This window comes from Arthrobacter sp. Sr33, assembly GCF_054511195.1.
In genome coordinates this window covers 172,773-219,209 of the sequence record NZ_JBTNDD010000007.1, presented here as the reverse complement: position 1 = coordinate 219,209, position 46,437 = coordinate 172,773, and the positions used below count along the sequence as shown (strand labels likewise).

The 46,437-nt window shown below is 64.8% G+C and carries 46 protein-coding genes and 1 pseudogene (1 of these 47 cut by a window edge); 24 read left to right on the top strand and 23 right to left on the bottom strand.

Annotated features, from left to right (window positions below; translation table 11 throughout):
• On the bottom strand, positions 1-1,967 hold a 1,967-nt coding region (locus ACX80T_RS11425), incomplete at its 3' end, for a LuxR C-terminal-related transcriptional regulator (protein WP_459304463.1).
• A gap of 216 nt (positions 1,968-2,183) precedes the next feature.
• On the opposite strand from ACX80T_RS11425, the gene ACX80T_RS11420 reads away from it, so the two are divergent.
• Complete coding sequence (locus tag ACX80T_RS11420; protein ID WP_024475438.1) at positions 2,184-3,212, top strand: 6-phosphofructokinase; 1,029 nt, start codon at positions 2,184-2,186, stop codon at positions 3,210-3,212.
• 65 nt (positions 3,213-3,277) lie between these two features.
• Here the strand turns inward: ACX80T_RS11420 and ACX80T_RS11415 are convergent, their stop codons facing one another.
• On the bottom strand, positions 3,278-3,787 hold the full coding sequence (locus ACX80T_RS11415; protein ID WP_024475439.1) for a universal stress protein: 510 nt from the start codon (positions 3,785-3,787) through the stop codon (positions 3,278-3,280).
• A gap of 64 nt (positions 3,788-3,851) precedes the next feature.
• Here ACX80T_RS11415 and ACX80T_RS11410 point away from each other — a divergent pair, with 64 nt between their 5' ends.
• Positions 3,852-3,977: a hypothetical protein gene (locus ACX80T_RS11410; RefSeq protein ID WP_272944171.1), complete on the top strand. Its 126-nt coding sequence runs from the start codon at positions 3,852-3,854 to the stop codon at positions 3,975-3,977.
• Between the two features lie 182 nt (positions 3,978-4,159).
• Here ACX80T_RS11410 and ACX80T_RS11405 read toward each other — a convergent pair whose 3' ends face one another.
• Positions 4,160-4,900, bottom strand: coding sequence for a FadR/GntR family transcriptional regulator (locus tag ACX80T_RS11405; protein ID WP_459304462.1), 741 nt, complete (start codon positions 4,898-4,900; stop codon positions 4,160-4,162).
• Between the two features lie 156 nt (positions 4,901-5,056).
• Here ACX80T_RS11405 and ACX80T_RS11400 point away from each other — a divergent pair, with 156 nt between their 5' ends.
• From ACX80T_RS11400 to manD, 8 genes are all read left to right on the top strand, one after another.
• Complete coding sequence (locus ACX80T_RS11400) at positions 5,057-6,346, top strand: ABC transporter substrate-binding protein (protein WP_459304461.1); 1,290 nt, start codon at positions 5,057-5,059, stop codon at positions 6,344-6,346.
• Positions 6,347-6,513: 167 nt separating this feature from the next.
• On the top strand, positions 6,514-7,461 hold the full coding sequence (locus ACX80T_RS11395; RefSeq protein WP_459304460.1) for a carbohydrate ABC transporter permease: 948 nt from the start codon (positions 6,514-6,516) through the stop codon (positions 7,459-7,461).
• A 3-nt stretch (positions 7,462-7,464) separates the two neighbouring features.
• Positions 7,465-8,352 (top strand): carbohydrate ABC transporter permease, encoded by an 888-nt coding sequence (locus ACX80T_RS11390; protein WP_116778220.1) that lies wholly within the window; start codon positions 7,465-7,467, stop codon positions 8,350-8,352.
• 3 nt (positions 8,353-8,355) lie between these two features.
• Positions 8,356-8,880, top strand: coding sequence for a gluconokinase (locus ACX80T_RS11385; RefSeq protein ID WP_459304458.1), 525 nt, complete (start codon positions 8,356-8,358; stop codon positions 8,878-8,880).
• Positions 8,870-10,015 (top strand): galactonate dehydratase, encoded by a 1,146-nt coding sequence (gene dgoD, locus ACX80T_RS11380; RefSeq protein ID WP_019481918.1) that lies wholly within the window; start codon positions 8,870-8,872, stop codon positions 10,013-10,015. The genes ACX80T_RS11385 and dgoD overlap by 11 nt, the downstream gene beginning before the upstream one ends.
• A gap of 32 nt (positions 10,016-10,047) precedes the next feature.
• The gene (locus ACX80T_RS11375; RefSeq protein WP_024475762.1) at positions 10,048-10,680 is read left to right on the top strand and encodes a bifunctional 4-hydroxy-2-oxoglutarate aldolase/2-dehydro-3-deoxy-phosphogluconate aldolase; all 633 of its coding nucleotides are present in this window, start codon (positions 10,048-10,050) and stop codon (positions 10,678-10,680) included.
• Between the two features lie 98 nt (positions 10,681-10,778).
• Entirely contained in the window at positions 10,779-11,780 is a 1,002-nt protein-coding gene (locus tag ACX80T_RS11370) for a sugar kinase (RefSeq protein ID WP_272944175.1), read from the top strand.
• Positions 11,781-11,824: 44 nt separating this feature from the next.
• Entirely contained in the window at positions 11,825-13,054 is a 1,230-nt protein-coding gene (gene manD, locus ACX80T_RS11365; RefSeq protein ID WP_024475764.1) for a D-mannonate dehydratase ManD, read from the top strand.
• 89 nt (positions 13,055-13,143) lie between these two features.
• On the opposite strand, the gene ACX80T_RS11360 is transcribed toward manD, so the two are convergent.
• Together ACX80T_RS11360 and ACX80T_RS11355 are read right to left on the bottom strand one after the other, a co-directional pair.
• Positions 13,144-13,512 carry a hypothetical protein gene (locus tag ACX80T_RS11360; RefSeq protein ID WP_019481922.1) on the bottom strand — a complete coding sequence of 123 codons (369 nt, stop codon included), beginning with the start codon at positions 13,510-13,512 and terminating at the stop codon, positions 13,144-13,146.
• 469 nt (positions 13,513-13,981) lie between these two features.
• Positions 13,982-14,668, bottom strand: a complete 687-nt coding sequence (locus ACX80T_RS11355; RefSeq protein WP_024475765.1) for an aspartate/glutamate racemase family protein — start codon at positions 14,666-14,668, stop codon at positions 13,982-13,984.
• Between the two features lie 200 nt (positions 14,669-14,868).
• Here ACX80T_RS11355 and ACX80T_RS11350 point away from each other — a divergent pair, with 200 nt between their 5' ends.
• Entirely contained in the window at positions 14,869-15,807 is a 939-nt protein-coding gene (locus ACX80T_RS11350) for an NAD-dependent epimerase/dehydratase family protein (protein WP_459304457.1), read from the top strand.
• A gap of 95 nt (positions 15,808-15,902) precedes the next feature.
• Here the strand turns inward: ACX80T_RS11350 and sctO are convergent, their stop codons facing one another.
• On the bottom strand, positions 15,903-16,790 hold the full coding sequence (gene sctO / locus ACX80T_RS11345) for a type III secretion system stalk subunit SctO (protein WP_459304456.1): 888 nt from the start codon (positions 16,788-16,790) through the stop codon (positions 15,903-15,905).
• 189 nt (positions 16,791-16,979) lie between these two features.
• Here sctO and ACX80T_RS11340 point away from each other — a divergent pair, with 189 nt between their 5' ends.
• The 3 genes from ACX80T_RS11340 to ACX80T_RS11330 all read left to right on the top strand — a co-directional run bounded on the left by ACX80T_RS11340 (position 16,980) and on the right by ACX80T_RS11330 (position 22,319).
• Complete coding sequence (locus tag ACX80T_RS11340; protein WP_459304455.1) at positions 16,980-19,025, top strand: putative bifunctional diguanylate cyclase/phosphodiesterase; 2,046 nt, start codon at positions 16,980-16,982, stop codon at positions 19,023-19,025.
• Positions 19,026-19,118: 93 nt separating this feature from the next.
• A complete protein-coding gene (locus tag ACX80T_RS11335; protein ID WP_459304454.1) occupies positions 19,119-21,332 on the top strand; it encodes a catalase in 2,214 nt (737 codons plus the stop codon).
• A 90-nt stretch (positions 21,333-21,422) separates the two neighbouring features.
• Positions 21,423-22,319, top strand: a complete 897-nt coding sequence (locus tag ACX80T_RS11330; RefSeq protein WP_459304453.1) for an alpha/beta fold hydrolase — start codon at positions 21,423-21,425, stop codon at positions 22,317-22,319.
• Positions 22,320-22,406: 87 nt separating this feature from the next.
• Here the strand turns inward: ACX80T_RS11330 and ACX80T_RS11325 are convergent, their stop codons facing one another.
• Positions 22,407-23,930, bottom strand: coding sequence for an SLC13 family permease (locus tag ACX80T_RS11325; protein WP_459304452.1), 1,524 nt, complete (start codon positions 23,928-23,930; stop codon positions 22,407-22,409).
• Between the two features lie 121 nt (positions 23,931-24,051).
• Between ACX80T_RS11325 and ACX80T_RS11320 the strand changes: the two genes are divergently transcribed.
• Positions 24,052-25,050: a D-2-hydroxyacid dehydrogenase gene (locus ACX80T_RS11320; protein ID WP_459304451.1), complete on the top strand. Its 999-nt coding sequence runs from the start codon at positions 24,052-24,054 to the stop codon at positions 25,048-25,050.
• Between the two features lie 101 nt (positions 25,051-25,151).
• Positions 25,152-26,711 (top strand): MDR family MFS transporter, encoded by a 1,560-nt coding sequence (locus tag ACX80T_RS11315; RefSeq protein WP_459304450.1) that lies wholly within the window; start codon positions 25,152-25,154, stop codon positions 26,709-26,711.
• Positions 26,712-26,719: 8 nt separating this feature from the next.
• Here ACX80T_RS11315 and ACX80T_RS11310 read toward each other — a convergent pair whose 3' ends face one another.
• Together ACX80T_RS11310 and ACX80T_RS11305 are read right to left on the bottom strand one after the other, a co-directional pair.
• Complete coding sequence (locus tag ACX80T_RS11310; protein WP_024476284.1) at positions 26,720-27,586, bottom strand: SDR family oxidoreductase; 867 nt, start codon at positions 27,584-27,586, stop codon at positions 26,720-26,722.
• Positions 27,587-27,782: 196 nt separating this feature from the next.
• The gene (locus ACX80T_RS11305) at positions 27,783-28,508 is read right to left on the bottom strand and encodes a YoaK family protein (protein WP_024476283.1); all 726 of its coding nucleotides are present in this window, start codon (positions 28,506-28,508) and stop codon (positions 27,783-27,785) included.
• A gap of 179 nt (positions 28,509-28,687) precedes the next feature.
• Here ACX80T_RS11305 and ACX80T_RS11300 point away from each other — a divergent pair, with 179 nt between their 5' ends.
• On the top strand, positions 28,688-30,496 hold the full coding sequence (locus ACX80T_RS11300; RefSeq protein WP_459304449.1) for a gamma-glutamyltransferase family protein: 1,809 nt from the start codon (positions 28,688-28,690) through the stop codon (positions 30,494-30,496).
• 47 nt (positions 30,497-30,543) lie between these two features.
• On the top strand, positions 30,544-31,236 hold the full coding sequence (locus ACX80T_RS11295; protein ID WP_459304448.1) for a GntR family transcriptional regulator: 693 nt from the start codon (positions 30,544-30,546) through the stop codon (positions 31,234-31,236).
• A 34-nt stretch (positions 31,237-31,270) separates the two neighbouring features.
• On the opposite strand, the gene ACX80T_RS11290 is transcribed toward ACX80T_RS11295, so the two are convergent.
• On the bottom strand, positions 31,271-32,464 hold the full coding sequence (locus ACX80T_RS11290) for a phospholipase D-like domain-containing protein (RefSeq protein ID WP_459304474.1): 1,194 nt from the start codon (positions 32,462-32,464) through the stop codon (positions 31,271-31,273).
• 93 nt (positions 32,465-32,557) lie between these two features.
• Positions 32,558-33,280 (bottom strand): AAA family ATPase, encoded by a 723-nt coding sequence (locus ACX80T_RS11285; protein ID WP_024476277.1) that lies wholly within the window; start codon positions 33,278-33,280, stop codon positions 32,558-32,560.
• 124 nt (positions 33,281-33,404) lie between these two features.
• Here ACX80T_RS11285 and ACX80T_RS11280 point away from each other — a divergent pair, with 124 nt between their 5' ends.
• A complete protein-coding gene (locus ACX80T_RS11280; protein ID WP_024476276.1) occupies positions 33,405-34,694 on the top strand; it encodes an ATP-binding protein in 1,290 nt (429 codons plus the stop codon).
• A gap of 21 nt (positions 34,695-34,715) precedes the next feature.
• On the opposite strand, the gene ACX80T_RS11275 is transcribed toward ACX80T_RS11280, so the two are convergent.
• The 4 genes from ACX80T_RS11275 to ACX80T_RS11260 all read right to left on the bottom strand — a co-directional run bounded on the left by ACX80T_RS11275 (position 34,716) and on the right by ACX80T_RS11260 (position 38,344).
• The gene (locus ACX80T_RS11275) at positions 34,716-35,435 is read right to left on the bottom strand and encodes a polyamine aminopropyltransferase (RefSeq protein ID WP_024476275.1); all 720 of its coding nucleotides are present in this window, start codon (positions 35,433-35,435) and stop codon (positions 34,716-34,718) included.
• A 166-nt stretch (positions 35,436-35,601) separates the two neighbouring features.
• Positions 35,602-37,416: a glutaminase A gene (glsA, locus tag ACX80T_RS11270; RefSeq protein ID WP_459304446.1), complete on the bottom strand. Its 1,815-nt coding sequence runs from the start codon at positions 37,414-37,416 to the stop codon at positions 35,602-35,604.
• On the bottom strand, positions 37,359-37,958 hold the full coding sequence (locus ACX80T_RS11265) for a PIN domain-containing protein (RefSeq protein WP_459304445.1): 600 nt from the start codon (positions 37,956-37,958) through the stop codon (positions 37,359-37,361). Before ACX80T_RS11265 ends, glsA begins: the two co-directional genes overlap by 58 nt.
• Positions 37,955-38,344: a FitA-like ribbon-helix-helix domain-containing protein gene (locus ACX80T_RS11260; protein WP_024476272.1), complete on the bottom strand. Its 390-nt coding sequence runs from the start codon at positions 38,342-38,344 to the stop codon at positions 37,955-37,957. The genes ACX80T_RS11265 and ACX80T_RS11260 overlap by 4 nt, the downstream gene beginning before the upstream one ends.
• A gap of 209 nt (positions 38,345-38,553) precedes the next feature.
• On the opposite strand from ACX80T_RS11260, the pseudogene ACX80T_RS11255 reads away from it, so the two are divergent.
• Positions 38,554-38,862, top strand: a pseudogene (locus ACX80T_RS11255) (Nramp family divalent metal transporter); the annotation flags it as partial.
• Positions 38,863-39,024: 162 nt separating this feature from the next.
• Here the strand turns inward: ACX80T_RS11255 and ACX80T_RS11250 are convergent.
• Genes ACX80T_RS11250 through ACX80T_RS11215 form a run of 8 tightly spaced genes read right to left on the bottom strand, consistent with a single transcriptional unit; the run spans position 39,025 to position 42,871 of the window.
• Positions 39,025-39,468, bottom strand: a complete 444-nt coding sequence (locus ACX80T_RS11250; protein WP_459304444.1) for a hypothetical protein — start codon at positions 39,466-39,468, stop codon at positions 39,025-39,027.
• Complete coding sequence (locus tag ACX80T_RS11245) at positions 39,461-40,060, bottom strand: Asp23/Gls24 family envelope stress response protein (protein WP_024476643.1); 600 nt, start codon at positions 40,058-40,060, stop codon at positions 39,461-39,463. The genes ACX80T_RS11250 and ACX80T_RS11245 overlap by 8 nt, the downstream gene beginning before the upstream one ends.
• Positions 40,057-40,623 carry an RNA polymerase sigma factor gene (locus ACX80T_RS11240; protein WP_019481947.1) on the bottom strand — a complete coding sequence of 189 codons (567 nt, stop codon included), beginning with the start codon at positions 40,621-40,623 and terminating at the stop codon, positions 40,057-40,059. Before ACX80T_RS11240 ends, ACX80T_RS11245 begins: the two co-directional genes overlap by 4 nt.
• Positions 40,620-41,219, bottom strand: coding sequence for a hypothetical protein (locus ACX80T_RS11235; RefSeq protein ID WP_243400522.1), 600 nt, complete (start codon positions 41,217-41,219; stop codon positions 40,620-40,622). The genes ACX80T_RS11240 and ACX80T_RS11235 overlap by 4 nt, the downstream gene beginning before the upstream one ends.
• On the bottom strand, positions 41,216-41,797 hold the full coding sequence (locus ACX80T_RS11230) for a DUF6286 domain-containing protein (protein WP_024476641.1): 582 nt from the start codon (positions 41,795-41,797) through the stop codon (positions 41,216-41,218). Before ACX80T_RS11230 ends, ACX80T_RS11235 begins: the two co-directional genes overlap by 4 nt.
• The gene (locus ACX80T_RS11225) at positions 41,794-42,207 is read right to left on the bottom strand and encodes a hypothetical protein (RefSeq protein ID WP_243400523.1); all 414 of its coding nucleotides are present in this window, start codon (positions 42,205-42,207) and stop codon (positions 41,794-41,796) included. Before ACX80T_RS11225 ends, ACX80T_RS11230 begins: the two co-directional genes overlap by 4 nt.
• A complete protein-coding gene (locus ACX80T_RS11220; protein ID WP_019481951.1) occupies positions 42,204-42,395 on the bottom strand; it encodes a DUF2273 domain-containing protein in 192 nt (63 codons plus the stop codon). Before ACX80T_RS11220 ends, ACX80T_RS11225 begins: the two co-directional genes overlap by 4 nt.
• Positions 42,392-42,871 (bottom strand): Asp23/Gls24 family envelope stress response protein, encoded by a 480-nt coding sequence (locus ACX80T_RS11215; RefSeq protein WP_116778236.1) that lies wholly within the window; start codon positions 42,869-42,871, stop codon positions 42,392-42,394. The genes ACX80T_RS11220 and ACX80T_RS11215 overlap by 4 nt, the downstream gene beginning before the upstream one ends.
• A 279-nt stretch (positions 42,872-43,150) precedes the next feature.
• On the opposite strand from ACX80T_RS11215, the gene ACX80T_RS11210 reads away from it, so the two are divergent.
• The 4 genes in view from ACX80T_RS11210 to ACX80T_RS11195 are tightly spaced (each overlapping or abutting the next) and all read left to right on the top strand, a layout consistent with a single transcriptional unit that may run on beyond the window.
• Positions 43,151-43,792 (top strand): ABC transporter permease, encoded by a 642-nt coding sequence (locus ACX80T_RS11210; RefSeq protein WP_019481953.1) that lies wholly within the window; start codon positions 43,151-43,153, stop codon positions 43,790-43,792.
• A complete protein-coding gene (locus ACX80T_RS11205; protein ID WP_459304443.1) occupies positions 43,785-45,089 on the top strand; it encodes an ABC transporter ATP-binding protein in 1,305 nt (434 codons plus the stop codon). Before ACX80T_RS11210 ends, ACX80T_RS11205 begins: the two co-directional genes overlap by 8 nt.
• Positions 45,086-45,868, top strand: coding sequence for an ABC transporter permease (locus tag ACX80T_RS11200; RefSeq protein WP_019481955.1), 783 nt, complete (start codon positions 45,086-45,088; stop codon positions 45,866-45,868). Before ACX80T_RS11205 ends, ACX80T_RS11200 begins: the two co-directional genes overlap by 4 nt.
• Positions 45,868-46,437, top strand: the 5' portion of a protein-coding gene (locus ACX80T_RS11195; RefSeq protein WP_116778237.1) for a glycine betaine ABC transporter substrate-binding protein. It continues 477 nt past the right edge of the window; the window shows 570 of its 1,047 coding nt (coding positions 1-570); its start codon is at positions 45,868-45,870; the stop codon falls past the right edge of the window. Before ACX80T_RS11200 ends, ACX80T_RS11195 begins: the two co-directional genes overlap by 1 nt.

Genomic DNA, 46,437 nt, shown 5'->3' with positions numbered 1-46,437 from the left:
TCGAACAAATAGGGGGGGGGTTTGATCTGGATCATGTTGAGGGGGGCGGACTTTGGTCTGGGGGTTGACCCCGGGGGGCTAGGGGGGGCCGCACCTACGTCGGGCGTGGGCTGGGACGGCTCGACGCCGCTCATGCTGACCAGCATGGTCCGGTTGCGGGCTCCGGTCTTGCGGAGCAGGGATCCAACGTGTTTTTCAACGGTCTTTGCGGAGATCTGCAGCTGGCGCGCGATCTGTTTGTCCGCCATGCCCTGTAGCACCATGTCGCGCACCTGCCGCTCGCGCACCGTGAAACTGTCCAGCGTGGTGTCCTCCGGGGCGGCAGCCATGAGGGAATCGAAAAGCTCGCCCTCCACCAGCGCCTGCCCCTGACCAGCCGCGACGATCACCCGCGCAATCGCCTCTCCTCCCGCTTTGCGGTTGATGAATCCTCGCACGCCAGCTTGTTTGGCTGACCGCACCTGGTCCACCGTGGGATTATCCGTGAGGACCACGATGGCGGCCTGTGGATCGAGTTTCCTGACCTCCGTGAGTAGTCCCGTATCGGTTTCCTGGACCATGTCCAGATCAACCACCAGGACGTCGGGGCGGAGTAGTTCGTATGCGTCCAGCAGTTGCCCTGAAGAGCTGACTTCGGCCGCTACCTGAACTGCTGGCTCGCTGATCTGTAGTAGCCTGACCAAGCCAGCGCTGATGAGGGGTTTGTCGTTGGCGATCAGCACCTTCCACCGCGGCTGGGGGCGCTCGCCCCGCTCCGGCACCTTGTCGGGCAGGGTGGCCCTCACCTTGGTACCCCACCCGGGCATCGTGTCGATGTGCAGGTCACCTCCCAGATGGACCGCACGCGAGGTCATCCCATGCAGGCCAAGGCATCCCGTGGGCAGGGCTGAGTGGTCCCCGTGGGTGGTAGCCAGATCAAATCCCCGCCCGTTGTCTTCCACCAGGACAGCTAGCGAATCACTCTCATAGACCAATCCCACCCGAACGCTCGTCGCCCTCGAGTGTGTGACCACATTGCCCAGCGCCTCCTGGATGATCTTGAACGCCTGGTGAGCGATCTCCGGGGCAAGCGCGCGGGGAGACCCGATGACGGTGAGTTGCGTCTCCGCAGCGCTCATCGATTCGGCCCAGGTCAGTTCGGCCGCGACTGCCACGTCGAGGTCCCGGCCCGCGAGGGACGCCGGGCCCATCCCCAGGATTGTGCGGCGCGTTTCGGCCAGGGCATCATGGGCGATATTACGGGCGGTTCCGATGTGCCGGGTTGCGGCGGCTTCCAGGCCGTCCCGCCGGACCGCTTTGTCCGCATCATCAAGACTGAGAAGCAGGGTGGCCAGGGACCGGCCGATGGTCTCGTGAACGTCCCGCACCGCCCGCTCCCGTTCCACTCCGATGGCGGCCTCCTGCTCGCGTTCAGAAGCGATGGCGTGCAATTCTGAATTTTTCAACGCGATCGCTGCGTGGCTGGCGAAGAGCTCAGCCAACGCGGCGTCATCGGGAGTAAACACGCGCTGCGGATCGGCGCCGAAGATGATGCAGGTCCCGATGACGCGTGCATCCCACTGGATGGGTACCCCAATGACCGCGCAGTTCCACCGGGGATCTTCTGGGGAGATATGGCCCTTCGACACTTGACTGTAGGTCCGGAGGATCACCGTGGAGCGATCCCGCACCACCAGGCCGGTGATTCCTTCCTCTAGCGAGAAGGTTTGCCCTTCCTGGCAGCCCACGCCGAAATCGACTTTTTTGGCGTAGGTCCCGCTCGCTTCGTTGACTAGGGAGAGGGAACCCGATTCGCAGCCAAGCAGCAGTGCGGCATGCCCCAAAATCCGTTCCAGGAGCGGTTGAAGCTCAAATCGTCCGGCGAGGTCACGTGCCAGTTCCGCGACAGTGTCCAACCGCTTTTGCGCGCTATCCACCTGCAGCGTGCCATGCATTAGTGGGTCAGGCCCCAGCCAGGAATCAGTCATTTCCGTCCTCTCTGACGAAATGCGCGTTGAATCTCCGTGGGACCGGACACCTGTGCAGCACACCATCGGTTTATGCATTAAATCACTATGCGTGCTGGTTATCCCCCATGGGGACGGCGGGTAAGCCCTCATGGCAGGTCCAGTGGATTGATGGTTGCGTTGAGGTAGGCAAAACAAGGGTCCCGGACAGGGCGAAACGATGGCTGGAGAAGAGTAATGGCTCGGATTGGAATTCTGACCAGCGGCGGAGATTGCCCGGGGTTGAACGCTGTGATCCGGTCCTGCGTGCTCCGGGGGATCCGGAACCATGGCGACGAATTCGTCGGCTACATCGACGGCTGGCGGGGGTTGGTTGAAAACAATTCGATCATCCTGGATTGGATGAGCGTTCGCGGTATTGCCAAACAGGGCGGAACAATTCTTGGCACTTCCCGCACCAGCCCGTTCGGCGATGGCAGCGGCGTGCAGCACATCGAAGCGAACCTTCGTTCCCTCGGGGTGGATGCGCTGATTGTAATTGGCGGTGAGGGAACCCTCGCCGCCGCTAAAATCCTCAGTGATGATGGTGTGCGGATCATCGGTGTCCCCAAAACGGTGGATAACGACCTGTCCGCGACCGACTATTCGTTTGGCTTCGACACTGCGGTGCAGATCGCGACCGAGGCGATCGACAGGCTGAGTACCACCGGCGAATCGCATCATCGGTGCATGATTGCGGAGGTGATGGGACGCCATGTTGGCTGGATCGCGCTACACGCGGGCATGGCCACGAGTGCCCACGCGATTCTCATCCCGGAACAGCAGCCCAGCATGGAGGAGATTTGCGAGTGGGTGGCGAAGCCGTTTCACCGGGGAAGAACCCCGCTGGTGGTTGTGGCCGAGGGATTTGTCTCGGCGGAGATGAACCACCCCCACTCGGAACGCGGACTTGATGCCTTCAATCGACCCAGGCTGGGTGGTATTGGTGAAAGGCTCGCACCCATCATCGAGCAACGAACCGGGATTGAAACGCGGTCCACAACTCTCGGGCACATCCAGCGGGGTGGTGCGCCGAGTGCGTCAGATCGGGTGCTCGCCACCCGGCTGGGCATGGCAGCAGTAGACGCCGTTCACGACGGCGCGTGGGGCACCATGGTTGCCCTCCGCGGCACTGACATCGTGCGGGTAGACCTAGGAGAGTCGGTGGCGCAACTCAAGACTGTCCCGCAGTCACGCTATGACGAAGCAACAACGTTTTTCGGCTGATCGGTTGGTCTGAACGGCGCGATTGCGGGAACGGTTCGCCTCTGGCACCTAATGTTCCTGCCAGATCAGATCAGGTCATAGGGCTCAAGGGGACGGTTCTCGCGGTAGCGGTCACGCCAGCGGTGGTGTGGTTCGGCTTTTCCGTCGTCGTGCACCACGACTACCGGGCAGACGGCACGCGCGACACACGCGTTGCTCACGGATCCCAGGTGCAGGCCGCGGAGGCCGCCGTGACCCCGCCTGCCGACCACCAGCATCTGTGCCCTCGCGGCCGCCTCGACCAGCACGGTCGACGGATGACCGCGGATGATGGTGCTGGTGAATCCAGGCGGCGTCTCGTCTCCAAACGCCTCGTGAATAGCCTCATCGAGGCGTTTCTGGGCACCCTTTCCGAAGATGGTCATGTCGGGGAGGAGGTACTCCTCGTACATCCTTGGATAGTCCCAACAGGCAACGGCGTGGACTTCAGCGCCAAGGGCCGGGGCGAGTTTCGCGGCCAGCCTCAGGGCGAGGATCGAAGGCTCCGAGCCGTCGACGCCCACCACTACATGAGGATCCTCTGGGGTTCGTTCCATCACAGCTCTCCTTGGCTCGCAGGACCACTTCCGGGTACCCCAATTTTACGCCGCGTAAGCCCCTATGCGCAGGGAAACAGCCGCCAATATTCAAGGCTTATACGGAGTGGTCGGGGGCGGCGACCATACGCTGAACCAGCTCGCCGAGGCCTTCGATGCGATCGTGACGACGTCGCCAGCGGTCAGGTAGGGAACTCGGCCGGAGAGCGCGACGCCCTCGGGGTGCCGGTGTTCACTGGGTCTGCCGGGTACAGGGCCATGTACGGGGACGGCTCCAACGCCGGTCAGAGGTGCACCCACTCTGAGGGAGCCAGTGTGTTCGAGCTGAGGCGAATCCTCCGCGGCCAGCGCATCAGTTTCTTTTGGCTGATCCTATTTGTGCGCTGCTTCATCCCAGAGCGTGCTCATTTCGGTCATGGCACGTTCCATGATGGCGAGCATTGAGTGGTGGGCATCGACCGGGTTGCCGCGCTGGATGGCGCTGGCGACGTCGACGTGCAGTTGCAGTGCTTCGTCGTGCGGGTGCTCGGGCATGAGGCCATAGTGGGTTCGCCCGGTCAGAACCTCGGCGACGAGGGAGTTGAGCTTCCCGAACATCTCGTTCCCGGAGCTGGATAGCACCAGGCGGTGGAACTGGATGTCGAGGGTCAGGAACAGTTCAGTGTCGCCGTCCTGCCCGGCGGCCCACAGCTTTCCGGCCAGTCCCATGAGCTCGCTGGCGTCGGCCAGCGGCGCCCGCAGTGCTGCCAGCCGGGCGGCCTGCGGCTCCACTGCCGTGCGCAACTCGGTCAATGAGCGGAGCTGGGCGACCCGCCCCGGGGAGGCAAGGCGCCACCTGATGACCTGGCGGTCGTAGAGGTTCCATTCGGTGGGGGGCAGCACCTGGACGCCCACCCGCCGTCGTGATTCGACCATTCCCATGGAGGCTAGGACACGCAGCACCTCGCGGATGACCGAGCGGGAGACGCCGTAGCGCTCCTCGAGCTCTTCGATCCGCATCACCGATCCGGCGGCCCATTCGCCGGCCCCGATCGCCAGTCCCATCTGGTCAACCACTGACGCATGCAGGCCAGAGGGCATGACATCGGTGGAATGGGGTTCAGTTGGCTGCATGAAGTGAAGCGTATCAAGAGCATCCCATTTGAGTAACGGGGTTGCATAAGTATGATCTTTGTCACTACTATCGTGGCTATTAGCAGATGTAAACCGATCATCTACTCCTGGCCCCGACTATTGCGGGTGTCCTCAACGAAGAGAACTGGAGCAACAGTGCAACGCAAAACTATGCGGGTAGCCGGACTGGCATTGACGGCATTGCTGGGCGGAACCCTTGCAGCATGCGGCGGAGGCGGCGGCGACGAAGCCTCCGACACTCTGCGGGTTACCCTCGCCAACCATGTGTGGACCGATACCATCATTGAAGCAATTCCCGAATTCGAAGAAGAAACGGGCCTGACCGTCGAACTCACGCAGCTCGGCGAAGATCAGCTCTCAGCCCAGTACAACGTGCAGCTCAATGCTGGCACTGACGAAATTGACGTCATGATGTACCGGCCACTGCAGGAGGGCAAGCTGTTTGCTCAGAACGGCTACTTGGCCGATCTGACGGAACGCGTCGAATCTAACCCCGAGTGGGAATGGTCAGACTTCCAGAGCGGCCCCGTCGACTCCACCACGTTTGAGGACAAGGTGGTTGGCGTCCCAACCATCACCGAGCGCGAGGTGCTGTACTACCGCACCGACCTCCTCGAGGCTGCAGGCCTCGAGGTCCCGGAGACTCTCGAAGAGCTGGAAGCCGCCGCGAAGCAGATCAGCGAAGAGAACCCCGACGTCGCAGGCTTCGTCGCCCGCACCGGCAAGTCACCGGCCGTCACCCAGTTCTCCAGCTTCCTCTACAGCTTCGGCGGCGACTTCATCGATGAGGAAGGCAACTCAGCCATCGCCTCACCGGAAGCCAAGGAAGCCTACGATTACTACGGCCGCATGATCAACGAATATGGTCCAGAGAATGTCAGCACCGACATGAGCTGGCCCGAAGCCATGGCCATCTTCACCCAGGGCGGTGCAGCCTTCTACACCGAGGCAGACAGCCTCTATCAGAACGCCACCGACCCCGCGAACTCGCAGGTTGCCGAGAATGTCGGCTTCGCCCCACTGCCTGCAGGTCCTGCCGGATCCAAGCCCTACAACGTACCATCGTGGGGCCTCGGCATTAACGAGGCATCGAAGAACCAGGACAACGCCTGGAAGTTCCTCGAATGGGCCACCAGCAAGGAAATGGTTCTCGAAATCCAGCAGGCAGGCGTCCCCGGTCCCCGCACATCGGTCTGGGCCGACCCTGAAGGCACTGCGACCTATCCCGAGGACCTCGTTGCGGCCATCGAGGCCAGCGCCGAAAACGGCGTCGGCTACGATCGCCCGCTCGTGATCAACGTGGCTGAAGCCCGTGAAGTGGTGGGCGATCCGATCGTCATCGGCATCACCGGCGGCGACGTCGACGCGGCAGCTGATGCAGCGAGCGAATCCTTCCAGGCCTTCCTGGACGACGAACGCGAATAGCGTTCGACGGCGGCTCCCGCAGCCGCCCTGCGATGCGGCGCCGCCCGGCGGAGACAACCTCCGCTGGGCGGCGCAACCACCGGGCCCGCTGACCGGCCGCCGCACCCTGACGCGCTCCACCCATCACCTTTGCAACCATTGCCATTAGCGCACCAAGGACGTTGACCATGACTGTCGCCTCCCCACCGAGGATCAACCCGCCGAAGGACCGCAGGCCGGGGAACACCCACTACAAGGCCTACTCCGACTGGGCGAACAACCACCGGAAGTGGCTGTTCGCGGCGCCGGCCATGATCTTCGTCGGCATCCTCATCATCTTCCCGCTCGGCTGGACCATGTACTTGAGCCTGACCGACTCCTCAGGGTCGGTCCGCGCCGAATCCGAGTTCATCGGTTTCGCCAACTACGCCGAAGTGCTCACCGACACTGAACGCTTCTGGCCCGCCGTCGGGCGCACCTTCGCCTTCACCTCTGTGGCGCTCGCCGTCCAGATGATCCTGGGCATGTGCATCGCACTCCTGCTGTGGCGCCCGTTCAAGGGCGAAAAATGGGTCCGGGTGGCAATCCTCCTGCCCCTGGTCGCCACCCCGGTCGCCGTCGGCATGATGTGGCGGCTGATCTTCGACCCCAACATCGGGTTCGCCAACCAGGTGCTCGGCTTTGTGGGCATTCCGCCCCAGCCCTGGCTCTCCGGTCAGGCGACCGCGCTACCCACAGTGATTTTCATCGACATCTGGCAGTGGACCCCGATGGTGGTCATCATCCTGCTCGCCGGCCTCACCTCCCTCTCCGAGGAGCCGGACGAAGCGGCCCGGATCGACGGCGCCAACGCGTGGCAGCGGTTCCGCTACGTCACCGTCCCCCTGCTGATGCCGACCATCATTGTGGCGGTCCTCCTGCGCAGCATCGACGCGCTCAAAACCTTCGACCTGCTGTACGCCACCAAGGGGCGCGGCGGTGGATCCTTCAACGAAGTGGAGACGCTGAATATCTACGCCTACGGGCTTAGCTTCGACTACAACGACTACGGGTTGTCCTCAACCGTCCTGATCCTTTTCTTCCTCATCATCATCGCGGCCATGTGGGTTCTGACCCGGCGCCGGAAGGACGTGTAGCTCATGAGCACGATCGCCCCCAACCTCAGCCAGGGCAGCACCAAGCCCACCGGCATTCCCGCGCGCCGGAAGAAACCACTTCGCCGGCAGGGCTACAAGATCTTCCGCGTTGTCGCCCTGACCCTCGTGGTCCTCGCGTTCATCGCCCCGCTGGTCTGGATGTTCCTGGCCTCGCTGAAGACCAACGTCGACATCTACGACGCCAGCAAAACCCTGATCTTCACCCCCACCACCGCCAACTACGAAACGGTGTTGGGTCGCAACAACTACTTCTCGTTCGTGTTCAACAGCTTCTGGGTGGCGTTCGCGTCGACGGCGCTATCCCTGATTATCGGCGTCCCGGCGGCCTACTCCATGAGCCGGTTCGCGATGCGCCGTTCAGCGCTGGTGGTGCTGATGGCCCGCATCATCCCGGGCGTGAGCCTGCTGGTGCCCTGGTACTACGTATTCTCCAACCTGTCCCTGGTGGGCGGGTACGGGGTGCTGATCCTCTCGCACATGTTCGTGGCCCTGCCACTGATCGTGTACATCATGATGTCCTACTACGATTCGATGCCCCTTGAGCTCGAGGAAGCGGCCCGGGTGGATGGACTCACCCACATCGGCGCCTTCCTGCGGATCACCCTGCCCCTGTCCATCGGCGGCGTGGCAACGGCCGGAATCCTGTCCTTCATCTTCTCGTGGAACAACTTCATGTTCGCCCTGGTGCTCTCCGGCGCCGAGACGAAGACGCTGCCCGTGGCCATCTTCAACTTCGTGGCCTACGCCAGCATCGACTGGGGAGGCCTGATGGCCGCTTCCGTGGTGGTCACTATCCCGATCATGGTGATCGCGCTGTTCACCCAGAAGTACATCGTTTCCGGCCTGACCGCCGGCGCGACCAAAGGCTAGGTCATGGCAGACTCAAAAACCCCCCCAATCGTGGTCATGGGGGTGCAGGGTTCTGGCAAAAGCACCATCGGGTCGCTGCTCGCTGAACGCCTCAGCGTCGCTTTCGTTGACGGTGATGACCTGCACCCGGTGGACAACAAAACCCTGATGGCCGCAGGGACGCCCCTCACCGACGACAACCGGCTTCCCTGGCTACACACCGTCGGTGCGGTGCTCGCCGAAGGCCGGAAAGCCGGCGTCGTCGTCGCCTGTTCGGCTCTCAAACTTGCGTACCGGGACCTGCTCCGCGGCCACGTCCCAGAACTGGTGGTGGTGCACCCGCACGGCACCATGGAACTGGTGGCCGCACGGATCTCCGAGCGGGAACACGAGTACATGCCGCCGTCGCTGCTTGCCTCCCAGTACGAGAGCCTGCAGACCCTGGGCGACGACGAACGCGGCCTGACCGTTGACCTGTCCCTCCCACCACAGGCAATGGTTGACCACATTGTCGCGTACCTCTCCGAAAGCAACATTCATGCGCATTAGCAGGATCGAAACCTTCCTCGTCCCACCACGGTGGCTGTTCGTCAGGGTGGAAACTGACAGCGGCATTGTCGGCTGGGGCGAGCCGGTGGTGGAGGGTCGCTCCGAGACGGTGCGGACCGCCGTCGAGCAGCTCTCCGAGTTGCTGATCGGCGCCGACCCGCTCCGGATCGAGGACCACTGGCAGGTCATGACGAAGGGCTCCTTCTATCGTGGCGGTGCCATCCTGGCCAGCGCCGTCGCCGGGTTGGACCAGGCACTGTGGGACATTGCCGGGAAATCGCTCGGCGTGCCAGTGCACCAGTTGCTCGGCGGGCATGTCCGCGACCGGATCAGGATGTACGGCTGGGTGGGCGGCGACGAACCCGCCGAGGTGGCTGACTCCATCTCCGCCCAGCTTGAGGTGGGACTGACCGCAGTGAAGATGAATGCCAGCGGTCGGATGAGCCCGCTTGGCAGCGTCGCGGAGATCGACGCCGTGGTGGAGCGCGTCGCCGCTGCCCGCGAGGTGCTCGGCCCGCACCGGGACGTGGCAGTCGACTTCCATGGGCGGTTCACCCTTGCCAACACGCGGCGGGTTGCACCGCTGCTGGAACCGTTGCACCCCTTCTTCCTGGAGGAGCCGACGGTGCCGGAGAATTCGCACCTGATCGGTGGGCTGACCAGTTCCACGAGCATCCCCATCGCCACCGGGGAGCGGCTCTACAACCGGCAGGAATTCCTCCCGGTGTTGCAGGCGGGCATCGCCGTCGCGCAACCGGATCTCTCGCATGCCGGTGGCATCACCGAGGTCCGCAAGATCGCCTCCCTTGCCGAGGTCTACGACGTCCAGCTCGCGCCGCACTGCCCGCTGGGTCCGCTGGCGCTCGCCGCCTGTCTGCAGGTGGGCTTCGCGACCACCAACTTCCTGATCCAGGAACAGAGCATCGGCATCCACTACAACCAGGGCGCCGAAGTGCTCGACTATGTCCTCGACAAGACCCCGCTGAAGTTCGTGGACGGCCACGTGGAGCGCCTCACCGGTCCGGGTCTGGGCATCGAAATCGATGAAGCAGCCGTCCGGCGGGCAGACAAGAGCGGCCACGCCTGGCGTTCACCCGTGTGGCGGCACGACGACGGCTCCTACGCCGAGTGGTAAACCGGCCTTCCAGCCCTACGAAAGGACCACCCATGTCTGACTTTCTTGACGGACTCAGCAGCTCCCGCTTGCTGGCCATCATCCGCGGTACCGACCAGGATGCCTCAATCCGTGCCGCCGTAGCCCTGGTCGACGAGGGGGTCCGCTACCTCGAGGTGTCGCTGAACACCCCCGACGCCGTCGACGTCATTGCCGCGGTGCGTCAGGAGGTGGGAGACCGGGCGACCGTCGGGGCCGGTACGGTCCTGACCGCCGACGACGCCGAGCAGGTCGCCGCTGCCGGTGGACAGTTCCTCGTGACTCCGGCGGTCTCCGCATCAGTCGCCGCAGGCGTCAGGCTCCAGCTGCCGGTCATTGCCGGCGCACTGACCCCCACCGAGGTGTACTCGGCAATGGACCAGGGCGCCACTGCGATCAAACTCTTCCCCGCCTCACTTGGCGGGCCCCGCTTCCTCTCGGCCCTGCGCGACCCGTTCCCGGCCATCCCGTTTGTGCCGGTCGGCGGAGTGGACGAGGCAGCAGCCGCCGATTACCTCGCCCGCGGCGCCGTTGCCGTCGGCGTCGGTTCACCGCTGGTGGGGGACTCGGCGTCGGGCGGGGACCTGACCGAACTGCGGCAGCGTGCCCGGCGGTACCTGGAGCTCGCGGCGGCGGTCGCCGGATGAGTGCGGATGCTGACAGGGGGCCAGCGGGGAGTAGCCCGGTTCCTAATGAAGGAGCGGTGGGAGGTAGTCCTTCGGGAAACGTGCATGCATTGCAGGCATTGCAGGCACAATCCGAATGTGAAAGTGCATGCACTGCATGCAATGCATGCACCTTAAAAATTGAGGTAGTCACCTTCGGCGAAACCATGGCGTCGATCCGGGCTGCGGGCTTGCTGCGTGCCGGGGGCGCGATGACCATGTCGCTCGGCGGCGCTGAAACCAACGTCGCGATCGGGCTCGCCCGGCTCGGCCACCGGGTGAGCTGGGTGGGCAGGCTCGGAGCCGACGAAGTGGGGACCTTCGCATTGCGGACCCTGCGCGCCGAGGCCGTGGTGACCGACGGCGTCGTCGTCGACCCCAGGCGCCCCACCGGCCTGATGCTGCTGGAACGGCGGATCGCTGAGGTGTCGCGGGCCGCCTACTACCGGGCGAATTCGGCCGGCTCGGCGCTCTGCAGCGATGACTTGCGGGCGGCGCTGGAAGGCAACCCGCGGGTCCTACACCTCACCGGGATTACCCCCGCACTCTCCGTGTCCGCGGCTGAAGCCACCCTGTGGGCGGCGGGTGAAGCGAAACGTCGGGGCATCCTGGTGAGCTTCGACGTCAACTATCGGGCGAAACTGTGGGCCGTCTCCGAGGCTTCGGCGGTGCTTGGCCCGCTGGTTGACCTGGCCGACATCGTCATCGCTTCCGACGACGAACTGGCCCTCGTGGCCCCCAGCGTTTCGGAAGCCGAAGCCGTGGCGGGCCTGCACGTGCGCGGGGTGCGAGACGTCGTCGTTAAGCGCGGTGCGGCTGGTGCCTCGACCTTCACCGCGGGGGAGCGGCCGGTGCACCAGAGCGCGATCCCGGTACCGGTGGTGGACACGGTGGGGGCCGGTGACGCGTTCACGGCAGGGTATCTCTCAGCGTTGCTCGATGGGGAGCCAACCGCCGGGCGACTGCTGCGCGGGGCGACGCTCGGCGCGTTTGCTGTTTCCGGGTCGGGCGACTGGGAGAACCTGCCGTATCGCAGCGAACTTGCCCTGGCCGACCAATCGGCAGGCAGCACCATCCGCTAGTCAGTCTGGTTCATTTATCTGAAGTTCGTAGCAAGGAGACGTAAGTGAAAATCAAGAGCGCAGAAGTGATCGTGTCGAGTCCGGATCGGAACTTCGTCACTCTCCAGATCACCACCGAGGACGGCCTGACCGGGCTTGGCGACGCCACGCTGAATGGGCGCGAGCTGGCCGCCGCTGCGTATCTGGAACACCACGTGGTGCCGCTGCTGATTGGACGGGACGCGCACCGGATTGAGGACACCTGGCAGTTCCTCTACCGCGGAGCGTACTGGCGCCGGGGGCCGGTGACCATGGCGGCGATCGCGGCCGTCGACGTCGCGCTCTGGGATATCAAAGCCAAAGCCGCTGGCATGCCGCTGTACCAACTGCTCGGCGGCGCGTCACGGGACGGCATCCGTGCCTACGGCCACGCCAGCGGGCGGGACATCCCCGAGATCCTCGACTCCGTCCGGGAACACCTTGAGCTGGGATACAAGGCGATCCGGATCCAGACCGCCGTGCCGGGCATCGATGCCGTGTACGGGGTGGCAGCCCAGCCGAGTGCCGGTGGAACCCGCTACGACTACGAGCCGGCGCAGCGCGCGGCCCTTCCCGCCGAGGAGGACTGGGACACCCGCGCCTACCTGAGGCACATCCCCACCGTGTTCGAGGCGGTGCGCAACGAGTTCGGACCAGAACTGCCGCTACTGCACGACGGCCACCACCGGATGACGCCGATCGAGGCGGCCCGCCTGGGCAAGTCGCTGGAACCGTACGACCTGTTCTGGCTGGAGGACTGCACCCCGGCGGAGAACCAGGATGCGCTGCGGCTGGTCCGGCAGCACACCACCACGCCGCTGGCCATCGGGGAGGTGTTCAACACCGTGTTCGATTACCAGACCCTGATCCGCGAGCAGCTGATTGACTACGTTCGCTCGGCAGTCACCCACACCGGGGGAATCAGCGCGATGAAGAAAATCCTCGACTATGCGGCCCAATACCAGATCAAGTCAGGCATCCACGGGCCCACCGACATTTCGCCGGTGGGGATGGCCGCGGCCCTGCACTTGGACCTGGCAATCCACAACTTCGGCATCCAGGAGTACATGCGGCACGGCGATCTCACCAACGAGGTGTTCCAGCAGTCCTTCTCCTTCAAGGACGGCTACCTACACCCGGGCGAGCAGCCCGGACTCGGCGTCGAACTCGATCTGGACGCTGCAGCGGCCCATCCATACACCCCCGCCTACCTGCCGTTCAACCGGCTCAAGGACGGGACCATTCACGACTGGTAAATCCCCGATCGTGCGGGGGCAGCGACCCGGGCGGTGGTTCCTCGACAGGCCTTCGCGCCATCGAGGTTCCGTCCCGGATCGCCGCCGGTCTAGGCGGGGTACGCCGCTTGCAGCTCGCGCATGCTCCGCGTCCCGCACTGTTCGAGGGATGGTAGGAGACCGACTACGCCATCCAGGTCCTGATGCTTCAGTCTGGTTTTCAGCACGCCCGCCAAGGCGGCGAGCTGGAGAAGTCCCAGCATTCTGCTGGAGCTTTCGATACTGAGGATGACATCCATCAGGAGACGCTCATCCCGATCTTCGGCGGCCCGACTGAGTCGGTAGAACCGTTGATCCCACATGCCGATCGAAATCTGGACGAAGGCGTTGCAGGCTTCAGGGTTCTCGAGCTCACGCTCCAGGTCCTTGAGTGTCCCCGGGGAATAGAGAGGCAGAGATTCGATGGCGTAGTCGATCATAGTGTCCTGTCTTCCCGTGGGATTTCAGGCTAGGAGGACACGGCGGTGATGTAACGCGTGCCGACTACTCGATTATGGGCTGGCGATACGCGAACGGTCCTTCATTCCTACCCGCCCTTTATGCAGGCAGGGCCGTCAGGTGTTTACCAGGCCACCGTTGGCCCCTATGATCAGATCAGAGGTCTAACTGGGGGTCAAAAGGGATGATGAAGAAAAATCGGAAAGTCGACGGGCCGGCAGCGGACCAGCCCGATTCAGCGGCGTCTTCCCCCAGCGCACCCAAAGGAAAATCGGTGAGCTGGCCCAGCCGCCGCCGATCGAGCACTCAGAATCGGGCAACGGATGCGAACGGTGAGTTACGCCGTCTCGCGGCCCGGCGGTGGGACTCGCTCACCAAGCTAGGGCGCCGCCAGCACCCCGGGCAGCCTGAGTAGCCCCGGTAGCTCAGCGGACGGGAACACACCAACGGCTAACCGGCCAGTTTGGCGAGCACCCCGCCCGCGTGGCGCCGAGCGTCGGGACTGCCCAACTGCAGGGTCAAAGCCGACCCAGCCGCCAGGACGGCGTCGACCACGGGTAGGCCGTACCGCCGGCGAAGTTCGCGCGAGACCCCCATGCTGGTCAGCCCAGTGCACGCCTGCAGGATGACGTCGGCGCCCTCGTCAACCAGCCGCTCCGCCGCGAGATAGGTTTCGTAAACCCCGGACGGCGTGAGTAGATCCTGGGTGTGGGTGACGCCGTCGGGCGCCTGAACCGAATGCAAATGCTCACCCAGCACCCGGGCAACGGCGAGCGGCGGTTCTGTGCTGAGCGCGAGCACACCAATCCGGGAGCCCAGGGCGAGGGCAGCGGCCGCCCCTGCAGAGCCGGCGCCCACCACCGGAATATCAACGAGGCTGCGTACGTCCTCCAGCCCGGGATCGGAGGAACAACTGATCATGATGCCGTCAACGTGGGGTGCCAGGTCGGCGGCGAGAGCCATGACCTTGGGGGACGCGAAATCGTGAGTCAACTGGTCGTGGACGCCTTCCGGCTGGTCGTGGACCGCTCGCGAAACAACTTCCACACCGAACGCGTCGCGGACCGCGCGACCGTGGATGTTCAACAGTCGGGGATCACTCGAAGTGAGAACCCTGATTAGGCCGATGCGTGTCATTGATTCCTCATTGGAAGGCCGGTTGGGTCAATTCAATGGTGACAGCGGCGGATTAACGCGAGGTTTCGCGCCGGTTAGCAACTAAAGACCCGTGGGCGTTGCCGCTTTCGGGGGCATGGACGGCGAACTGGGAATGCGACATAATCCCTTCAACTCCTGCCAATAGTTTCGCCCCTCAATGCCTTCTGGAAGGAACGAGCATGGAGCAGATGGTGGTTACCGGGGCTGGTCCGGTCGGATGGACGGTAGCCGAGTTGCTCGCTGGCGCCGGTCACCGGGTGCGGATACTGACCAGGAACGGCACCGGCCCCGACTCGCAGCTGATCCAACGGCAGCCGGTGGATGTGTCGGACCCGACGGCGGTGACTAAAGCCGTTGAGGGGGCCTCCGCCGTCTTCCACTGCATTCACGCCGCCTACAACGCCGACGCCTGGCGGCGGGAGCTTCCCCGGTCGGAGCAAAACATCCTGGCTGCTGCGGCACGCGAGGGCGCCGTCGTCGTCTTTCCCGAAAGCCTCTACTCCTACAGCAAGCCGGAACAGGTGATGACCGAAGCCGGTCCCCGCGACGCGACGGGAGGTAAGCGCGGAGTCCGCACTGACCTGTTGAAGGCGCGGGAGGCATCACCGACCCCCACGGTAAGCGTTGTCTCGGCCGACTTTTTCGGCCCCCGGGTGCTGCAGTCCCAGATGGGTGAGCGGGTGGTGCCCCGGGTGATTGCCGGTCGGCGGATCAGCGTGATCGGGAGCGCAGACACCCCGCATTCCTTCACCTACGTCCCCGATCTTGCGGCCGCATTGATCACCGCGGCCCGCGACGAGCGGGTGTGGAACACGGTGTTGCACGCGCCGACCCTGCGTGCGATCACCCAACGGCAACTGGTCGCCGCCTTCGCCACGGCTGCGGGCGTGCCGACCCCCAACGTCGTCGCGGTGCCGGGCTGGTTTGTTCGGGTACTCGGACGGGTGCAGCCCTTGATGCGCGAGCTGACGGAACTGCTGTACCAGATGGAGCACCCCTTCATCATGGATTCCACAGCGTCGGAGCAGCGGTTGGGGCTGGCCCCCACCCCGTTGCCTGAAGCAGCGGCGGCAACGGTCAACTGGTGGCGGGACAGATCCGTTGCCGGGCGCCGTTAGAGAGCGAGACCGCTTCGGTGGGGTAGGTGGCGGAGGCTCGTAGTCTGGCCCTGCACTACGAATGATGCAAGGATCCAGGCCCGTCCCGTGCCGCCTCAGAGGAGCTTGTCCAACCGCCGTCGGGCGCTGTCCACGGCGCGCTGCGCATCACGGACGGCGCGGACCGCGACCGACTGTTCCTGTTCGGCCTCGTCGATCTGGTGATCGAGTGACTTGAGGTCTGCCCTCAACTCGGCGAGACGGTGCTGCAGGTCCTCAATCTCTGTGGATAACCCGGTACGGCGGTCCTGGAACTTGTCGATCCTGCGTTCCGCGTCCTCGGCGTCGTCGTCGGCCTCCGCCAGAGTGCGCTCGGCGTCCTCCAGTGCGGTGCGCGCGCTGTCGACGCGTTCCTCGTCGACCCCGTTCTCTCCGGCGGTGATCTTCCCAACCCCGGCCCTGCCGGTGGCGGTGGTGGCCTGCTCAAACGGCCCTCCCACAGCACCTTCGAGGTCGACGGCGTCCCAGCCGCTGGCGCTCAGGACGCGTAGGAGCCGCCCGGTCGACACCGCGGCGGCGGCATCCGCGTCGGTCATGGCGGCACGGAACGTCTGCTCCACTTCGGCTGCGACCGTGGCACTGACACCATGGCCGAGTTCTTTCGCGAGCGAGATGCCCACTGTGCCCAGCCCGCTGAGTAGCCGCTGCCGCTGCTGTCCGAGTTCCTTCATCCGTTTCTGATCTAGCTCTTCCTGGGCATTGCGCAGAGCCATCCCAAGCTCAAGGGCCTCGTCAACGGCGTCCCGGCGGTGCTGGACGAGCATGTTGACCAGCCACGCTGCCATCGAAGGTTTGGGGAGCCGCCTGATCTGACCGGATAGCAGCTTGTCATCGGCGCTTTTCGCCCGCGCGTTGCGTTCGGCGGTGAACTCTTCGAGGGGGAGGGCATACAGGTGAGCGGCAGCCTCGGTCAGGGGGTGTTCGGATTGCTTCCGATCGCTCACGGTGTCCTTCCTCAGCGCGGGTGGGTTTGGCCCCAATGTAACCGTGGTGATCTACCTCTCACAATTGCCGCTACCATTCCTCTAGAGGAATTGATCTGGGGAAACGGATCGCCCACCGTAAGACTGGGCCGCCAAACGTTCGTTGGCGTGCGACATCGGCGTAACGAAGCACACTAGGGGATGAGTTCAATGGCGACCAAATGGGAACCTCGGTTCGAGGGCGAGGTATTGCCCGAGTCGCTGTTTGCGCAGGCTCACGCAGCTACCTCCGAGGTCACACTGATCACCGATGCCAGCCAGAACATCGTCCACGTCTCGCAGTTCTTCACCACTATTACTGGATACAGCCCTGAGGATGTGGTGGGGCTGAACTGCCGGTTGCTGCAGGGGCCTGGATCTGATCCTGAGACCAAACGCGTCATGAGGACGGCACTGGCCGCAGGGGAGCCCTTCCGCGGGGAAATCCTTAACTACCGCAAGGACGGGTCAGCATTTTGGAATGACCTGAGCGTGGTCCCGCTGCGCGACGCCGACGGTCGGGTCGCCCACTATGCCAGCGTCCAACGGGACATCAACACCCGGATTGCCCTGAACGAGCAACTGCGGTTTCAGGCGATGCATGATCCGGTGACAGGGCTGCCAAACCGGGTGGCGCTCACCGAACGGTTCCAGGACGTGTTCGCCAGGGGCGACCACACCAAGGTCACGGCAGCCGTAGGCATGATCGACCTTGACGACTTCCGCGCCGTCAACAACGCATTCGGCCACGAAGCCGGGGACCACGTCCTCAAAGAATGGGCTGTGCGCATGCAGGCCATATTGCGCGACGGCGATTTTCTCGGCCGGATGGGCGGCGACGAATTCATTCTCCTGGTGAAGGACATTGACCGCGCGGCGGCGCCGGTAGTGCTCGCTGGAATCCTGGATTCGCTGCACGATGCGGTTGAACGGCCGTTCACCGTCAATGGGAGAAGCATCAGGGTGGGGATGAGCATGGGGCTCGCGTTGTATCCCCGCGACGGGTGCGACATGGCGTCGTTGCTGCGGAATGCCGATGAAGCGTTGTATCAGTCGAAGAAGTTGAAGAGCAACCGTGACCGGTGGTGGACGCTGGCTGCTGCTGAGCCGGAGGCCGGATTGGGGTCCGACCTGAATTATCTGGCAGCGGGCGTGGCTGGCGTCGGCGGGCGGCCGGATAGCAGCGTCATCGACAGTTACCGGGAGCGGCTGCACTCAGGGGGGCTCGATGCGTTCATGCAACCGGTGGTTGACCTCCGAGATGGGTCGGTGCACCTGTTTGAGGCGTTGGCCCGGCTGCGGATGGCCGACGGGCGGATTGCTTCGCCCGGCGAGTTCCTTCCCTATCTGACCAAAAATGAGCTTGACCTGCTCTTTGTCGGGATGCTTGATCAGGCGCTCGGCTGGGTCGCCACCTGGGATGGGGAAGGGCTGAAGGCGAACATTTCGGTGAACCTTCCCCCGAGCACGCTCCTGAATCCGGACTGTCTCACTCTGGTGCGTGACGCTCTGGAGCGCCATAATATTGCCCCGAACCGGTTGGGTCTCGAGTTGCTTGAATCACAGACCCTGGAGTGGGAGGTGCAGCGCGATGCCCTGGATCAGCTCGTGGGCCTCGGTGTCGGGCTTGCCATGGATGACCTCGGCGCAGGCCACAGCAGCCTGAAACGACTGTCGGTGCTCCCCTTCAGCGCCATCAAGCTGGATCGCGAGCTGCTCACCGAGATCCGCAGGAAGCCTGTGGAGACGCTGAGCATGATTGCGTCCCTCATCCAGATGGGCCGTGATTTCGAAATGAACGTCGCCATTGAGGGGCTGGAGGATCTCGGGATCACCGAGGCCGCCGTCGTCCTCGGCGCGCCGCTGGGGCAGGGGTACTACTTCACCCGGCCGCTGCCTGCCGTGGAGGCTGCCGGCTGGGCGCGCGGCTTCATCCTCGACGTGCAGCCGAATGCGCCACGAACCTACCTGGGCGGGTTGGCCTACCATTGGCAGTTCGCCCGGCTGGGTGCGCCGCATCCGCGTCCGCTGGCAGCCTGTCCTCTCACTGGGCTACTCGACGACAGTCCCGCCAACGAGGATGTGATGCGCTGGCACGCTTTGCAGCACGATCCCGAGGCCACCCACCCCTCGGCGGGCCGCCTGCTGATGGACTGGCTGGTGCAGCAGATCCGACGCAAAGGAGCGGAAACCGTCGGGGTTTTCACCCCGGTGTAGCACCCCCTTATATATGAAGCCTGCTTAGTATTACGTGTAGGCTGACAGGGTAGCGACAGGAACTCTGCGCTACCCGAGTGTCTGGAGCAATCGATGTCTGAGCAGAATTCCCCCATCACCAACCCCCCTATTCCTGGTGCGCCGTCGGTTGCGGCGCCGAGCCTGGCGGAGCCGGTGGAACCTCGCGAGCCGCTCCCGCCCAAGCCCGATCAGGATGCGCCCGAGACTGTGTCACCGACCGGTACCCCCACCGGCGCTGCCAAGACCGTCAATTCGCAGAGCGGTCGGTTCCTCACCACTGCCCAGGGCGCCCGGGTCGCCGATACCGATCACTCTCTCAAGGCGGGTCCACGTGGGCCGGTCCTGCTCCAGGACCATCATCTGCGTGAAAAGATCACCCACTTCGACCACGAGCGCATCCCCGAGCGTGTCGTTCACGCCCGCGGGGCTGGCGCTCACGGAACCTTTGTGGCCAACGGTGCCGCAGCAGGAGTCACGAAGGCTGGCTTCCTCGCCAAGGACGTCGAGACGCCAGTCTTCGTGCGATTCTCCACGGTGCTCGGCTCACGCGGTTCGGCTGACGCGGTGCGTGACACCCGTGGCTTCGCCACCAAGTTCTACACCGATGAAGGCACCTACGACCTCGTGGGAAACAACATCCCGGTGTTCTTCATCCAGGACTCGATCAAGTTTCCCGACGTCGTCCACGCTGCCAAGCCGCACCCGGACCGTGAAATCCCCCAGGCCCAAAGCGCCCACGACACGTTCTGGGATTTTGTCTCCCTGCACAGTGAAGCGCAGGCGCACACCATGTGGAACATGTCCGATCGCGGCATTCCCCGCTCCTACCGGACGATGGAAGGCTTCGGCGTCCACACCTTCCGGCTGCAGAACGCAGCAGGCGAAACCACCCTGGTGAAAATCCACTGGAAGCCGAAACAGGGCGTCCACTCCCTGGTATGGGAAGAAGCCCAGATCATCAATGGGATGGACCCCGACTTCCACCGCCGCGACCTGGCGGATTCCATTGAGGCCGGAGCCTTCCCGCAGTGGGACCTGGGCATCCAGACCTTCCCGGACACCGAAGACGAGATGTTCGAGGGAATCGACCTGCTCGACCCCACCAAGTTTGTCCCCGAAGAGTTGGCTCCCGTGCAGATCATCGGAACGATGACACTGAACGCAAATCCGACCAACTACTTCGCTGAGACCGAGCAGATCGCGTTCCACCCGGGTCACCTGGTGCCGGGCATCGACGTCACGAATGATCCCCTGCTGCAGGGTCGGCTGTTCTCCTACATCGATACCCAGATCAGCCGGCTCGGTGGACCAAACTTCGCCCAGCTGCCGATCAACCGGCCGCACGCTCCCGTCAATGACATGCTCCGCGACGGCATGCACCAGACCGCAGTCCACGGGGGAGTGGCGCCGTACCGGCCGAACTCGCTCGACGGCGGTTGCCCGTTCCTCGCCGGTGAGGACATGAGCGCCTACATCGACGTGCCGCAGAAACTTCCGGCGTCGCGCAAGGTACGCGAAAATCCGGCCACGTTCGAAGATCACTTCAGCCAGGTGCGGATGTTCTTCAAGTCCCTCACCCCGCTGGAACAGGATCACGTCATCTCCGCGTACACCTTCGAACTGGGAAAAGTGTACGAAGAGAACCTGCGCGTCCGGCAGCTGCAGAACCTCGCCAACATCGACGAGCGTCTGTGCGCCGAGGTGGCCAACGGTCTCGGCCTGGCAGCACCCGCACCCATCGAACAGGTCGAGGATCACGAGCCGAGCCCCACGGTTTCGCAGATCGGCGGCACCTGGCCTGTTGAGGGCCGGATCATCGGTGTGATCGCTGACGCCAACAGCGACGTCACCGCCGTCGCCAGGCTCAGCTCACTGATCAACGACGCCGGAATGGTTCCGTTGATCATCGCTCCCAAGGGCGGCAAGCTCGACGGCGGACTGGTGGTCCAGCGGACCTACCTCACCGCCCGATCCACCGAGTTCGACGCGCTGATCGTGGCCGGCGCGGCAACCCCGAGCGACGACGCTGCCAATAGCCGGGACGCTAAGGCCGGGTCACCGGGCGTGACAATCGACCCCCGTGTCGCACTGCTCCTCTCCGAGGCGTTCAGGCATTCGAAGGCCATCGGCGGCGTCGGCGACGTTGCCTCGGTGTTGCAGTCAAGCGCCATCAGCCCCGAGGCGCCAGGCGTCGTCGTCGGCGACGCGACGCCAGTGCTCACCACGCTGACCGAGCTGCTGTCCAAGCACCGGGTCTGGGACCGCTTCCCGGTTCCCGCTAAGTAAATAGGTTAAAGGCAACTGACCGCTGGGAGAGACCCCGGCGGTCAGTTGCCTTTAACCCCGACCCCTCCGCCGAGAAGTTAGAGTAGCTGCATGTTTGAGGCTTTTACGGAATTCGTGACGACGGTTGACGGGGTCGATATTGCGGGCAGGATCTCCCGCCCCACGGATGAACCCAAGCCGGCGCTGCTGCTGCTGCACGGGCATCCCGAATCTCACGTGATGTGGCACAAGATTGCCGACCGGCTGACCGAGCGCTACACCGTGGTGATGCCTGACCTGCGCGGCTATGGTTCCTCGGGAATTCCGGCCAGCGATCCGGAGCACCAGACCTACAGCAAGCGCACGATGGCCCGAGACCAGGCGCTTCTGATGCAGCATTTCGGCGCTGAGCGCGGATTCCGGCAGTTTGCGGTCTGCGCCCATGACCGCGGTGCACGGGTGGCCCACCGGCTGCTCACCGACCACCCGGACCTGGTGACCGCAGCAATGCTCCTGGACATCGCCCCCACCCTCGACATGTATGAAGCAACCGATAGAGCCTTTGCCGAGGCTTATTTCCACTGGTTTTTCCTCATCCAGCCGCAGCCGTTGCCGGAATCGCTCATAGAGGCCAACCCGCGCGCCTACATCGAGAATCTGATGGGAAGCAGGTATGCGGGCCTCGCCCCCTTTCCGCGGGATGTTCTCGACCAGTACGTTGCTGCCCTCTCCCGGCCCGGCGCAGTTCACGCGATGTGCGAGGACTATCGGGCGTCGTCGACCATTGACCTCGAGCATGACCGCCACGACCGGGCCAGCAATCTGCAGATCAGCACCCCGCTGAGGGTGCTGTGGGGGCAGCACGGGGTGGTCGGCAAGCAGTTCGATCCACTCGCACTCTGGCGCGAACTGGTCCCCAACGTGACCGGCCGGGCGCTCGACGCCGGCCACTACCTGCCCGAGGAAGCACCGGCAGACGTATTGGACGAGATCCTGAGCTTCCTCTAACGTCCGACCCCGCCGGGTTGAACCTGCCTTAACGAACCGCGCCGCCCGACCCCGAAGGGCCGGACGGCGCGGCGGCCTGGAAAAGACCTAGTACACGAGCCCGAAGACCCAGGCCGCCAGCGTCATCGTGGTGATGGTGGTCAGCACCAGCGCAATGAGGTTCAACCAGATGCCGGCCTTGAGCATGTGGGCAATCTCGACATGGCCGGAAGAGTAGGCGATGGCGTTGGGTGGCGTCGCAACCGGCAGCATGAACGCGCAGGTCGCGGCGATAGCCACGGGGATCACCAGCAGCATCGGATCCACGCCGAGCCCGACGGCGACCCCACCGATCAGCGGCAGGAAAGCAGCCGCGGTGGCCGTGTTACTGGTGAGCTCGGTCAGCAGCAGCACGATGCCAGCCACGATGGCGATGATCAGGACCAGCGGCAGCACATCGAGTCCGGCCACCCGCGTGCCAACCCAGGCGCTCAGACCGGTGGCGGTGAACTGCGCCGAGAGCGCGAGGCCTCCGCCGAACAACAGCAGGATGTCCCAGGGCAGCGCCCTGGCGCTGGCCCAGTCAAGCAGGGGCACGCCCTTCTTGATATTCGCTGGGATCACGAACAGCAGGACAGCGACCACCATGGCGATGACGGCGTCAGCAATGTTCGATCCCGGCCACAGCAAGGGGACACTGATCCAGGCAGCCGCTGCGAGTACGAAGATCACACCGACCTGCTTCTCACCGGTGTTCATCGAGCCGAGCTTCTTGTACTCATCCCGGATCAGCTGGCGCCCGCCCGGGATCTCCTTGATCTCAGGCTTGTAGAAGACCTGGGTAAGGAGGAACCAGGCAATGAACATGAACACCACCGACATTGGCACGCCGACCAGCATCCACTGGCCGAAGCCCACCTGAATGTCGTGGGTCTCGGCCAGGTAGCCGACCATGAGTGCGTTGGGTGGGGTGCCGATAATGGTGCCGAGCGAACCGATCGACGCCGAGTAGGCGATGCCCAGCATCAACGCGATGCCGAACCGCTTCGGTGGCTTGCCGTCGCTGACAGTTGCCACCAGGGTGAGAACCGAGATGCCGATGGGCAGCATCATCACGGCTGTGGCGGTGTTGGAGACCCACATACTCAGGAATCCGGTGGCGATCATGAAACCGCCGATGAGCTGGCTCGGCTTGGTACCGACCAGGAGGACGGTCGCGAGCGCAATCCGCCGGTGCAGGTTCCACCGCTGGAGCGCGAGGGCCAAAAGGAACCCGCCCATGAACAGGAAGATGATGGGGTTGGCGTAGGGCGGCGCCACCTCATCAATGGTGGACACGTTCAGAATCGGGAAGAGGACCAGGGGCAGCAGCGCTGTCGCGGCCAGCGGGATGGCCTCGGTCATCCACCACAGCGCCATCAGGGCGGCGATGGCGGCGGTCACCCTGGCGGGCTGCTCAAGGTCGGTCGGCAGGGTCAGATACATGATGATGGCGACGACGACGCCGGCCACCAGCCCGATCCGTTTCCGCATCAGCACCCGTCGGTCCTCGGCAGGCTCCAGCATGCCGGGTGCAGTCGAGGTATCGACCTCTTGTTCGCTTGATGGTTGTTCGGTTGACGGCGTTGTCACGGTGTATCCTCCCGATGGGAGCGTCCGGGCACCCGAACGCTGACTACATATGCAACCCCATGAATCCAACCAAGTAAAGCTGGGCAGTTGTACGACGGCCGGCCGTGGGAGGATTCTGAGCATGAACTTCTTCGACCGGTCCGGCCGCAAGCCCGTTGTGACAGTGCTCGTGGGGGACCGCCCGGTGGTCGGACTGGAGCGGGTTGCGGCGCTGGCGGAGCTCCGAGAAACCGACGCCGCCGGCCTGCCGATGGCGCTCCGCGGAGCCGACGTGCTTTACCTCTGGGACTTCTTCTCCGGCGCGGTCGAGCCGGCCTGGAAACACGCCGATTCCTTGACGTGGCTGCACGTCGCAGCGGCCGGCGTCGACAAGCTCCTTTTCCCCGGTTTGATCGAATCCGCTGTCACAGTAACGAATGCGCACGGCGTGTTTGACCTTCCGATGGCCGAGTACGTGCTCGGCGCCATGCTGTTTTCCGCCAAGGACTTCGGCCCCACCCGCGACCTACAGCACAACCGGGTCTGGGGCCGGCGAACCACCCGCAACATCGCCGGCGCGCGGGTCCTGATCGTGGGAACGGGAAGCATTGGCCGGTGCACTGCGCGACTCCTGAGCGCGGCGGGCGCCGACGTCGACGGCGCCGGCAGAGTGGCACGGACCGGCGACCCCGACTTCGGCACCGTCCACAGCAGCTCACACCTCACGGCGGTGGTCGGCGCCTACGACTATCTCGTCCTCGTGGCCCCGCTGACCGCCCAGACAGAGGGGATGGTCAGCGCCGAGGTGCTCGCCGCGATGGCACCAACCGCGGTTCTGATCAATGTGGGGCGCGGCCGCCTCGTCGACGAGGCGGCGTTGGTGCGGGCGCTCGACGACGGCGGCATCGCCGGAGCGGTCCTGGACACCTTCGCCGTCGAGCCCCTCCCTCCGGCCAGCCCGCTCTGGGGGATGGACCAGGTGCTCATCTCCCCTCACATGGCCAGCGACGCCGATTCCTGGCTGCAGGATCTGGCCCGCCAGTTCGAAGACAATTTCCTGACCTGGTATGCGGGAAAGCCGTTGCCGCACCGGGTGGACAAGGCGCTCGGGTACGTGCCAACGTCTGGCGCTGACAGCTGACCGCGGCACCCCGACCATTTCTCCTCCGGAATAGATTCTCTTCTTTCGTGCGTTGCGGCTATTAGGATCTGCTCCTCCCACACCACCTCAAAGGAATTTCTGTGTCTCATGGTGCCCCGCCCTCCGCTGCGCGCCAGCCAGCCGAGAACCAGCCGGCCGAGAACCAGCCAGCTGCGAGCCAGCCGGCCGGGAGCCGGGAAGACGCTGCGGAGGCCAAACGCAACAAGCTCGTCATCTCGCTGCTCCTCGTATCCGCCTTCGTGGTGATCCTCAACGAGACCATCATGAGCGTGGCACTGCAGTCGCTGACCGTGGACCTCGGCATCACCGTCAGCGCCGGCCAGTGGCTGACCACCGCGTTCATGCTCACCATGGCAGTGGTCATCCCGGTCACCGGGTTCCTGCTGCAGCGGTTCCACACCCGCCCAGTCTTCATGGCCGCCATGTCCCTCTTCAGCCTCGGCACCCTGGTGTCCGCGCTGGCGCCGGGCTTCGAGGTCCTGCTGGTCGGCCGGATCATCCAGGCGAGCGGAACCGCCATCATGATGCCGCTGCTGATGACCACCGTGATGACCCTGGTCCCGCCTGCCTCACGCGGGCGCACCATGGGCAACATCGCGATCGTAATCTCGGTGGCCCCGGCCATCGGCCCCACCGTCTCCGGCCTGATCCTGAGCGTGCTGGACTGGCGCTGGCTCTTCTGGCTGGTCCTGCCCATCGCCGTCGGCTCGCTGATTCTCGGCGCCACCCGCATTCAAAACGTCACCACACCGCGGCGCCTGCCCATCGACGTCCTCTCGGTAATGCTTTCCGCCCTGGCGTTCGGCGGCATCATTTACGGCCTCAGCCAGTTCGGTGAAGCAGCCGAGGGCGGCGGACCGGTTCCACCCTGGCTGCCCCTCGTCGTCGGCGGCGTAGCGCTGGTCTTCTTCATCCTCCGCCAGCGCAGCCTGCAGCGCGCCGACCGCGCCCTGCTGGATCTGCGAACGTTCACGTCCCGCACGTTCACCATCTCCATCCTGGTGATCTCCGTCAGCATGATGGCATTGTTCGGCACCATCATCCTGCTGCCCCTGTACGTCCAGAACGTGCTGGGACTGTCACCGGTGGTGGCGGGCCTGCTGCTGTTCCCGGGCGGGCTGACCATGGGTCTGCTCGGCCCGGTGGTGGGGCGCATCTTCGACAAGCGCGGACCCCGCATCCTGGTGGTGCCCGGCGCGATCCTCGTCAGCCTGGTGTTCTGGGGGTTGACGATGCTCAGCGAAACCACTCCCTTCCTGATGGTGATGGTGGCTCACGTTTTCCTGAGCATCGGCCTCGCCCTGATGTTCACGCCGCTGTTGACCTCGGCCCTGGGATCGGTCCGGCCGCAGCTCTACTCCCATGGCAGCGCGATTGTCGGCACCGTCCAGCAGCTCGCCGGTGCAGCGGGCACCGCGCTGTTCATCTCGGTGATGACCATCCAGGCATCTGCCCTGCTCGACGGCGGTGCCTCCGAGGTTGCTGCCGAGGCGGGCGGCATTCAGGCTGCCTTCTTAGGCGGCGCGATCGTGTTCATGTTGGCCGTGATTGCCGCGTTCTTCATCCGGAAGCCCGAAGAGGCACCCGTTGATGCTGCCGACGCCCCCATCGACGGCGCCGGAGTGCCGGCAGTCCACTAGGCGGACGGCTAGGGGTGCCTGACTCCGTCCCCATTGAGGACGGCCAGGTACCCTTCCCGGAACGTGGGGTAGGTGAAAGTGAACCCCGTGGCGGTCAATGCCGCATTGCTCAGGCGTTTGCTTCCGGTCCGCGACGTCGACGCCGGCCCCACCTGCGGTGTGGGCACGCCCAGTTGGGCGGCAAGAAACTCAAGGACCTCGCCCTGGTCGACCGGCTCATTGTCGACGCCGATATAGACCGGACCCGGCTCGCCGACCTGGGTGGTCAGGTGCACGATGGCCGCCGCCGCATCATCGCGGTGGATCCGGTTGGTCCACTGGACCTCCTGCGGCAGGACCGCGGTGCCGGAGGACAGTTGGTCGATCAGCCGGGTCCGGCCCGGACCGTAGATCCCTGACAGCCGCAAGATGATGGCCGCCGGTCGCCGGTCACGCAGCAGCTCCTCCGTGCTGGCCAGGATTTTCGCCGTGGCAGTGCCGGGCGCCACGGGAGTCGATTCGTCCACCCACTCGCCCTCGTCGCCCCCGTATACGGCGGTGGACGAGACCAGCAGCACTTGCGCGTCGATGCCAGCACGGTCCAGCGCGTCCAGCACGTTGCCGGTAGCAGTGAGATAAGCCGCGCGGTAAGCGTCCTCGGTACGGCCGTCCGCGGCGGTCGCCAGCACCACAATGCGGGTGTCGGCGGGGAGCGGCGGCAACTCGCCGGTCAGATCCACCGGGACGCCCGCAATTTCCGCCGGGAGCTTGTCGGCTGACCTCCGCCATCCGATCACCCGGTACCCCGCCGCGGCGAATCTCAGCCCGGCCTCGGTCCCCAGATCGCCGCATCCAGCAATCAGTACAGTCCCCCGAGGAGATTTACCTTCGCTCACGTCAGAACCCTTCTCGAACCGGTCGAACTATCCTAAAAGTCGAGCCTACAACGGCGCCGGACCTGCAGAAATCCCACCGGTCGAGGTCGGTCAGTGGGATTGTCTAGATTATCCCAGTGACCAGGGCTGACCGGTGGGAGAGTCGGAACTGGCAGGATCCGGTGGGAGAGTCGGAGCGGGCAGAATCCAGAATTTGCTACCCGGCGGCTGCAGGCTCCAGCTCTCGCTCGTTCGCCGCGGCCCGCTTGTCCTTGCGGTGACGGAGCTGGCCGATCAGGGTCACCACAGCGGACAGGACCGCCGAGAGGGCGATGCCGACCCAGAGGTCTAGTTGAAGCGCTGCCGCCCCCACGAGGGCGCCGAGCAGAATCAGTGAGATCGCGAGTGCGCGGCGCACCCAGAACGGGCTCTTTCCGCCGGCGAGGCGCGAATCCGAGGCCAACCCGGTAATGGTGGAGGTCACCACCACCGTGGTGATTTCGGCGACCTTGAGGCGTTTCGCCGTCGCGGCCTGAATACCCATCGCGAGGGCGAGGGTGCTGGTGGTGATACTGCCCAGTAGGTGGTCGGCGGTGACGTCGACCAGGGCGGTGAACAGGGCCAGGCCCCCGGTCAGCCCTGCCACTAGCAGGAAGGTTGCCGATGTTCGTCCGCTCCAACCCTCGGATGCCGTGCGCAACACGCGCCCGCCAATGACGGCGCCAACCATGAAGAAGAGCAGGGCCAGGGCCGGGCGGAGGACCGGGAGATCGCTGCCGCCTGCGATGGCCATGCCCAGCAGAACGACGTTGCCGGTCATGTTGCCGGTGAAGACCTGATCGAGACCCAGGAAACCCACCGCGTCCACCACCCCGGTGGAGAAGGTGAGCGTCAGCATGAGCCATAGGTGGAGTCGGTCGGTGGAGACGGGCTGCCGCTTCATTGGATCCTCCAGGGGTAGATGGACCGTCGCATCACCGTCGGCATGTATACAAAATGTACCTTTCTGCCTATTGTTGTATGCAATCGGTTGCTTGTGGAAGCGGGCTGCGTGACGCACCCGGACCCATCAAGACCCCAACCCAGTCCACGGACCCGCTCAACGAACCGAAAAGGACCTCGATGACCTATACCCAGCCCGCTTCCTTCACCACCCGGCCCACCCTCGAGGGCACCTTCGGGATGACCGCTTCCACCCACTGGCTGGCCACCGCGTCGGCGCAGGCAGTCCTTGAGCGTGGGGGCAACGCGTTCGACGCCGCCGTCGCCAGCGCATTTGTGCTCCACGTCGTAGAGCCGCACCTCAATGGCCCGGGTGGGGATATGACCGGCGTGTTTGCGACGGCGGCAAACCCGTCCGAGCCCATCGTCCTGATGGGGCAGGGCCCGGCCCCAGCCGCCGCCACCCGCGAGCACTACCTCTCCGAGGGTCTGGAACTGGTGCCAGGCTCCGGTGCGCTCGCCGCAGCCGTACCCGCCGCCGTCGACGCCTGGTTCCTGCTGCTCCGTGACCACGGCACCTGGGAGCTCGGCGACGTCCTGCACTTCGCCATCGGCTACGCCCGGAACGGGCACCCTATTGTCGGGCGGGTGGGTGCGACGATTTCAGCGGTCGCTGACCTCTTCAACGAGCACTGGCCCACGTCGGCAGCGCTCTGGATGCCTGAGGGCAAGGCCCCAGCGGCCGGTGAAATGATCAAGAACGAGGCCTACGCGGCAGTGCTGGACCGGTTGGTGGCTGCCGGGGCGCCGGACGCCACCCGCGAGGAGCGCATTGATGCTGCCCGCCGCGAATGGAGCGAGGGTTTCGTGGCGCAGGCCGCCGTCGCCTTTACCGCGCAGCCGCACCGCCACTCGTCCGGCACCGACCATGCCGGGGTGATGAGCCTCGAGGACTTCGCCGGTTGCCAGGCCACCTACGAGCCCGCCACCACCTTCGAGTTCCGCGGCCACACGATCGCGAAAACCGGGGCCTGGGGGCAGGGACCAGCCCTGCTGCAGACCCTCGCCATCCTCGCCGGGTACGACGACGAGCACCTGGACCCGTCCACTGCCCTCGGCGCCCACACCATCCTCGAAGCGCAGAAGCTGGCCATCGCGGATCGGGAGGCCTACTACGGCGACGCCGACGTTCCGCTGGATTACCTGTTATCCGAGGAGTACTCAGCCCAGCGCCGGGCGCTGATCACCGACTGGGCGTCGGCAGAGTTCAGACCCGGCACCGTCCCGGGGCGCGAACCCTTCATCCCACCGCTGCGCACCGAATACACGGCACCGGCTTTGGCCGGGGTGGGCGCAATGGCGGGCGTCGGCGAGCCGACCGTCTCCCGCAGCGGTGAGACCCGCGGCGACACCTGCCATATCGACGTCGTCGACCAGTGGGGCAACATGGTCTCCGCCACGCCGTCCGGCGGCTGGCTGCAGTCCTCACCGACCATCCCCGAACTCGGGTTCTGCCTGGGCTCACGGTTGCAGATGACCTGGCTGGAGGACGGTGCGCCGTCGACCCTGCGCCCCGGCAAACGCCCCCGCACCACCTTGACTCCGACCCTGATCCTCAAGGACAGCGTCCCGGTGGTGGCGCTCGGATCACCCGGCGGCGACCAGCAGGACCAGTGGCAGCTGCTCTACATTCTGCGCACCGTCGTCGGCGGCTACTCACCACAACAGGCCATCGACGCTCCCTCGCTGCACACCACGTCCATCCCCGGATCCTTCTACCCCCGAACCTGGGAACCCGGGGGAGCCGTGGTGGAGGATCGCCTCGGTGACGACGTCATCTCCGATCTGGAAGGCCGCGGCCACGTGGTGACCAGGGCCGGCGACTGGGCGCTCGGCCGCATCTCCTCGGTTGTGAGCGACCCCGCGACCGGTGTACTGAAGGCCGCCGCCAACCCCAGAGGAGCACAAGGCTATGCGGCAGGACGCTAAGCTGCGGGGCGCACGGGAACTGCCGGCAGCGATCCGCGGTGCCGCTCTTGCCGCCTGAGCCAGAGTCGGTCGATCCTGCCCCGAAACAGCGGGTGCAGGACGAAATCCGGCATGACATCATCTTCGGGTCCCTGCGCCCTGGCACCCGCGTGACCGAGGCGGCGCTCGCCGCCAAGTACGGGGTCTCCCGCATCCCTGTCCGGGAGGCGCTGCGTGCGCTGGAGGCTGAGGGTTTCGTTGATTCCAGGCCGTACGCCGGATCGACGGTGTCGGAAATTCCGGTGGACGACGCCGACGATCTCTTCGCCGTCCGTGAAGCGCTCGAGGCTGCCACCGCGCGGCGTGCGGCGCGGCGGGCGTTGGCCCAGTTCAGTGCGGGCGAGCCCAGCGTCGGGTGGTGGAAGACCCGCAGGTTGCTCGCCGACCTGCTCGACGACGGCGACCAGGCCGTGGCGGAGGGCAACCTCAAGGTGCTGCCCGAGCTGAACATCCGCTTCCATCTGGGGATCGCCGATCTCAGCGGCAGCGCCTCATTGACGGCCCTGCTGCGCCAGATTTCCGGCAAGATCGAATGGCTTTACGCCACGGACGTCGATCATCGGGGGAAGCAGTCGTGGGGTGAGCACCGGCTGATCATGGCAGCGATCGACGCCGGCAACCCGGTCGACGCCGAACGGCTGATGGCCGAGCACGTCCACCAGTCCCGGGTGGGATATCTGGACCGCTTCGCCACCCCCTGAGACTGGCCCCCACGGTTTTTCCCGCTGACCGTCGCTAGAGGAGCGGGCGGAGGGGAGCGAGGATCGCCTCGCTGACGCGGGCCACAAGGTGGCGTCGCTCCCATTCCTTAATTGTGAGAATCCGGCTGTTGCCACTGTCGATCGCGAAGATCTGCTCCATGTTGTGTGCCAGCCCCTCGTCGAAGATCTCCAGGTTGATCTCGTAGTTGCCGGTCAGGCTCAACCGGTCAATGTTGGCGGTGCCGACTGTCGACCATTGCCCGTCCACGGTCGCCGTCTTCGCATGGATCATGGCGTTCTGATAGAGCAGGATCTGGATGCCGTTCTCCAGCAGTGATGAATAGAAGCCGCGGGACAACCAGTCAGAAAGCACATGGTTTGATTCCTCTGGCAGGATCACGCGGACGTCAACCCCGCGTTTACTGGCCCGCAGCAGGGCGTTCAGAATCTGCTGATCCGGAATGAAGTAGGCGGTGGTGATGTAAATGTGGTCCTTGGCTCGATTTATTGCATCCAGGTAGACGCCGCGAATCGGGAACACCAGGTTGGCGGGGATGTTGTTGACCGCCCGGAGGCGGGGCTCCCAGAAGCCGGCACTGGTGTCGTCCAGGGGTTGCCGGGACCGTGTGGTGGCCAGGTTCCAGACGCTGACAAAGGCTTCGCGCAAATCCCAGACTGACGGCCCGACAATCCGCAGGTGGGTATCCCGCCACTTCGTGGCGTACAGGCTGCCGATGTTGTAGCCGCCGACAAATCCGATCCGCTCATCAACGACCAGGAGCTTGCGGTGGTCAAACCCGGTGCCGCGAATGTTGGTGAAAAGGATTGACGGCCGCAGGACCGGGAACCGGAAGACTTGCACATCGGGGTGGAACGAGTAAAAGGATGGCCGCACCACCAGGTTCGCGAAGCCGTCGTAAATGACATGCACCTTCACGCCACGCGCTGCCGCCTCGTTCAGGGCGTCACGGAAGGTGTGGCCGACGGCGTCGCCCTTCCAGATGTAGGTCTCCATCAGGATCTGGTGCTCGGCAGATCGGATTGCCTCGAGCATCGCTTCGTAAAGATCTTCGCCGTAGGTGAAGACGGTGGTCGCCGACCCGGCGACGTGACCGTCGAAGGTCCCCGGCTTGGGGAATCCCTCACGTTTGGTTCTGATCTTCTTCTCGACCGCGTCAATAACCACCAGTGTTGCGGCGACGACCGCCTGCAAAGCCCCGAGCACCATCGCAGCTCTTCCGACGACGGTGCTGGCGAAGCCGACGAGGCGCTTGGGGTGGTGTAGACGCATATTCAAGAGCCTATCGGACCGCCGTCGGTTTCAGAGCTGGCGTAGATACCGGTCGGGCGCGTTCATGAAGCTACGCCAGTTGACTGTCAGATCCAGTTCGTCCCAGTGCATCTCGCGGAACCCCCAGGGCCCGAGCTCGAGGATTGTGGCGCCGGGAAGGGCAGCGAGGAGAGGGGAGTGGGTGGAGAGGAGCACCTGGGATTTCCCGTCGGCGAGGAGTTCTTTCAGGATCCCGAGCAAAGCCAGACAACCGCCGAAGGACAACGCCGATTCCGGCTCATCCAGCACCCACAGGCCTGGTCCACGAAACCGGTCCACCGCGAGTTCGAGGAACGACTCCCCGTGTGACATCGAATGGAACCGGGTGTCGTTGCCCGACCGGCCGGGATTCTGCTCCAGATAGGTGAAGAACCCGTGCATGGTCTCGGCACGCAGGAAATAGCCTCGCTTGCTGGCGCCCGGGTTCCGGACCAGCTGGAGGTGATCCGACAGTTCCGACTCGGACGGCCGGGTTGAGTGACGCGCACCGGTCGACCCGCCCTCGGGCGACAGCCCGAAGGCCAACGCAATCGCCTCGACCAAGGTCGATTTGCCCGAGCCATTCTCGCCGACCAGGACTGTGGCGGAGCCGAGCGCCATCCCGTCGTCCAACAGTTGCGCCACGGGCGGCAGGTTGGCCGGCCAGCTCCCCTGCTCCAGTTCGGAGGCCGGATGGGCAGTGACCCGCCGGAGGGGGAAACGGTCGAGGCGCATCACAGCATCATGGCAGCCGCCTCAGACAGTCACAATCTCCGGTGCCGTCCAACGGTGTGTCATGATCAGCGCACTGCACGTTTCGCATCCGACACGATCAGCACACGACAAAGGAGTCACCCGTATGACCGGCTGGAGAATCAGGGACTTTCACTCTGCTGACATGGACGCGATCCTCCACCTGTGGGAGGAATCCCGCAGCGCCGGCGTCGAACCGGTGTACGCGCTCGCTGAGGTCCTCGCCTCCTGCCAGAAGGATCATGCCGTCGTCGCCGTCCACGGTGAAACGGTGGTCGGCACCGCGGTGGCCCGCGCCGCGCACGACCAGGGCTGGATTGTCTTCTTCGCCATCGACGAGGGCTGGCGTAACCACGGGATCGGCAGTGCGCTGCTCGCCGCCATCGAGGGCAGGATGGCACCGCACGGCCTGACCAAGCTCTCCACCCTGGTGCCCGACGCCGAACACCGGGTGGCTGCCCTCCTCAACTCGGGATTCCAGGACCGGAAGCACCTGAGGTACTTCGAACGTGACATTCCCGTGCAACGCCAGGAAATGGGTCTGCTCAGCGAACTCGGCGGACGGTTGATGCCGCGCAACCTGTGGAACAACGTGGGCGGCATGCAACGCGAGAAGGAACTGCTCGAACGCCGTTTGGTCCTGCCGCTGGCCAACCCCGACCTGGCCGAGCAGTACGGGGTGGTGCCGCCGCGTGCGGTGATGCTGTTTGGCCCGCCCGGAACCGGCAAGACCACCTTCGCCAAGGCGATTGCGTCACGGTTGGAGTGGCCCTTCGTCGAGGTGTTCCCCTCGCGGCTCGCCGCTGACTCCAAGGGCCTCGCGGGTGCACTGCGGGAGACCTTCCTCGAGATCGCCGAACTCGAACACGCGGTGGTCTTCATTGACGAGGTCGAGGAGATCGCCGCCCAGCGCCAGGGGGAGCCGCCGTCGCCGTTGCAGGGTGTGACCAACGAACTGCTCAAGATCATTCCCGCGTTTAGGGAACGGCCCGGCCGGCTGCTGGTGTGCGCCACGAACTTCATCCGGGCGCTCGACACGGCGTTCCTCCGGCACGGGCGCTTCGACTACGTCATCCCTATCGGGCTGCCCGACGACGACGCCCGCCACGCCATCTGGCAGCGCTACATCCCGTCCGAGGTGGCAGCAGAGGTCGACATCGTCCAGTTGGTCAAGACGTCCGACGGATTCTCGCCGGCCGACATTGAATTCGCTGCCCGCAAGGCGTCCCAGCGGGCCCTGGAGCAGGCGGTCTTCGGCGCGGTCGACGGTGGCACGCCAGCCCCCGGCCCGTCCAGCGAGGACTACCTGTCGGCGATCGCCGAAACGCGGACCACCGTGTCGGCGTCCGTGGCGCAGGAGTTCCGCGAAGACATTGAACGGATCGCCAGGCTGTAGTGGGACCCGGGGTGCGCGACGTTATCGGGGTTTGCGGCCCAGATACACGGTGTTGGTCGAGTCCCTGCCCTGCAGCGGGTTATCAAAGCTGACGACGTCGGCGCGTACCTCGGTGAACACCTCGCCGAGGACGGCCAGGTACTCGGCGTCGGGCGGGTCATTGGACCAGAGCGCGAAAATCCCACCCGGGTGCAGGTGCCCGGCCAGCCGCCGCGTGCCGGCCGGATCGTAAAACGGTGAGTGGCTGGGGTGGAGGACGTGCCGGGGGGAATGGTCGACGTCGAGGATCACCGCGTGGAACAGCCTCGCCGGGGCCTCGGGATCGAATCCTTCCGCCGATGCCGCCAGCGCGAAAAAGTCGCCGTGGACGTAACGGCACCGCGGGTCCGCGGTCAGCGTCTTCCCGGCCGGTATCAGCCCGGTCTGGTGCCACTCGATAACCTCGCCGAGCGCCTCGACGATCAGGAGCGACCGTGCACGCGGGCTGTCGAGTACCGCCTGAGCTGTGTAGCCGAGACCCAGGCCACCGACGACGACGTCGAGCCCGTCCTCCGGCAGCTCAGCAAGAGCCAGCTCGGTGAGCTCAATCTCGGCGACGGTGAAGAGGCTCGACATGAGGAAGTCGTCGTCGAGCTTGACCTCGTAGACCTCCTTGTCGAAGGTGGGGTCCCAACGCCGTCGGAGGCTGATCTCACCCAGCCGGGTCTTGCGCCAGTCGAGTTCCTCGAACCGGGCGCTCACCGCCGCAACCCGGTTCGCCGGCAGGAGGATGAGCTGACATTGGTGTGTCGGGCAATGAGGATCATGCCTTTAGTCTGGCAGGTAATCGGCTCCACGGACGGTGGGGCGAACTGTGCGCTGCGCCAGCCCGCGGCCGATAAAGACAGCACTGAAGGTAATTAGCTTCCTAGTCGCGGACGCGGACGGCCGTCTCCCGCAGGTATAGGTCCACGCGGGTGTACGCATCGCGGGTCAGGGCCTTCCAGAGCTCGACGGCGAGCCGCGGGTCCTCGGATTCGAGCTGACTAATTACGTCGGCGGTGAGCACCATGACCTTGACCCCGCCCTCAGCCTTCACCGTGGTCTCCTGGCGGTCGTCGCTGCCGAGTGCGAGTTCGCCGAACGTCATGCCGGCGCTCAGGGTGGTCAGGCGCACCCGACCGCCGGTGGGACCGGGGACCGAGGTGGTGATTTTTCCGGACAGGATGAAGAACACGCCGCCGAACCGCTGGCCGACCCGGCGGATCACGTGCCCGTTGTCGTACTCGCGCTCTTCCATGCGAGCGGCGAGAGCCGCGGCGTCCTCGCTGGTCAGCGGGCTCAAAGCCGGGCAGTCGGTGACCTTGACCAGCGTTGGGAGGAAGAGGTTATCGCCGTAGGCGGCAATGAGTTGGTCCTCGCACCACTCGACCGCGGCGGTCCGCGTGTCGAAGGTGGGAACCTCACGGTCCACGTCCTCGAAGGTGTCGGCGAGGGCCCCGTCGCTGTCAATCAGCACCAGTTCCCTGCCTTCGCTGACCAGGTTCTCCCGCGCTTCGGCCAGCAGCCGCAGGGAGACGTCGGCGACTTCGTCGACCCGGCGGAGGTCGAGGATGATGAACTCTATGGTCTGGTCGAGGGAGCTCAGCTCACGGATCATCGACTCGGTGCCAGCGAAGAGCAGGTCGCCGTTGAGTTCGATCACGCGGGCGCGGTGACCGTTGTCCCGCAGGATGTCCATCGCCTCGTCGTTGCGGCGGATGCCCGACGGTGATGCCGAAATGTCGTAGGTGGACCGGATCGCGGACTTGCCGGTGCGGGCGGCCCTGACGAAGTGCAGTTCCATATCCCGGGACAGGCGCTGGCTCGTGGCCATGCCGCGGACACTGCTGCCGTGTTCGTCCAGGGGAGGGGAGTAGACAGCGAGTCCCACCTGACCGGGCAGGACGGCGATGGTGCCCCCGGCGACTCCGCTCTTGGCGGGCATCCCGACGGTGCTGATCCACGACCCGGCGTCGTCGTACATGCCGCAGGTGGTCATCACCGACAGAACCCGTTCGATCGGGCCGATCTCCATCACCTGACGGCCGGTGAGCGGGTTGCGGCCACTGTTGGCCAGGGTGGCGGCCATCACCGAGAGGTCGAGACAGTTCACCAGGACCGAGCACTGGCGGAAGTAGTCCTCGATCACCGGGGTGGGATCGTCCTCAATGATGTTGAACGAGCGCAGCAGGTGGGCCAGCGCGCGGTTGCGGTGCCCGTGCTTGAGTTCGGACTCGTAGATTTCGGTGTTGACGCTCAGCTGTCGCCCGGCGAACGCCGAATAGGTGTTGAGGATGCGCTTGAACCGTCCGTTGCCGCCCGACCCTTTGATCAGGGAGGTAGCAGTCAGGGCGCCAGCGTTGATCATGGCGTTGGAGGGCCGCCCGGTGCCCTCGGCGAGGGAAATTTCGTTGAACGAATCGCCGGAGGGTTCGACGTCGACCTTCTCATCAACAGCCTCCATCCCCAGGTCGGCGAGTGCCAGTCCGTAGGTGAAGGGCTTGGAGATGGACTGGATGCTGAACTCGTCCCGGGTGTCTCCCACCTCATAGATATAGCCGTCAACCGTGGTGAGGCAGATGCCGAAGTTGTTCGGATCGACATTGGCCATTGCGGGGATGGTGCTGTAGGGCTTGCCATCCTTCAGCTCGGCGATCTCCCGATGAATGCGCTTGAGGTAATTTTCAATAGGAGAGTCCATGGTCCAACACTAGCTGGAACCCAATGGCACTCAGCCGGTGCCGCCGGTACCTGGGGGCGACGGTCAGGAGCGGAGACAGGGCCAAGTACAGGGACAGGGACAGGGCCAGGATCGGGGGCGGGAACCGGATCGAGGGTAAGCGGATGAAGCTCAAGATCGAGCCCTTGGTAGTCACCGGCACGCCCCGTGACGAGCGGCATCATGAACTGGCGGGAAATCGCCGCCTGAATAAGCACGCCCAGGGGATAATAGGACCCGGTCGCATTCTTCGTCGTCGCAAGCTTCGCCAGGGTTATGGCACTGTCGGCGTCCAGAGGGAGCACTCGCCGATGCAGCAGCCCCCGCAGCAGATCTTGCAAGGCCCGATCCCGGATCGACCGCAGCCGGGGATCTGTGGCCGCATAAATAGCGGCTGTCACTTCCGCAATAGCGAGTGCGGTTGTTTGAGGTCGAGACGGAAACTGCTTCACAAACTCGACAACACCGTCATCCTCGGTCGAGCGAATGAGTGCGAGAAGAACGTCCGAGTCGAGAATGCTCACGATTCGGCCCTCCACTCGTGTGGAGCGGGTTGCGTGGAGGCCGCTCGGTTCAGCGTGGATTGACTGCTCTCGAACTGTTTCGGCTCGGGTTGTCTGAGCTCGGGTCGTTTGAGTTCCAGTCGCCGGAAGGGTGACCTCCGCTGTGGCAGTGCGGCATCGGGAACCGAGCCAATGTCCAGACGGATGTTCCAGAGCTTCGCGTACCACTCCGGCACCTGTAAGGCGGCCAGGGGGGTGAGTGCCTGCCGGGACTCGGCCGGTAGGCTGGCGAATCGGTTCACCAGCAGCCGCAGTTCCTGTTGCATTGACCGGCCGTTTTGCGCTGCTATCACTTTAATCTGGTCTACTACCGCGGGCTCTATTTGGCGAAGCGTGATGTTCGGCATGGGTGTCTCCTTTTCAAATCGTGCATGCAGTGCATGCGATGCATGCATTTCCCCATCCAAAAGTGCATGCATTGATTGCACTGCATGCACCAAATAAAAGGGATACCGTCCCCCGTCTATGTGGGTAAGCTCACTGCCTGTCACCTCAACCGTGAGAGGATACCTAGGGCCCGAACGCCGACGGCGCGAGCTACTAGCCTCCAACCCAGGGCCACCCCGACACCCGGGTGGGCGGCAAATACTTCAGGTTCTACGTTCTGTGGCTGACTTTCCCGCCGATGATCCTGTTTGCGCTGGGTCAGCCGATTGGGCTGATCCTGGCGTACGGTGTCCTCGGTTCACTGTTCATGCCGTTCCTCGCCGTCACCCTGCTCGGACTGCTGAATGGGAAGCGGATCCCCAAGAAGTACGCGAACAAGCTCCACACCAATATCGCTTTCGCCGTCGTCGCCTTGCTGTTCATTGTGCTCGGCATCAACCAGTTGGTCGGCGCCGTCGCGCCTCTCATCGGGAGCTGACCCCGGGGTTTAGCCGCTCCGGCTGCGCCAGAAACGGCCCTGCAACTCAGACCTGCCGGTTGCAATCGGCGAACGTGAGCCTCGGGGCCGTTTCTGGCTCCGGTCGCCGTTTCTGGCTGGGGACTGCAGTGCTGGGGGACCGGCCGCTAGGAAAACCGGAGGCTAGGAAAACCGGACGTCTGTGAAGCCGCACACGGTGATCTCCACTGAACTCACCGGCCCCACCGAGGTCACCGACTCCACTGACTCCGCCGAGCCCGCCGAGCCCGCCGAGCCCGCCGGCCCTGCCGAGCCCGCCGACCCTACCGAGCCCGCGAGCCCTACCGAGCCCGCCCGGGCGTCACCGGCAAGACCGCCCAGCTCCGCCCGGACCGCGGCGGCCACGTCGCGGACCAGCCGGGGTGCCGGGGCGCCCGTCAGCGCTGCAATCCGTGCCCTGATGACCAGCCCGGTATCGGCTGTGTCGACCGCGACCACCGTTTCGTTGGCACCGAGGGTGCTCGCGATACCGGCGAGCACGGCCGACCGCGCCGGATACAAGCCAGCGACTCCTTCCACCCCAGCAATGATCTCCTGGACGCGAAGGGCTAGTTGGTTCTTATTCATTCACCGCTCCCTTCGGGGCTGGGCTGAAATGCTCGTGGACATCGGTTACGGTCACGTCGATCGACGTGAGGTTGAGCTCGGAATGGGTGCTGATCATCGCCGCGATCCTCGATCGGAGGGATTCGATCATCGCCGGCAGCGGGTAGCCGAAGAAGGCTGTCACGTTCACTTCGATCATGACGTCGGCGCCAGGGGTGGTGATGTCGCCGTGCAGCCGGCATTTGCCGATGGTTGCGCCGTCGACGTCGTCACCAATTCGCCGGATGAGAGCCAGCAGGCTCCCCTCGGTTTCGAAGAAGGCGTCCTCGGGATATTCGCTGGACAGTGGAATGCTCCGGCCGGAACGCATTTCCAGCCGGAGATTGCCAAGGATCGATTGCAGCCACGGCTCGTCAGCCGATCCGGCCTGCTCGGTGTCAGCTGCCGCAAGCTGACCGCTGAGGCGCTGCAGGGAGCGAAGCCCCGCCAGCCCGGCCTGGCACTCGGGGCACCGCAGGTAGTGTTGCTCGGCCGCGGACTGTCCGGTCCGCAGGTATTCTTCAAGCTCGTCGAGGCTATGGCCACAACCGGGGTCAGGGAGCTCGTTATTCATCGCCAGTCCTCCATTTCCTTCATCAGGGTGGTGCGTGCTCGCGACAGTCGACCGCGAACGCTGTCGGTCGTGGTGTCCATCGTCTTGGCAATGTCCTCGTAGGATTGCCCGCCCATTTCCTTCAGCACCCAACATTGCCGTTGCTCCAGTGGAAGCCTTTTCAGGGCTTCCACCAGGGAACGCATCTGGGTGTCCTGCTCGACTGCCCGCTCGGGACCGGGCCCGTGGTCAAACGGTTCGACGTCGTCGAGGTTGACGGTGTTCTTGCGCTTCCGGATCAGATCGATGCTTTTGCGGCCGCAGATCCGCATCAGCCACGGCTTCACGGCCGAACCGTCCTGCAGTTTGCCGAGCTGGTTCCAGGCCTGGAGGAGGGTTTCCTGCACCGCGTCGTCGGCGTCAGCCGTCGACCCGGTAAGGCGGCGCGCATACCCGCGCATTAGTGGCCCATAGCGTCGGGCGAGCGATTCGAAAGAGGACACGTCGCCGTCGGAGGCCCGCTCCACCAGGAACGAATCCGCCGCATCGTCGAGGTTGAGACGTGGACGGTCAGGGACCGTCAATCGACTCTCCGGGTGCGGGTGAACCGGGTCCTGGCGCCGGTCTGCACACTGACCAGAACGGGGATCCGTTCGCCGAGCAGCGTGTCCAATCCGGCGATGGCTTCGTTGGCTGCTGCGACCACGGCGCCCGGGGAGGCGCCACGGCGTGGCTGAACCCTGACCCGCAGGCCGGTTTGGCGACGCACCCGCCAGGAGGACACCGCAACGGCGAGGATCTGGCCGTTTTCTTCCAGGGCGGTCCGCAGCGCGTCGGCCACCAGCGAGGTTTCTACGGTGGTGTTGCCCATTGCGGATCCTTGCCGTCCCACGGTGCTGGTCCGCCCGCCGCCCTGGGAAGCGATCCACCCGATGAGCAGGGCAACGCACACCACGACCAGCGCCAGCGCGGCGATGGTCCACCAACTGGTGTCGGCGGTCAGGGGTGCGGACGCCAACAGGGCGGGGAGCCCGTTGACCGCCGTGGCGCCGGTCGAGGTCCAGGCCTCGGCAACGTCCGGCACGAGGCCCGCCGCGGCGGTCAGCGCGCCGACGGCCACCAGTATCAGTCCAAGGACAGCGAGCAGCGTGCGGTTCAACCAGCGGTGTGTGGAACTCATATGCCCAACGCTCCTTCGTGCCTGATGTTGATCCTAACCGTCGGCTCCGGACGAAGCCCGTATCCCGACAGCTCATCCTCGACGGCCGACCGGATGGTCGATTCATCGAGGGGCGACCCGCTGGTCGGTCGGACGTCCACCGTGATGCGTCGCCGGTCGACGCGGGTGGACACCTGATCCGGGTCCAGTCCGGCCTCTTGCCGGGTACGCCGCGACACTGCGGCAGCGATCACCTCCGAGTCGACGACAACAGCCGTCCGGTCCTGGTCGACCACGTGCAACGCCTTGGTCCCTGGTGTCACGGCGACCAGCAGAAGCACCAACCCGATGAGAGCCAAACCGATGCCGGCTGCTGCCAGGCCCCAGGGGAGCGTCGACTCCGGCAGGTCCGCCGCCCACTGAAGCATCGACGGAGGATTCGCGACCAGCGGAGGCTGATCCAGCAGGGACAACACAGCCTCGGTTCCCAGCCAGGCCAAGCCCAGGAGGCCAACGACGGCGGCTGTCACCGATGCTCCAGCACGGGAGGAATGGGTCTCACGGCGCAGGAGCCGCCGGGTGTGCAGCAGTTCGCTCATGCCAGTTTCCGTTCCGCTGGTGGGTGGATGCCGGTGAGTCGGATGTCGATCCGGCCCACCTCCGACCCGGTCACCCGAGAGGCTGCTGCCCGGATCCTCGAGCGGGCGTTCTCGGCCCGTTCGAACAGTGTCCCTCCGCCCTGCTCTACCGCCTGCGGGTTCCGCGCAGCCTGGAGGAGGGTGGGCGCGGGGAGTGGCACCGACACGGCCATCCCGAGGGCGCCGCCGTCGTCGGCCAGGCTGACCCGCACGTCCCGGCGCGGGACACCAAAGACCTCAGCGACGACGGCTTCGGTGGTGTGGGTCAGCGCCGCCTTCGTGACGCGGGTGTGCCCGTTACGTCCGGTCCCGTTAAGCCCGGCCGGGGTGGCCCGGGCAGGGTTTGCCTTGGCCGGGGTCGCCGCGGTCATGAGGAGGAGCGCCTGCCCCGCAGGGCATCGAGCACCGAGCCAAGGTCAAGCTTCCCCTCCGCGGTGCGGCCGAGGAAGGCGCCGATTGCCATGAACAGTGCCACCAGGACGAAACCCCAGAAGCCGAAGATCAGTGCAGTCAACGCGAGGGTGGCGCCGACGGCGATGCCGGTGGTGGTCGGGCTCATGAGACGCGCGATTCTGCTGGTGCGGTCTGGGCGTCGTCGTCGTCATCGATGTCATCGCCGGGGACGTGGATATCGGTGACTGTCACGTTTACCTCGGTGACCTCCATGCCCACGATGTCCTCAACGGCCGAGTAGATGGCGTCGCGAACCTGGCCGGCGACCTCCTTGAGCGGGTGCGGATACTCGACGACCAGGGTGATGTCGACGGCAACCTGGGTCTGGCCGACCTCGACGGAAATACCCTGGGTGTGGTCCTTCTGGCCCATCGCGTCACGGATGGAACCGAGAGCGCGGGCTGCCCCGCCACCCACGGCGTAAACGCCCGGAATGTCGTGAACGGCGATGCCAGCGATTTTCGCTACAACGTTGTCGGCGATGGCAGTGGTGCCGCGGCCATCGTCATTCGGGTTCTTCCCGACGACGGTCGCGGTGGTCGGCTTGGAAGCCTGGGTCTTGTCCTGGGGCTGAGTAGTCATGAGGTGGCTCCTTGATCGATATCAGTCAATGTTCCGGTCAAACGGGTGCCCTCACGTCAAGTGCACCTGTCCCTAAGACGGAGCCGCCAGAAAGAAGCTCACGGTGCTGATAAAGTGAGCCAGGTCACATCAATATTGAAGGCCAATCGTGACCGCTGCGTGACGGTTCCTTAATGTTGATGTGCGTAGGGTGTAAAAGAGGCCAATTCACCGTGCCTCGGACTTTTCCGGAATTTTGCCTGCAGGCTGACACGTAACCAATGTGAAGAGGGTATTGATTTGTTGGATTTCTTTGGAGACCGGCTGCCTCAAATCCTGTTCGCCAGCTGGCAGCACTTTTCCCTGGTTGTCCAGTGCCTGATTCTCGGGACCGTGATCGCGGTGGGCATCGCGGCGCTGGTTTACCGCAGCAGCACCTTCAGGTCGATTGCGAACAGCGTCTCAGCGGTAGGTCTGACCATCCCGTCATTCGCCTTCATCGGGCTGATGATCGCGCCCTTCGGTTTCGGGGTGACTCCCGCCGTCATCGTAGTGTCCTTCTTCGCCGCGCTCCCGATCCTCCGGAACGCCGTGGTGGGGTTGACCGGGATTGACAACTCGATCGTCGAATCGGCCCGGGGGATCGGCATGAGCCGGTTCCGCACCCTGCTGCAGGTGGAACTACCACTGGCCTGGCCGGTAATCCTGGCCGGCATCCGGGTGTCTGCCCAGATGGTGATGGGCATCGCCGCGATTACCGCCTACGCGCTCGGCCCCGGCCTCGGCGGCTTTATTTTCTCCGGGCTCTCCCGGTTGGGCGGCGCCAACGCGCTGGAATCAGTTGCCACCGGCGTCATCGCCGTCATCATTCTTGCCCTTGTGCTCGACGTCCTGCTCATCGGCCTCGGCCGACTAACCACCCCGCGAGGTATCCGTGTCTGAGACCCTTTCCACAGCAACCGACAACACCGGGAAGTCCGGACCTTCCGGTATTACCGGGGCCAGCATCCTGTTGGACAAGGTCACCAAGCATTATCCGGGCCAGGATGCCCCGGCCGTCGACGGTCTCACCCTGGAAATCCCGGCAGGCAAGATCGTCATGCTGGTGGGCCCGTCCGGCTGCGGCAAGACCACGACACTCAAGATGATCAACCGGCTCATCGAGCCCACCGAAGGACGGATCGTCCTCGACGACGACGACGTCACCGACATTAACGGGGACAACCTCCGGCGCCGGATCGGCTACGTCATTCAGGCCGGTGGACTGTTCCCGCACATGAGTGTCGCCACGAACATCGGTATTGTGCCGAAAATGCTCGGCTGGAGCAAAGAGAAGATCGCCGCGCGGGTCGATGAACTGCTGGAACTGGTCTCCCTGGATCCCGCCCAGTATCGGGACCGCTTTCCCAAGGAGCTTTCCGGCGGGCAGCAGCAGCGCGTCGGCGTAGCACGTGCACTGGCCGCAGACCCACCCGTGCTGCTGATGGATGAGCCGTTCGGCGCCGTGGACCCGATCACCCGGCAGCGGCTGCAGGATGAGCTCCTGAATATTCAGGCGGAGCTGCAGAAAACCATCGTCTGCGTCACCCACGACTTCGACGAAGCGGTGAAGCTCGGCGACTGGATTGCCATCTTCACCGACGGCGCGCAGCTGGTGCAGTACGACACTCCTGAACGGATTCTCGCGAACCCCGCCAACGAATTCGTCGAAAACTTCATTGGGTCAGGTGCCGGGCTGAAGCAGCTCACGCTGACCCGCGTCAATGAGGTGGACCTTGCCGAGGCGGTTGTCGCCACTAGTGGCGACCTCGCCAGCGACGTACTCTCACGGCTCGACCAGGCACAGCACGACCACGCCGTCATCGTCGACGAGAAAAACCGCCCAATCCAGTGGCTCACCCGCCGCCAGCTCACCCGGATCGACCGGGTCAGCGACGACCGGGACGCCAAACTCCCCGTCGTCGGCGACCGGGCGACGCTCAACGATGCGCTGGACACCATGCTGGTCTCCAGCGCTGGCGCCGCGCTGGTGACCGGGAAACGCGACACCTTCCTCGGTGTGATCGACGTCGAAACGATCATGGACGCGATCGGTCGCGCCCATGCCCATGCCCGCTCAGCACATTCCTCCGGGCGCCCGGTAGGCGTCAACACCGGGACGCTGCAGGCAGTTGAGGGCCAGGATGTCGCCGTCGACGACGGCGAGCCGTCCCGTCCGGCTACGGGATCCGGCCAGTGAGCGCTGCCGCACCAGCCCAGAATCCTCTGGCCGTTGCCGCCGAAGCGGATATCGCCGGGCCCTCCTGGCGTCCGCTGGTCTATCAGCTCGCCGGCATCCTGGCGGCGCTTGCCGCGCTGATCATCTGGGCTCTGACCGCTGACCTGTCGGAGACCGAACTCAACACCCTCAACCCAGACTCGCTGCTCGGCTACACGCTTGAACACCTTGCCCTGACGGCTGTGTCAGCGGTTATCGTGCTGGTAATTGCCATCCCGCTCGGTATCCTGTTGACCCGCGGGCCGTTCCGGCGGCTCACCGGTCCGGTGCTCGCCGTCGTCAATATTGGGCAGGCGGCCCCGGCCATCGGGTTGATTGTGCTCCTTGCCTCGTGGCAGGGATTCGGCTTCGACGCCGCCATCATCGCGCTGGTCCTCTACGCTCTGCTGCCCGTTCTCCGGAACACGATGGTTGGCCTCAACCAGGTTGATGAGCGTCTCGTCGAGGCCGGCCGGGGCATGGGGATGAGCGCCGCAGCCGTATTGTTCAAAGTGGAGCTTCCGCTGGCGGTCCCCGTCATGCTCGCAGGTATCCGCACCGCACTGGTGCTCCTCGTGGGCACCGCCGCACTCGCGGCATTCATCAACGGCGGTGGGCTGGGGATTCTCATCATCACCGGAGTGAACCTCAACCTGGTCAGCGTCCTCGTTGTGGGCTCGGTCCTGGTGGCACTCCTGGCCCTTCTGGTCGACTGGATTGGGCGCGTTGTCGAACATGTCGCCCGCCCGAAAGGACTCTGATGCTTCCCAGCACCACACCACCCGACCGCGCCCTGCCCCGGCGGGTGCTGCGGCGTGCCGCCGGTGCCGCGGCCGTCCTGTCCGCGGGGCTGCTGGCCACCGGTTGCGGTCTGCAACCAGCCACCTCCTACGTCCCTGCTGCGGGTCCTGGCAGCATTGCGGAAATTGTCGACGGCGAACCCCTGACCGTCACCTCCAAGAACTTCACCGAACAGCTGATCCTCGGCAAGATTGCCGTCCTCGCCGGCCAGGCGGCAGGATTCGATGTCACCGACCTCACCAACGTTCCCGGCAGCCAGCCCGTGCGTGAGTTGGTGCTCGCCGGTCAGGCCGACATGGTCTGGGAGTACACGGGAACCGCGTGGCTCACCTACCTTGGCATGAGCGAAGGGTTCCCCAACCAGGAGGAGCAGTTCGCCGCAGTCTACGAGGCTGATCTGGAGAACGGGTTGACCTGGGGGGACACCGCGCCCCTGAACAACACCTACGCGATCGCGGTGCGCAGCGAGGCCGTCGAGGAGCTCGGCGGCATCAGCACCATCTCCGAAATCGCCGAACTGCCGGTGGAG

What these genes read in the sequence shown, in the direction of transcription:
- ACX80T_RS11320 (WP_459304451.1), top strand. Translation starts at nt 24,052, where the DNA reads ATGAACTTCTTCGACCGGTCCGGCCGCAAGCCCGTTGTGACAGTGCTC.
- ACX80T_RS11410 (WP_272944171.1), top strand. Translation starts at nt 3,852, where the DNA reads ATGCGCAGGGAAACAGCCGCCAATATTCAAGGCTTATACGGAGTGGTC.
- ACX80T_RS11360 (WP_019481922.1), bottom strand. Translation starts at nt 13,512, where the DNA reads ATGATCGACTACGCCATCGAATCTCTGCCTCTCTATTCCCCGGGGACA.
- ACX80T_RS11250 (WP_459304444.1), bottom strand. Translation starts at nt 39,468, where the DNA reads ATGAATAAGAACCAACTAGCCCTTCGCGTCCAGGAGATCATTGCTGGG.
- ACX80T_RS11335 (WP_459304454.1), top strand. Translation starts at nt 19,119, where the DNA reads ATGTCTGAGCAGAATTCCCCCATCACCAACCCCCCTATTCCTGGTGCG.
- ACX80T_RS11395 (WP_459304460.1), top strand. Translation starts at nt 6,514, where the DNA reads ATGACTGTCGCCTCCCCACCGAGGATCAACCCGCCGAAGGACCGCAGG.
- ACX80T_RS11305 (WP_024476283.1), bottom strand. Translation starts at nt 28,508, where the DNA reads ATGAAGCGGCAGCCCGTCTCCACCGACCGACTCCACCTATGGCTCATG.
- ACX80T_RS11375 (WP_024475762.1), top strand. Translation starts at nt 10,048, where the DNA reads ATGTCTGACTTTCTTGACGGACTCAGCAGCTCCCGCTTGCTGGCCATC.
- ACX80T_RS11385 (WP_459304458.1), top strand. Translation starts at nt 8,356, where the DNA reads ATGGCAGACTCAAAAACCCCCCCAATCGTGGTCATGGGGGTGCAGGGT.
- ACX80T_RS11280 (WP_024476276.1), top strand. Translation starts at nt 33,405, where the DNA reads ATGACCGGCTGGAGAATCAGGGACTTTCACTCTGCTGACATGGACGCG.
- dgoD (WP_019481918.1), top strand. Translation starts at nt 8,870, where the DNA reads ATGCGCATTAGCAGGATCGAAACCTTCCTCGTCCCACCACGGTGGCTG.
- ACX80T_RS11300 (WP_459304449.1), top strand. Translation starts at nt 28,688, where the DNA reads ATGACCTATACCCAGCCCGCTTCCTTCACCACCCGGCCCACCCTCGAG.
- ACX80T_RS11350 (WP_459304457.1), top strand. Translation starts at nt 14,869, where the DNA reads ATGGAGCAGATGGTGGTTACCGGGGCTGGTCCGGTCGGATGGACGGTA.
- ACX80T_RS11355 (WP_024475765.1), bottom strand. Translation starts at nt 14,668, where the DNA reads ATGACACGCATCGGCCTAATCAGGGTTCTCACTTCGAGTGATCCCCGA.
- ACX80T_RS11225 (WP_243400523.1), bottom strand. Translation starts at nt 42,207, where the DNA reads ATGACCGCGGCGACCCCGGCCAAGGCAAACCCTGCCCGGGCCACCCCG.
- ACX80T_RS11230 (WP_024476641.1), bottom strand. Translation starts at nt 41,797, where the DNA reads ATGAGCGAACTGCTGCACACCCGGCGGCTCCTGCGCCGTGAGACCCAT.
- ACX80T_RS11405 (WP_459304462.1), bottom strand. Translation starts at nt 4,900, where the DNA reads ATGCAGCCAACTGAACCCCATTCCACCGATGTCATGCCCTCTGGCCTG.
- ACX80T_RS11285 (WP_024476277.1), bottom strand. Translation starts at nt 33,280, where the DNA reads ATGCGCCTCGACCGTTTCCCCCTCCGGCGGGTCACTGCCCATCCGGCC.
- ACX80T_RS11420 (WP_024475438.1), top strand. Translation starts at nt 2,184, where the DNA reads ATGGCTCGGATTGGAATTCTGACCAGCGGCGGAGATTGCCCGGGGTTG.
- glsA (WP_459304446.1), bottom strand. Translation starts at nt 37,416, where the DNA reads ATGGACTCTCCTATTGAAAATTACCTCAAGCGCATTCATCGGGAGATC.
- ACX80T_RS11330 (WP_459304453.1), top strand. Translation starts at nt 21,423, where the DNA reads ATGTTTGAGGCTTTTACGGAATTCGTGACGACGGTTGACGGGGTCGAT.
- ACX80T_RS11390 (WP_116778220.1), top strand. Translation starts at nt 7,465, where the DNA reads ATGAGCACGATCGCCCCCAACCTCAGCCAGGGCAGCACCAAGCCCACC.
- ACX80T_RS11220 (WP_019481951.1), bottom strand. Translation starts at nt 42,395, where the DNA reads ATGAGCCCGACCACCACCGGCATCGCCGTCGGCGCCACCCTCGCGTTG.
- ACX80T_RS11415 (WP_024475439.1), bottom strand. Translation starts at nt 3,787, where the DNA reads ATGGAACGAACCCCAGAGGATCCTCATGTAGTGGTGGGCGTCGACGGC.
- ACX80T_RS11340 (WP_459304455.1), top strand. Translation starts at nt 16,980, where the DNA reads ATGGCGACCAAATGGGAACCTCGGTTCGAGGGCGAGGTATTGCCCGAG.
- ACX80T_RS11245 (WP_024476643.1), bottom strand. Translation starts at nt 40,060, where the DNA reads ATGAATAACGAGCTCCCTGACCCCGGTTGTGGCCATAGCCTCGACGAG.
- ACX80T_RS11215 (WP_116778236.1), bottom strand. Translation starts at nt 42,871, where the DNA reads ATGACTACTCAGCCCCAGGACAAGACCCAGGCTTCCAAGCCGACCACC.
- ACX80T_RS11260 (WP_024476272.1), bottom strand. Translation starts at nt 38,344, where the DNA reads ATGCCGAACATCACGCTTCGCCAAATAGAGCCCGCGGTAGTAGACCAG.
- ACX80T_RS11235 (WP_243400522.1), bottom strand. Translation starts at nt 41,219, where the DNA reads ATGAGTTCCACACACCGCTGGTTGAACCGCACGCTGCTCGCTGTCCTT.
- ACX80T_RS11290 (WP_459304474.1), bottom strand. Translation starts at nt 32,464, where the DNA reads ATGGTGCTCGGGGCTTTGCAGGCGGTCGTCGCCGCAACACTGGTGGTT.